Annotated in this window: 76 protein-coding genes (1 of these 76 running past the window's edge); 49 read left to right on the top strand and 27 right to left on the bottom strand. The window is 56.9% G+C overall.

The features are described 5' to 3' along the window. Both KP699_RS08185 and KP699_RS08180 read right to left on the bottom strand, forming a co-directional pair. Positions 1–811, bottom strand: partial view of a TonB-dependent receptor domain-containing protein gene (locus KP699_RS08185; protein WP_252346878.1) — the 5' portion only. The gene continues 1,535 nt to the left of window position 1, outside the view; the window shows 811 of its 2,346 coding nt (coding positions 1–811); it begins with the start codon at positions 809–811; its stop codon lies off the left edge, out of view. A 54-nt stretch (positions 812–865) separates the two neighbouring features. Next, positions 866–2,221, bottom strand: a complete 1,356-nt coding sequence (locus KP699_RS08180) for an Nramp family divalent metal transporter (protein WP_215762242.1) — start codon at positions 2,219–2,221, stop codon at positions 866–868. Positions 2,222–2,415: 194 nt separating this feature from the next. On the opposite strand from KP699_RS08180, the gene mntR reads away from it, so the two are divergent. From mntR to KP699_RS08160, 4 genes are all read left to right on the top strand, one after another. Beyond that, entirely contained in the window at positions 2,416–2,871 is a 456-nt protein-coding gene (gene mntR, locus KP699_RS08175) for a manganese-binding transcriptional regulator MntR (RefSeq protein WP_255029042.1), read from the top strand. Positions 2,872–3,009: 138 nt separating this feature from the next. Next, complete coding sequence (guaB, locus tag KP699_RS08170) at positions 3,010–4,488, top strand: IMP dehydrogenase (RefSeq protein WP_077929898.1); 1,479 nt, start codon at positions 3,010–3,012, stop codon at positions 4,486–4,488. Between the two features lie 9 nt (positions 4,489–4,497). Continuing rightward, positions 4,498–5,814 carry an RsmB/NOP family class I SAM-dependent RNA methyltransferase gene (locus KP699_RS08165; RefSeq protein ID WP_215762241.1) on the top strand — a complete coding sequence of 439 codons (1,317 nt, stop codon included), beginning with the start codon at positions 4,498–4,500 and terminating at the stop codon, positions 5,812–5,814. Between the two features lie 112 nt (positions 5,815–5,926). Next, complete coding sequence (locus tag KP699_RS08160) at positions 5,927–7,753, top strand: sodium:proton antiporter (protein WP_077929899.1); 1,827 nt, start codon at positions 5,927–5,929, stop codon at positions 7,751–7,753. 19 nt (positions 7,754–7,772) lie between these two features. Here the strand turns inward: KP699_RS08160 and KP699_RS08155 are convergent, their stop codons facing one another. Continuing rightward, positions 7,773–8,288: a L,D-transpeptidase gene (locus KP699_RS08155; RefSeq protein WP_215762240.1), complete on the bottom strand. Its 516-nt coding sequence runs from the start codon at positions 8,286–8,288 to the stop codon at positions 7,773–7,775. Between the two features lie 148 nt (positions 8,289–8,436). Between KP699_RS08155 and KP699_RS08150 the strand changes: the two genes are divergently transcribed. After that, entirely contained in the window at positions 8,437–9,156 is a 720-nt protein-coding gene (locus KP699_RS08150; protein ID WP_077929900.1) for a response regulator transcription factor, read from the top strand. 110 nt (positions 9,157–9,266) lie between these two features. Here the strand turns inward: KP699_RS08150 and KP699_RS08145 are convergent, their stop codons facing one another. The 15 genes from KP699_RS08145 to KP699_RS08075 form a co-directional block, all read right to left on the bottom strand. Then, positions 9,267–9,875, bottom strand: coding sequence for a glutathione binding-like protein (locus KP699_RS08145; protein ID WP_215762239.1), 609 nt, complete (start codon positions 9,873–9,875; stop codon positions 9,267–9,269). Between the two features lie 544 nt (positions 9,876–10,419). Further along, entirely contained in the window at positions 10,420–11,583 is a 1,164-nt protein-coding gene (locus KP699_RS08140; protein ID WP_215762238.1) for a site-specific integrase, read from the bottom strand. Positions 11,584–12,152: 569 nt separating this feature from the next. Further along, positions 12,153–12,446, bottom strand: coding sequence for a hypothetical protein (locus tag KP699_RS08135; protein WP_215762237.1), 294 nt, complete (start codon positions 12,444–12,446; stop codon positions 12,153–12,155). Then, positions 12,446–12,817: a hypothetical protein gene (locus tag KP699_RS08130; protein ID WP_215762236.1), complete on the bottom strand. Its 372-nt coding sequence runs from the start codon at positions 12,815–12,817 to the stop codon at positions 12,446–12,448. Before KP699_RS08130 ends, KP699_RS08135 begins: the two co-directional genes overlap by 1 nt. Further along, positions 12,814–13,191, bottom strand: a complete 378-nt coding sequence (locus KP699_RS08125; protein WP_215762235.1) for a hypothetical protein — start codon at positions 13,189–13,191, stop codon at positions 12,814–12,816. The genes KP699_RS08130 and KP699_RS08125 overlap by 4 nt, the downstream gene beginning before the upstream one ends. A gap of 411 nt (positions 13,192–13,602) precedes the next feature. Beyond that, positions 13,603–14,064 carry a hypothetical protein gene (locus KP699_RS08120; protein WP_215762234.1) on the bottom strand — a complete coding sequence of 154 codons (462 nt, stop codon included), beginning with the start codon at positions 14,062–14,064 and terminating at the stop codon, positions 13,603–13,605. Then, entirely contained in the window at positions 14,061–14,426 is a 366-nt protein-coding gene (locus KP699_RS08115) for a hypothetical protein (RefSeq protein WP_215762233.1), read from the bottom strand. Before KP699_RS08115 ends, KP699_RS08120 begins: the two co-directional genes overlap by 4 nt. Next, the gene (locus tag KP699_RS08110; protein ID WP_215762232.1) at positions 14,423–14,740 is read right to left on the bottom strand and encodes a hypothetical protein; all 318 of its coding nucleotides are present in this window, start codon (positions 14,738–14,740) and stop codon (positions 14,423–14,425) included. Before KP699_RS08110 ends, KP699_RS08115 begins: the two co-directional genes overlap by 4 nt. Further along, the gene (bet, locus tag KP699_RS08105; protein WP_215762231.1) at positions 14,737–15,591 is read right to left on the bottom strand and encodes a phage recombination protein Bet; all 855 of its coding nucleotides are present in this window, start codon (positions 15,589–15,591) and stop codon (positions 14,737–14,739) included. Before bet ends, KP699_RS08110 begins: the two co-directional genes overlap by 4 nt. A 1-nt stretch (position 15,592) precedes the next feature. After that, positions 15,593–16,054, bottom strand: coding sequence for a hypothetical protein (locus KP699_RS08100; protein WP_215762230.1), 462 nt, complete (start codon positions 16,052–16,054; stop codon positions 15,593–15,595). Continuing rightward, positions 16,051–16,239 carry a hypothetical protein gene (locus tag KP699_RS08095; RefSeq protein WP_215762229.1) on the bottom strand — a complete coding sequence of 63 codons (189 nt, stop codon included), beginning with the start codon at positions 16,237–16,239 and terminating at the stop codon, positions 16,051–16,053. Before KP699_RS08095 ends, KP699_RS08100 begins: the two co-directional genes overlap by 4 nt. Next, complete coding sequence (locus tag KP699_RS08090) at positions 16,239–16,559, bottom strand: hypothetical protein (protein WP_215762228.1); 321 nt, start codon at positions 16,557–16,559, stop codon at positions 16,239–16,241. The genes KP699_RS08095 and KP699_RS08090 overlap by 1 nt, the downstream gene beginning before the upstream one ends. 81 nt (positions 16,560–16,640) lie before the next feature. After that, complete coding sequence (locus KP699_RS08085; RefSeq protein WP_215762227.1) at positions 16,641–17,102, bottom strand: hypothetical protein; 462 nt, start codon at positions 17,100–17,102, stop codon at positions 16,641–16,643. Further along, positions 17,099–17,404, bottom strand: a complete 306-nt coding sequence (locus KP699_RS16405) for a hypothetical protein (protein ID WP_252346877.1) — start codon at positions 17,402–17,404, stop codon at positions 17,099–17,101. The genes KP699_RS08085 and KP699_RS16405 overlap by 4 nt, the downstream gene beginning before the upstream one ends. Beyond that, the gene (locus tag KP699_RS08075; RefSeq protein WP_215762226.1) at positions 17,404–17,640 is read right to left on the bottom strand and encodes a hypothetical protein; all 237 of its coding nucleotides are present in this window, start codon (positions 17,638–17,640) and stop codon (positions 17,404–17,406) included. The genes KP699_RS16405 and KP699_RS08075 overlap by 1 nt, the downstream gene beginning before the upstream one ends. Before the next feature lie 153 nt (positions 17,641–17,793). Here KP699_RS08075 and KP699_RS08070 point away from each other — a divergent pair, with 153 nt between their 5' ends. Further along, complete coding sequence (locus KP699_RS08070; protein WP_215762225.1) at positions 17,794–18,048, top strand: hypothetical protein; 255 nt, start codon at positions 17,794–17,796, stop codon at positions 18,046–18,048. Positions 18,049–18,061: 13 nt separating this feature from the next. Here KP699_RS08070 and KP699_RS08065 read toward each other — a convergent pair whose 3' ends face one another. Together KP699_RS08065 and KP699_RS08060 are read right to left on the bottom strand one after the other, a co-directional pair. Then, a complete protein-coding gene (locus KP699_RS08065) occupies positions 18,062–18,403 on the bottom strand; it encodes a hypothetical protein (RefSeq protein WP_215762224.1) in 342 nt (113 codons plus the stop codon). A 420-nt stretch (positions 18,404–18,823) separates the two neighbouring features. Beyond that, positions 18,824–19,183, bottom strand: a complete 360-nt coding sequence (locus KP699_RS08060) for a helix-turn-helix domain-containing protein (RefSeq protein ID WP_215762223.1) — start codon at positions 19,181–19,183, stop codon at positions 18,824–18,826. Between the two features lie 91 nt (positions 19,184–19,274). Between KP699_RS08060 and KP699_RS08055 the strand changes: the two genes are divergently transcribed. Beyond that, positions 19,275–19,478 carry a Cro/CI family transcriptional regulator gene (locus tag KP699_RS08055; protein WP_215762222.1) on the top strand — a complete coding sequence of 68 codons (204 nt, stop codon included), beginning with the start codon at positions 19,275–19,277 and terminating at the stop codon, positions 19,476–19,478. Next, positions 19,475–19,726, top strand: coding sequence for a hypothetical protein (locus KP699_RS08050; protein ID WP_215762221.1), 252 nt, complete (start codon positions 19,475–19,477; stop codon positions 19,724–19,726). Before KP699_RS08055 ends, KP699_RS08050 begins: the two co-directional genes overlap by 4 nt. Here KP699_RS08050 and KP699_RS08045 read toward each other — a convergent pair. Further along, positions 19,716–20,021 carry a hypothetical protein gene (locus KP699_RS08045; RefSeq protein ID WP_215762220.1) on the bottom strand — a complete coding sequence of 102 codons (306 nt, stop codon included), beginning with the start codon at positions 20,019–20,021 and terminating at the stop codon, positions 19,716–19,718. The genes KP699_RS08050 and KP699_RS08045 overlap by 11 nt on opposite strands. A 290-nt stretch (positions 20,022–20,311) precedes the next feature. Between KP699_RS08045 and KP699_RS08040 the strand changes: the two genes are divergently transcribed. Then, entirely contained in the window at positions 20,312–20,518 is a 207-nt protein-coding gene (locus tag KP699_RS08040) for a hypothetical protein (RefSeq protein ID WP_215762219.1), read from the top strand. Beyond that, positions 20,519–21,019, top strand: coding sequence for a single-stranded DNA-binding protein (gene ssb / locus KP699_RS08035; protein WP_215762218.1), 501 nt, complete (start codon positions 20,519–20,521; stop codon positions 21,017–21,019). Between the two features lie 2 nt (positions 21,020–21,021). On the opposite strand, the gene KP699_RS08030 is transcribed toward ssb, so the two are convergent. After that, complete coding sequence (locus tag KP699_RS08030; RefSeq protein ID WP_215762217.1) at positions 21,022–21,279, bottom strand: hypothetical protein; 258 nt, start codon at positions 21,277–21,279, stop codon at positions 21,022–21,024. Between the two features lie 48 nt (positions 21,280–21,327). Here KP699_RS08030 and KP699_RS08025 point away from each other — a divergent pair, with 48 nt between their 5' ends. The 10 genes from KP699_RS08025 (at position 21,328) to KP699_RS07985 (ending at position 26,530) form a co-directional block, all read left to right on the top strand. Next, positions 21,328–21,726: a hypothetical protein gene (locus tag KP699_RS08025; protein ID WP_215762216.1), complete on the top strand. Its 399-nt coding sequence runs from the start codon at positions 21,328–21,330 to the stop codon at positions 21,724–21,726. 88 nt (positions 21,727–21,814) lie between these two features. Then, positions 21,815–22,042 (top strand): hypothetical protein, encoded by a 228-nt coding sequence (locus KP699_RS08020; protein WP_215762215.1) that lies wholly within the window; start codon positions 21,815–21,817, stop codon positions 22,040–22,042. Continuing rightward, positions 22,042–22,335 carry a DUF2312 domain-containing protein gene (locus tag KP699_RS08015; protein WP_215762214.1) on the top strand — a complete coding sequence of 98 codons (294 nt, stop codon included), beginning with the start codon at positions 22,042–22,044 and terminating at the stop codon, positions 22,333–22,335. Before KP699_RS08020 ends, KP699_RS08015 begins: the two co-directional genes overlap by 1 nt. Positions 22,336–22,338: 3 nt before the next feature. After that, the gene (locus KP699_RS08010; protein ID WP_215762213.1) at positions 22,339–22,698 is read left to right on the top strand and encodes a VRR-NUC domain-containing protein; all 360 of its coding nucleotides are present in this window, start codon (positions 22,339–22,341) and stop codon (positions 22,696–22,698) included. Then, positions 22,695–22,820 (top strand): hypothetical protein, encoded by a 126-nt coding sequence (locus tag KP699_RS16630; RefSeq protein ID WP_256442331.1) that lies wholly within the window; start codon positions 22,695–22,697, stop codon positions 22,818–22,820. Before KP699_RS08010 ends, KP699_RS16630 begins: the two co-directional genes overlap by 4 nt. 14 nt (positions 22,821–22,834) lie before the next feature. Further along, positions 22,835–23,428, top strand: coding sequence for an HNH endonuclease (locus tag KP699_RS16625; protein ID WP_215762212.1), 594 nt, complete (start codon positions 22,835–22,837; stop codon positions 23,426–23,428). Next, positions 23,425–24,315 (top strand): DUF1376 domain-containing protein, encoded by an 891-nt coding sequence (locus tag KP699_RS08000; protein ID WP_215762211.1) that lies wholly within the window; start codon positions 23,425–23,427, stop codon positions 24,313–24,315. Before KP699_RS16625 ends, KP699_RS08000 begins: the two co-directional genes overlap by 4 nt. Before the next feature lies 1 nt (position 24,316). Beyond that, positions 24,317–25,114: a hypothetical protein gene (locus tag KP699_RS07995; protein WP_215762210.1), complete on the top strand. Its 798-nt coding sequence runs from the start codon at positions 24,317–24,319 to the stop codon at positions 25,112–25,114. A gap of 14 nt (positions 25,115–25,128) precedes the next feature. Further along, complete coding sequence (locus KP699_RS07990) at positions 25,129–25,335, top strand: hypothetical protein (protein WP_215762209.1); 207 nt, start codon at positions 25,129–25,131, stop codon at positions 25,333–25,335. A gap of 616 nt (positions 25,336–25,951) precedes the next feature. Then, a complete protein-coding gene (locus KP699_RS07985; protein WP_215762208.1) occupies positions 25,952–26,530 on the top strand; it encodes a hypothetical protein in 579 nt (192 codons plus the stop codon). 10 nt (positions 26,531–26,540) lie between these two features. On the opposite strand, the gene KP699_RS07980 is transcribed toward KP699_RS07985, so the two are convergent. After that, on the bottom strand, positions 26,541–26,819 hold the full coding sequence (locus tag KP699_RS07980; RefSeq protein WP_215762207.1) for a hypothetical protein: 279 nt from the start codon (positions 26,817–26,819) through the stop codon (positions 26,541–26,543). 108 nt (positions 26,820–26,927) lie between these two features. Between KP699_RS07980 and KP699_RS07975 the strand changes: the two genes are divergently transcribed. The 17 genes from KP699_RS07975 (at position 26,928) to KP699_RS07895 (ending at position 41,275) form a co-directional block, all read left to right on the top strand. After that, entirely contained in the window at positions 26,928–27,359 is a 432-nt protein-coding gene (locus tag KP699_RS07975) for a hypothetical protein (RefSeq protein WP_215762206.1), read from the top strand. Further along, on the top strand, positions 27,360–28,595 hold the full coding sequence (locus KP699_RS07970; protein ID WP_215762205.1) for a PBSX family phage terminase large subunit: 1,236 nt from the start codon (positions 27,360–27,362) through the stop codon (positions 28,593–28,595). After that, complete coding sequence (locus tag KP699_RS07965) at positions 28,592–30,154, top strand: DUF1073 domain-containing protein (RefSeq protein WP_215762204.1); 1,563 nt, start codon at positions 28,592–28,594, stop codon at positions 30,152–30,154. Before KP699_RS07970 ends, KP699_RS07965 begins: the two co-directional genes overlap by 4 nt. Positions 30,155–30,156: 2 nt before the next feature. Further along, positions 30,157–30,330, top strand: a complete 174-nt coding sequence (locus tag KP699_RS07960; RefSeq protein ID WP_215762203.1) for a hypothetical protein — start codon at positions 30,157–30,159, stop codon at positions 30,328–30,330. 220 nt (positions 30,331–30,550) lie between these two features. Next, positions 30,551–31,363 (top strand): phage minor head protein, encoded by an 813-nt coding sequence (locus KP699_RS16720; protein ID WP_215762202.1) that lies wholly within the window; start codon positions 30,551–30,553, stop codon positions 31,361–31,363. Continuing rightward, positions 31,353–32,573 (top strand): DUF2213 domain-containing protein, encoded by a 1,221-nt coding sequence (locus KP699_RS07950; RefSeq protein ID WP_252346876.1) that lies wholly within the window; start codon positions 31,353–31,355, stop codon positions 32,571–32,573. Before KP699_RS16720 ends, KP699_RS07950 begins: the two co-directional genes overlap by 11 nt. A gap of 10 nt (positions 32,574–32,583) precedes the next feature. Then, on the top strand, positions 32,584–33,336 hold the full coding sequence (locus KP699_RS07945; protein ID WP_215762201.1) for a hypothetical protein: 753 nt from the start codon (positions 32,584–32,586) through the stop codon (positions 33,334–33,336). A 14-nt stretch (positions 33,337–33,350) separates the two neighbouring features. Next, positions 33,351–34,409 carry a DUF2184 domain-containing protein gene (locus KP699_RS07940; protein ID WP_215762200.1) on the top strand — a complete coding sequence of 353 codons (1,059 nt, stop codon included), beginning with the start codon at positions 33,351–33,353 and terminating at the stop codon, positions 34,407–34,409. A gap of 4 nt (positions 34,410–34,413) precedes the next feature. Next, positions 34,414–34,851, top strand: coding sequence for a hypothetical protein (locus KP699_RS07935; protein WP_215762199.1), 438 nt, complete (start codon positions 34,414–34,416; stop codon positions 34,849–34,851). Continuing rightward, positions 34,851–35,285: a DUF4054 domain-containing protein gene (locus KP699_RS07930; RefSeq protein WP_215762198.1), complete on the top strand. Its 435-nt coding sequence runs from the start codon at positions 34,851–34,853 to the stop codon at positions 35,283–35,285. Before KP699_RS07935 ends, KP699_RS07930 begins: the two co-directional genes overlap by 1 nt. Then, the gene (locus KP699_RS07925) at positions 35,276–35,854 is read left to right on the top strand and encodes a hypothetical protein (RefSeq protein ID WP_215762197.1); all 579 of its coding nucleotides are present in this window, start codon (positions 35,276–35,278) and stop codon (positions 35,852–35,854) included. Before KP699_RS07930 ends, KP699_RS07925 begins: the two co-directional genes overlap by 10 nt. Continuing rightward, complete coding sequence (locus KP699_RS07920; RefSeq protein ID WP_215762196.1) at positions 35,855–36,250, top strand: hypothetical protein; 396 nt, start codon at positions 35,855–35,857, stop codon at positions 36,248–36,250. Then, positions 36,196–36,762, top strand: a complete 567-nt coding sequence (locus KP699_RS07915; protein WP_215762195.1) for an LIC_12616 family protein — start codon at positions 36,196–36,198, stop codon at positions 36,760–36,762. Before KP699_RS07920 ends, KP699_RS07915 begins: the two co-directional genes overlap by 55 nt. Before the next feature lie 3 nt (positions 36,763–36,765). Then, positions 36,766–37,917: a DUF3383 family protein gene (locus KP699_RS07910; protein ID WP_215762194.1), complete on the top strand. Its 1,152-nt coding sequence runs from the start codon at positions 36,766–36,768 to the stop codon at positions 37,915–37,917. Between the two features lie 2 nt (positions 37,918–37,919). After that, positions 37,920–38,360 (top strand): phage tail fiber protein, encoded by a 441-nt coding sequence (locus KP699_RS07905; RefSeq protein WP_215762193.1) that lies wholly within the window; start codon positions 37,920–37,922, stop codon positions 38,358–38,360. Then, positions 38,360–38,863 (top strand): hypothetical protein, encoded by a 504-nt coding sequence (locus KP699_RS07900; RefSeq protein WP_215762192.1) that lies wholly within the window; start codon positions 38,360–38,362, stop codon positions 38,861–38,863. The genes KP699_RS07905 and KP699_RS07900 overlap by 1 nt, the downstream gene beginning before the upstream one ends. A 504-nt stretch (positions 38,864–39,367) precedes the next feature. Continuing rightward, on the top strand, positions 39,368–41,275 hold the full coding sequence (locus tag KP699_RS07895) for a phage tail tip lysozyme (RefSeq protein ID WP_215762191.1): 1,908 nt from the start codon (positions 39,368–39,370) through the stop codon (positions 41,273–41,275). Here KP699_RS07895 and KP699_RS07890 read toward each other — a convergent pair. The 3 genes from KP699_RS07890 to KP699_RS07880 form a co-directional block, all read right to left on the bottom strand. Further along, entirely contained in the window at positions 41,272–42,054 is a 783-nt protein-coding gene (locus KP699_RS07890) for a hypothetical protein (RefSeq protein WP_215762190.1), read from the bottom strand. The genes KP699_RS07895 and KP699_RS07890 overlap by 4 nt on opposite strands. A 322-nt stretch (positions 42,055–42,376) precedes the next feature. After that, the gene (locus KP699_RS07885; RefSeq protein WP_215762189.1) at positions 42,377–42,862 is read right to left on the bottom strand and encodes a hypothetical protein; all 486 of its coding nucleotides are present in this window, start codon (positions 42,860–42,862) and stop codon (positions 42,377–42,379) included. 60 nt (positions 42,863–42,922) lie between these two features. Beyond that, positions 42,923–43,255, bottom strand: a complete 333-nt coding sequence (locus KP699_RS07880; protein WP_215762188.1) for an Arc family DNA-binding protein — start codon at positions 43,253–43,255, stop codon at positions 42,923–42,925. 323 nt (positions 43,256–43,578) lie between these two features. Here KP699_RS07880 and KP699_RS07875 point away from each other — a divergent pair, with 323 nt between their 5' ends. After that, on the top strand, positions 43,579–44,367 hold the full coding sequence (locus KP699_RS07875; protein WP_215762187.1) for a Rha family transcriptional regulator: 789 nt from the start codon (positions 43,579–43,581) through the stop codon (positions 44,365–44,367). On the opposite strand, the gene KP699_RS07870 is transcribed toward KP699_RS07875, so the two are convergent. Then, positions 44,364–44,516 carry a hypothetical protein gene (locus KP699_RS07870; protein ID WP_215762186.1) on the bottom strand — a complete coding sequence of 51 codons (153 nt, stop codon included), beginning with the start codon at positions 44,514–44,516 and terminating at the stop codon, positions 44,364–44,366. The genes KP699_RS07875 and KP699_RS07870 overlap by 4 nt on opposite strands. Positions 44,517–44,661: 145 nt before the next feature. Between KP699_RS07870 and KP699_RS07865 the strand changes: the two genes are divergently transcribed. From KP699_RS07865 to KP699_RS07815, 11 genes are all read left to right on the top strand, one after another. Beyond that, positions 44,662–45,396, top strand: a complete 735-nt coding sequence (locus KP699_RS07865; RefSeq protein ID WP_215762185.1) for a phage baseplate protein — start codon at positions 44,662–44,664, stop codon at positions 45,394–45,396. Further along, positions 45,396–45,704: a phage baseplate plug protein gene (locus KP699_RS07860; RefSeq protein ID WP_215762184.1), complete on the top strand. Its 309-nt coding sequence runs from the start codon at positions 45,396–45,398 to the stop codon at positions 45,702–45,704. Before KP699_RS07865 ends, KP699_RS07860 begins: the two co-directional genes overlap by 1 nt. Next, positions 45,694–46,650 carry a baseplate hub protein gene (locus KP699_RS07855; RefSeq protein ID WP_215762183.1) on the top strand — a complete coding sequence of 319 codons (957 nt, stop codon included), beginning with the start codon at positions 45,694–45,696 and terminating at the stop codon, positions 46,648–46,650. Before KP699_RS07860 ends, KP699_RS07855 begins: the two co-directional genes overlap by 11 nt. Then, a complete protein-coding gene (locus KP699_RS07850) occupies positions 46,640–47,281 on the top strand; it encodes a baseplate assembly protein (protein ID WP_252346875.1) in 642 nt (213 codons plus the stop codon). The genes KP699_RS07855 and KP699_RS07850 overlap by 11 nt, the downstream gene beginning before the upstream one ends. 93 nt (positions 47,282–47,374) lie before the next feature. Beyond that, entirely contained in the window at positions 47,375–47,731 is a 357-nt protein-coding gene (locus KP699_RS07845) for a hypothetical protein (RefSeq protein ID WP_215762182.1), read from the top strand. Then, positions 47,718–48,944 carry a baseplate J/gp47 family protein gene (locus KP699_RS07840; protein ID WP_215762181.1) on the top strand — a complete coding sequence of 409 codons (1,227 nt, stop codon included), beginning with the start codon at positions 47,718–47,720 and terminating at the stop codon, positions 48,942–48,944. Before KP699_RS07845 ends, KP699_RS07840 begins: the two co-directional genes overlap by 14 nt. Before the next feature lies 1 nt (position 48,945). Continuing rightward, positions 48,946–49,521, top strand: coding sequence for a DUF2612 domain-containing protein (locus KP699_RS07835; RefSeq protein WP_215762180.1), 576 nt, complete (start codon positions 48,946–48,948; stop codon positions 49,519–49,521). Continuing rightward, positions 49,518–50,441: a hypothetical protein gene (locus tag KP699_RS07830; protein ID WP_215762179.1), complete on the top strand. Its 924-nt coding sequence runs from the start codon at positions 49,518–49,520 to the stop codon at positions 50,439–50,441. Before KP699_RS07835 ends, KP699_RS07830 begins: the two co-directional genes overlap by 4 nt. Next, on the top strand, positions 50,438–50,851 hold the full coding sequence (locus KP699_RS07825; RefSeq protein WP_215762178.1) for a hypothetical protein: 414 nt from the start codon (positions 50,438–50,440) through the stop codon (positions 50,849–50,851). Before KP699_RS07830 ends, KP699_RS07825 begins: the two co-directional genes overlap by 4 nt. Next, on the top strand, positions 50,848–51,588 hold the full coding sequence (locus KP699_RS07820) for a hypothetical protein (protein ID WP_215762177.1): 741 nt from the start codon (positions 50,848–50,850) through the stop codon (positions 51,586–51,588). The genes KP699_RS07825 and KP699_RS07820 overlap by 4 nt, the downstream gene beginning before the upstream one ends. Positions 51,589–51,794: 206 nt before the next feature. Continuing rightward, positions 51,795–52,643 (top strand): hypothetical protein (locus KP699_RS07815; protein ID WP_374196907.1); only part of this gene is annotated, 849 nt, incomplete at its 3' end.

Below are 52,643 nucleotides of genomic sequence, written 5' to 3'. Positions count from 1 at the left end.
AATATTCCCATTTGTCCTTTGTTCCACCCACCTGAAAAGAGGGATTAAAGGTGTTATAACTACCGCCATAAAAAGAAATTTCTTTATTATTCAGAGAATTCCCTGACTTTGCCGTCACATCCACAATCCCGGCCGTCCGGAAGCCAAACTGGGCGGGGAGGGTGCCTGTCATCAGGGTGACGGAATCAATAATACGCGTATCCAGTTCCTGCCCAAAGCCATTCAGCCCTTCTGGCAGCAGGACGCCGTTAATCCGGTATGTCAGACCACCATGCTCGCCCCGCACATGCTCTTCACCAAATGAATCCATCACCACGCCGGGCATCCGCAGCAGGACCTGATTAAAGGCTGCGTTTTCTCCGCCCGGCGTTGTATTAATCTGCGCCTGCCCCATGCGATAGGCGACCGCCCCCAGATTAGGGGCAATACGCGCACGGGCTGAATTAAAGGCGGCATGCACAGTCACCGCTTCTGTTTTGCCTGAAGCAACGGCTGCCGCCTGAGGCGCATCGGTTTTCCGGACTGTGTCCTGCGCCGCCCTCACAGAACGCGCGCTCTGAACCGGAGGGGCTGCTTTGACCGCGTCAATCGGCCCTTTTGCTGTGCTACGCCCGGCATGAATGGCCGAGCGCGTTTCCGCATAAGCCTGCGTGAGAGGGGTTGCACACCACAAAGCCAGAGCCGCACAAGGCGCGGACTTTACCGCCCGCGATAAGGCCGGACAAAATTTGCCTTTTGCGTCACAACAAACATGAGGCATGTTATTATAGTATTTGCTATATTTAGGATTGAGCGGAAGCACGTCGCGCATCTCTTTCACAGCCAGAAAGTCAGAGGGAAGAAGGCGGTTAAAAACCGTGCGCGGTTACCCGAACACGGTGTCATACAGCAGTTTAAAGTTCAGGATCAGGATAAGCCCCGCAACACACCATGACAGGAGTGACATGGGGCGGGAGAGCGCAAACTCCCCCATTTTCTGGCGATCGGACACAAACCAGACCAGCGGGATCACGGCAAAAGGAAGCTGCATGGACAGGACAATCTGGCTCAAAACAAGCAGATCACCAGTTCCTTTTTCTCCCCAGAGCAACGTAACCAGAATAACAGGGATAATTGCCAGTCCGCGTGTCAGCAGGCGTCGCGCCCAGGGAGCCATGCGCAGATGCAGAAAGCCCTCCATGATGATCTGCCCGGCCAGCGTGCCCGTCACGGTTGAATTGGTCCCGGCAGCCAGCAGCGCAACAGCAAACAAGGTGGAGGCAATCCCCAGCCCAAGAAGGGGAGAAATCAGCGTGTAGGCCTGCTGAATTTCCGCAACATCCTGATGCCCGGTTGTGTGGAACGCCGCCGCGGCCACAATCAGAATCCCGGCATTGACAAACAGGGCCAGCATCAGGGCAATGGTGCTATCCAGCGTGGACCAGCGAATGGCCTCCCGCCTGCCAGCAGACGTCCGCGCATAAGTCCGTGTCTGCACCAGAGAGGAATGCAGGTAGAGATTGTGCGGCATGACCGTAGCCCCCACAATGCCAATGGCGATGTAGAGCATCTGCGGATTGGTCAGAATAACCGGGGAGGGGAGAAACCCTTTCATAACCGCGGCAAGGGGCGGGCTGGCAGCCGCAATCTGAAAGCCAAAACATACCGCGATCAGGCCGAGCAGCGCCATGACAAAGGCTTCCAGCCACCGGAAGCCCAATCGCATCAGCAGCAACAGCAAAATGGCATCCAGCGCGGAAAGACACGCGCCCAGCAGCAGCGGCATACCAAACAGCAACTGGAGTGCTATGGCGGTGCCAATCACCTCTGCAAGGTCACACGCGATAATCGCAACCTCACAGGCCAGCCACAGCAGAATATTCACGTTGCGCGGGAAATAGGCCCGGCAGGCCTGAGCAAGGTCATGCCCTGTGGCAATACCCAGCCGTGCTGCAAGAGATTGCAGCAGAATGGCCATCAGGTTGGACAGCATAATGACGGACAGGAGCGTAAAGCCAAACTGTGCACCGCCAGCAAGGTCGGTCGCCCAGTTGCCGGGGTCCATATAGCCAACGGAGACCATGTAGCCCGGCCCCACAAACGCCAGAAAACGCCGCAGTCTGGATGCCCCTTCAGGCACAGTAACGGACGCATGGGCCTCGGGCAGGCTCAGGCGGCTTTTCTGCGCGGAAAAAACGGAATGCAAAACAGAGCGGCGAGGGGAATCCGGGGGCGAAGCCATGCAATAAAGAGCTTTATCAAAAGGTGATGGCAGATATTAGAGACACACCTCACAAATATGCAATAGGCTATAAGGTAAAGATAAGGCGTTTTTAGTTTCTACCCCTCAGGAGCGCGCGGCGGTGTAAGGTGCTTTTGCTGGAGGGGTGAATTCGCTATAGCTCCCCCACCACGCTGTTCCATGGAGATCCTCAGTTGAAAGAACGCCCGCCAGTCATGCCTGATGTTGAAAGCCAGAGTGAGGGCTTTCGGCATGCGCGGGAGGCAAGGCGCAATGTTCTGATCGAGGACTATGTTGAACTGATTGATGACCTGCTGACAGAGGGGCAGGAAGCCCGGCAGGTTGATATTGCCGACAGGCTTGGCGTCTCTCAGCCCACAGTGGCCAAAATGCTGGTGCGTCTGGAAGCGGAAGGGTTTGTAACCCGCAAACCCTATCGTGGTGTTTTTCTGACGGAGGCTGGCGTTGCTCTGGCTGAGACGGTCCGGGCGCGGCACCATCTGGTTGAAGAGTTTCTGCTCGCTCTTGGCGTGGATGCCGTAACAGCCCGGCTGGATGCTGAGGGCATGGAGCATTTTGTGAGTGATGCAACGCTGGAAGCGTTTCGTCGGGCGCTAAAAACAGGCACGCTCAGAACGCGGCAAGTTTAAAAACCTGTCAATTTTATGTCTCTTCTCTTGCCTTTGTTCGGGCAAGACCATAAGAGGAAGCGCCAATGGTCGGTGACCTGCGGCGATACTCTGCTGTCGGGTGCCCCCAATCGCAATCTGGTCAAGGGTTCCCGTTGTATGACTTCTTCCCCCTACAGCCGTGTTACCGAAGCCTTGGCGTTTGATGACGTTCTCGTCGTTCCCGCTGCTTCCGAGGTTGTCCCCAATCAAACGTCTGTCCGCACACGCCTGACACGTTCCATCCAGCTGAATATTCCCCTGATTTCCGCGGCCATGGATACGGTTACGGAAGATCAGATGGCTATTGCCATGGCGCAACAGGGTGGCCTTGGCGTCATCCATAAAAACCTGACGCCGGAAGAACAGGCCGAGCATGTCCGCCGCGTCAAACGCTTCGAATCGGGCATGGTGGTTAATCCCGTGACCGTTGGCCCAGAGCAGACGCTTGCTGAAGTGCGTGAGATCATGCAGCGCAACGGCATCAGCGGTCTGCCCGTCGTTGAGCCGGGCACGCAGAAGCTGATCGGCATTATCACCAACCGTGACGTACGTTTTGCGGTGGACCCCGCCCAGCGCGTTTCTGAACTCATGACGCATGACGGGCTTGTTACCGTGCGGGATGGCGCGGACCCGGATACGGCCCGCCAGCTCCTGCATAAGCACCGCATTGAAAAACTTCTGGTGGTGGATGAGGCAGACCGCTGCGTCGGGATCATCACCGTCAAGGACATGGATAAAGCGGTGGCTTACCCGCTGGCCATTAAGGACAACCTTGGCCGTCTGCGCTGTGCTGCGGCAACCGGCGTGGGAGAGGACGGATTTAGCCGCGCAAAACTGCTGGTGGAAGCCGGGGTTGACGTTCTGGTTGTGGATACGGCCCACGGCCACTCCGCTGGTGTGCTGCGTGCGGTTGAACGCCTGAAAGCGCTTGATAGCACCATTCAGATTGTGGCCGGGAACGTCGCTACACCGGAAGCCGCTCAGGCACTGATTGGCTCTGGCGCAGACTGCGTAAAAATCGGTATTGGCCCGGGCTCCATCTGCACGACCCGTATTGTGGCGGGTGTCGGCGTTCCGCAGTTCTCCGCCGTGCTGGAAACCTCTGTGGCCTGCCGTGAGCTGGATGTACCCTGCATTGCCGATGGTGGTATCCGCACGTCGGGTGACATTGTGAAGGCTATTGGCGCGGGTGCGAACGTCGTGATGGTCGGCTCCCTGCTGGCTGGCACGGAAGAAGCTCCGGGCGAAGTCTTCCTGTATCAGGGCCGCTCCTACAAATCCTATCGCGGCATGGGCAGCCTTGGCGCCATGGCCCGCGGTTCGGCTGACCGTTACTTCCAGCAGGAAGTACGGGATTCCCTTAAGCTCGTGCCGGAGGGGATTGAAGGCCGCGTTGCCTATAAAGGCGGAATGGCAGCCGTGATCCATCAGCTCGTCGGTGGTCTGAAAGCCGGGATGGGGTATACCGGGTCACCGGAACTCACGGACCTGCAAAAGAATGCGCGTTTCCGCCGCATTACCGGTGCAGGCCTGCGTGAAAGCCATGTTCATGACGTGTCCATCACGCGTGAAGCTCCTAACTATCGTCGGGACTGAACCTTACCTATGACTCCTTCTGCTCGGCTGGCCGCCTCCATTGATCTTCTGACATCCATGGAGGCAACCCCCAGAAAACCGGCTGACGCCGTTGCCAACAGCTTTTTTCGTGAACGGCGTTACATCGGTGGGGGGGACCGTCGGGCAGTTTCCGGTATGGTCTGGGAGATCATGCGGTCCTGGCGCAGGCTTGGCTGGTGGCTGAGCAAATGCGGGGCCGAGAGTACACCGCGCACACTGGCCGCGGCCAATCTGGTGCTCAAAGGCTGGCCCGCGCGGGAAATTGCAGCCCTCTTCGCGGAGGGCCGCTTTGCTCCGGGTGCCCTGAGTTATGCCGAGCAGGACGTTGTGACGGCTCTGGCGGGCGGCACACTGGATAATGCGGATATGCCGCGCGCAGTCCGTCTGGAACTGCCGGACTGGCTGCTTCCGCGCCTTGAAGAAACATTTGGTGACACACTGGAAGCCGAGCTTGCGGCTCTCTCTGAGCCTGCAACGCTTGATCTGCGCGTCAATATTCTGCGTACAAACCGCCGGGATGCCCAGAACGCGCTGGGCCGGGAAGGGCTGCACGCTGTTCTGACCCCTCTTTCCCCGTGGGGCCTGCGGCTGAACGGGCGGCTGCCCGTCACATCCACAACGCCCTTCAAAGACGGCCGGATCGAAATTCAGGACGAAGGCAGCCAGCTTGTTGCCGCCATTATGGGGGTGACCCCGGAAATGCGCGTTCTGGATTATTGCGCCGGAGCGGGCGGCAAGACGCTGGCTATGGCCATGATGATGGAAAATAAAGGCCATATCGCCGCGTGCGATGTGTCTGAAGTCCGTCTGGATGGCGCTGTCCGCCGCCTGCGGCGCGCCGGGGTGCATAATGTCGAGCGCCATCTGCTGCAAGCCGGAGATAAATGGGCAAAACGGCGCGCTCAGTCGTTTGACCGCGTGCTGGTGGATGCCCCATGCAGCGGCACGGGCACATGGCGGCGCAACCCGGATGCGCGGTTACGGATGACGGAGCAGGATCTGGAAGAACTGCTTGTCAAACAGTCTGACATTCTGGACAGAGCCTCTTCTCTTGTAAAACCGGGTGGCCGGATGGTCTACGCGACCTGCTCTATTCTGCGGGCCGAGAATGCCAGCCAGGTTGAGGCGTTTCTTACCCGACATCCGGACTTCCAGCTTGTCCCCTCAGACAGCACGGCGCTGCCGGATTCACTGCGCGGCACATCCATGTTCTCGCTCACTCCGCATCAGAACGAAACTGATGGCTTTTTTGCTGCGGTGCTGGAACGGAGACCAGAAGCGGCTCCAGAAAAAACAGAAATTTAAAAGCCTGCGGGCTCAACAAAATATAGGGTATCTCACTTATTAAGCCTGCGCATAGTGTGTGGCGTTTGCTCTGCGTGCAGGCATTTCAAAAGGTTTAGTAAGATGGGTACCCATGAGTAACAGTGTACTAGTCTTCCTGTTTTGCGTTCTGGGTGGGAGCATGCTCGCCCAGTGGACAGCTTGGCGTTTCCGCCTGCCTGCCATCGTCCTGCTGTTCAGCCTTGGCCTGCTCTATGGTCCAGCGCTTGAGATCCTGCATCCTTCGGTGATGATCGGTTCAGCCTTCCATCCGCTGGTGTCACTCGCCGTGGCGCTGATCGTGTTTGAGGGCGGCCTTGTTCTGGACTTCAGACAACTGAAGGAAGCCGGGGAAGGGGTCATTCGCCTGACGCTTGTGGCGCTGCCTATCAACCTGATTCTGGGCAGCATGGCAGCCCATTATATTGGCGGCATGGGGTGGGGGCCTGCGTTCCTGTTCGGCTCCATTATTGTTGTGACAGGGCCGACGGTGGTTCTTCCGCTTCTTCGGAATGCCAAACTGCACCCTAAAGTCGCAGCTTTCCTCCGTTGGGAAGCGATTGTGAATGACCCGGTGGGCGCCATTCTGGCAACTCTGGTGCTGGAAGTGCTGCTGATGCGGCCGGGCGAGGGGTCGGGCACGTTTTTTGGCTTCATCCTGCCTCACATGCTCGCCAGCGCCGGACTGACCATTGGTCTGGGCATTGGTGCGGCCTTAGGGGTCCGCTGGCTTCTGGTGCGGGATCTGATGCCGGAAGTGCTGAAAAGCTCGATCCTGATCACCATTGCCCTTGTTCTGTTTGCACTCGGCACACTGACAATGGATGGGGCAGGCCTGATCGCCTCAACCACCTTCGGCATGGCGCTCGTTAATCTGCGGATTCCAGGCATGGCAGAAATCCAGAGAATGAAGGAATCTCTGGTCGTTCTGATTGTCTCGGTCCTGTTTGTGCTGCTGACAGCCGACCTTCAGCGCGCGGAACTTTCCAACCTTTCATGGTCCATTGGTGCTCTGACGCTGGCTGTTCTGTTTCTGGTCAGACCTTTGGGGATTTTTCTTGCGACGATGGGCTCCAGCCTGAGCTGGGCGGAGCGCATTTTTGTCGGCTGGATTGCGCCGCGCGGTATTGTTGCAGCGGCCGTGGCAGGTATTGCCGGCATGCGGTTGCAGGATGCGGGCTACCCCGGAGCCGGGCTGGTGATGCCCGCCGTCTTTGCCGTAATTGCCTCCACCATGATCCTGCATGGTTTCAGTCTGCGGCCACTGGGCCGAAAGCTGAAGCTGACTTTGTCTGATGAACAGGCTCTGGCCATTGTTGGCGCGAATGACTGGTCAACGGGGCTTGCCATCGCGGTGCATCAGGCAGGCGCCCCTGTACTGCTGGTTGATAATTCCCGTCAGGATCTTCAGAGAGCCGAAAAAGCCGGTGTTCCGGTGCTGAGGGCAGAAGTCCTTTCAGAAGAGGGCGCGGAAAGTCTGGAAGAGCGCCCCGGTGATTACCTGATCGCTGCAACTCCGGACGCAATTTATAACGGGCTGGTCTGTGCGCATCTTGCCCCGCACTTTGGCCGACAGCGTGTCTATCAGGTAAGCCCCGGCATCGCCCGGCTGGACCTGTATCGTGGCCTGAGCCGGGATGCGCGCGGCAAGGTCATGGGGGAACCGGCATGGAACTTCACGCTGCTGGATACACTCATTCGGGAAGGTTGGCAGTTCCGGAGTGTTGAGGTTACGGCGGATAATCAGGCCAGCCTCCTGCATGAGAGCAGTAACCTGCTGGTCTTCCTTGTTTTGCAGAAGGGTATCTCAATGACCATTGTCTCGGCTGAGGATGAAGCCCTGTCTCAGCCGGATGTGGGGCAGTGCGTCATCGCGCTCGTACCGCCAGAGCGGGACAAATCAGGAGGGGAGGCGCATTAGCCTCCCGTCTCAAAGACGTTCAGGCCGGGGCATGCACCTGCACCGCATCCGCCCCGGCAGCCAGAACGGCGCGCAGATCTGATTCGGTAAGGGCCAGGCATCCTTCCGTGGGAGAGCGATCCGGGCGTTGCAGGTGCATAAAAATCGCTGACCCGCGACCGGGGACAGCCGGATTATCATTATATCCTATCACGACTATGAGATCATACACGTGGTCTTCACGCCATAACAGCTCATGCCGCGCCGGATGCGGGAGCCTGACAAAATGGTTATAATCAGAACTTGCCGGGTCATCACACCAACCATCACGCGGGCTAAGTGGTTCTACTGGAAGTATTGTTTTTGGTTTTAACAGGCGGTCCGCCCGGTAATACACTTTTCTGAGAGGAAAAATACCAATGGGGGTCGCGTGGTCCCCTTCCTGTTTTTGCTGCGCCAGACCATTTTTTCCAATTACGGCGCTCATGACTTTGTGTCCGCAATGCAGTTGTGCGTCAGACCCGCTGTATGAGGCAGACAAGAGGTGTATCATCATGGTTAAAGATTGCCTGTTCGCAGATTTTTCATGAAGGTCGCATAGCACGCTCACACTAGAGGTCTGAGCCGAATCGTGACAAGTTTATGAGAACACGAACTGACGAGACAGCCTGCCGCAGGGCTGACACTAAGGAGATGAAAACCCAATGACGGGTGCACGTCCAATATTGGTTGTTGATGACGACCGGATACTTCGCCAGACCCTTGTTGAGCAATTGCAGCTTGAAGGGGAATTTACGGTTCAGGAAGCAGCATCTCTTGCCGAGGCGCGGGAGAAACTGAAGACCCCCGACAGCCGGTTTGATGCCCTTCTTCTGGATGTCAGCCTGCCCGACGGCGATGGACGTGACTTCTGTGCGGAACTGCGAAAAGATGGTCTGCGGATGCCGATCATCATGCTGACCGGGTCAGATGATGAAGCTGATATTGTGCGCGGTCTGGATGCCGGTGCGAATGATTACGTCGCCAAGCCCTTCCGGATTGCAGAACTGCTGGCGCGTCTGCGGGCCCAGATGCGCCTGTTTGAAAACAGTGAAGACGCCGTGTTCAGCATCGGACCATATACGTTCCGCCCGTCTGCCAAGCTGCTTCAGGAACCGCAGAAAAACCGTCGCATTCGTCTGACGGAAAAAGAAACAGCCATCCTCAAATTCCTTTACCGCGCTGGCACGCGCCCTGTGCCCCGTCAGGTACTGCTGAATGAAGTCTGGGGCTATAATGCTGCCGTCACCACGCATACGCTGGAGACGCATATCTACCGCCTGCGGCAGAAGATTGAGCCGGACCCGGCCAATGCATCCCTGCTGATTACAGAAGGTGGCGGCTACCGGCTGAATCCGGAAGTCGCTGCGGTGCCTGCGCACTAAAAGCTGGCGATACGCCCTGTTACAGATACGGATCAGACCTTAAATCTGATCCGTATTTTTTTATCTGATGTGCGCCGGATGGGCCAAATGCCATCCTGCAAGCACGTTGATCAGATCAGCCCTTCTTCCTTCAGTGCCTTCTGCGCTGCAGGCCGCGCAAAGACAGTATCTCGCAAAGCAGCGGCTTTGGGGTATTCTGCAAGATCTATATTGAGTGGGCCAGTCCAGTTCAGAATGACGGCCATAAGCGCATCCGCCTGGGTAAACCCTGATGGCAAAAGGTAGCCATTCGTGCCATTTGCCAGTTGCTGTTCTACCTGTGACAGGCGGCGCGTGATAAGAACCTGCAATCCTTCGCGCGTTACATCCGCCAGATGCGGGGCAAAAAGTGCTCCGATTGCACTATGCACATCCTCACAAAAACCCAGAGCTTCCAGCAGACGGAAAAATTCAATGCTGTCCGGAACAGGATGAAAAGCCGGATTATCCGATTGCTGACCAATATAGGTCAGGACGGCAACATTTTGCGTCAGCACAACACCGGGTGAAATTTCCAGCGCAGGCACGGCACCGCGCGGGTTAATGCCGATGTAATCCTGACCATCAGCCGTTTTTTTCTCTTTCAGGTTTACCTGCACAAGCTCATGCGGCAAGCCTGTTTCATTCAGGATAATATGAGCAGCGAGTGAACAGGCCCCCGGCGTGTAGTAAAGCTTCATAGTACTACCCTTTGTTTCCAAATTGAGAAAAACAGCAGATAAAACAAGCGATCTTTCTGCCGCACAAAGAGCGTCGCATATTTCCACAATGATGGGAATGAGACAAAATTATTAAAAGCAGTGATGATTTTTACAATTATGAGAGGTTGCCGGAAATAATCAGCAGTGCAACAGGTGATGTTTCAGCAAGACACACTCTGAGCAGGAAGAATCCCGATTGTCGCCTTACAGACGCAATCCCCACACCACCTAGAAAGAGTTGAGAACGCTAAAACGCGGCGTATCGCCAGTAAGCTCTGCGTAAAAACGGGCGTGGTGCTTAACCCTTACCGAAAAGATTGCACAGATCTGGCGCGGATTTATACGTGCCAAAACGCACTAAAATATATCTACTTGTCTTAATTTTTTTTCGGAAAAAACCGGAAACCACGCAAAACCCGCAGAAAACTGCTGTTTATCGTGGTGGGTGCGACAGGGATTGAACCTGTGACCCCCGCCGTGTGAAGGCGATTCGCCCATTCTGTAAGTGTTTGTTTTTAAATGTTTATTCTTCTTTCTCTGCTAGCTGGCCCGGATATGGCACGCATTTCTGAATATCTGGCCAGTCATCATATGCCCACCATTTTCTGATCTGGTCTTGGTAATGGTCAGGCATTTTCTTCGCGTAGCGTGTGACCATAGTTATGGTCTGCCATCCACCATCTTCCTTCAGCTTCAAAAGATCCCGGTTTGCACAATAGTGCCATGTCGCAAACGTATGGCGCAGACAGTGGGGAGAAATTTCTGGGACGAAAGCACGTTTCGGCCACTTTTCACCCTTGGGCGTCCACACACGCTCATGCCCCGACAGCCCGGCGCGGCGGCACGCTGAGGCCCATGCGCTCTTGATCTGGCCGCCACCCGTCCGGTTGGTGTCGTAATAGGCATCCCCAACAACCCAACGCATGGCACCCTGCGAATCGCGCCGCTTGGTCGCCGGCCGGAATACGCGCCCATCGCGCCACGGGATGCCGGACAGAGCAATGACCACCACAGGCGGCAGATCGATGTGCCGCTCATTGCCCTGCTTCTGCCAGACGACGGCACGGGCCCCGTCAAGGTCAACGTCCTGCCATTCAAGTTCAAGGGCCTCTGACATTCGCGCCCCTGTGGCGATGAGGAAAACGAGTAGGGGGCGAATGTGCGGAGCGGCTTCATTAACGAGAGCCGTGGCTTCTTCAGGGCGCAGAAACTGCATCCGGACCTGCTCTACCTTCGGACGCTCAAACGCGGGCTTGTCGCACCAGCCGCGAATGGCAGAAAACTCAAGGATGGCCCGCAGAGGCGTCAGGACCGCCCTGATTTTTGTGGCCGCCTTTGCCTCTGAACCCGCCGTTAAAATTGAACGGTAGGCTTCGTCTAAATCCTGCTGTTTAATTGAGGCTACCTTGCGGCCTCTAAAGTGGCCAAGCAGCCTCTCAATATGGGTTACGGTTGTGTCGCTACGCAAATCCGCAGAGAGGTAAGCTGCCGCGGCGCGGTCAAATGTTATGACCGCGCGCTTGCCATAGACCGATTCCTGCCATAACTCCGCTTCTCTCTTTGCTCTGAAAGCCTCTGCCTGCTTAGGGCTATTAGTTCCCGTGCTTTCATATATGCTTTGTCCGCCGACGGTTCCGCGCACGTAGAGCGTGTCTCGGCCTTGGCGTTTGACGACTTTGAGCGACATTCCAGGCTTTCAAGTAGGCGGGGGTAATCTTCAGCGCGCACAACCAGCTTCCGGCCGATCCGGCGGTGCGTTGGTTTTCCGTTAAACTCAGGGTGATCGCGCAGATGCTGGAGGAGGTAGGTCCGGCCCACCACGCCACGCAACCGCTCCAACACATCCGGCAGCGTCATCAGGTCAGGTAGCGTCTCACCCATCAACCCCTCCCAACTCAGCAATGCTTGCGGGCAGGGCGGGTAGGGGGCGGAAATGGGTAGGCTCATCGCCTTCTTGTTGCGCCCACTGAGACCGCTCATTCGTGCCGGAGTAATACCAGCGAGTTCCATGCCCTGGTATCATTCTCCCGTGCCGCAGCCACTTTTTCTCGCTATGACCACAATAGACCTGCCCCATTGACGGGCTATATTCCGCAATCGGCCTCCAAGCCGCCGCGTCTGCTGCATCCAGAACGGCTTTAGCGAGCCGCCTAAAATGTGTTTTTTGGTAAGGGGTCAGTCTTTCCCAATCGCCACCGGGCGCAAGGTCGCTAACTGAGCCCATCATCCATGCAGCCGCCTCAATCCTCGGGTCAGTCACGCAATCCACTCCGGCCATTTTCTATTGTCCTTTGCATAATCTTCTGTGTAGCCAAGGGGTAATTCATTGATGCGACCAGCAGAGACGCACTGAACGAAGACATAAAATCCCTCACCGTCATTGGCCATCTCTTCGGCTTTTTGTGTCTCGTTTGGTGCCTTTAGTGCGGCATCTATCGCATTGCGCAGGCGGGTTAGGCCTTCATTTGTGCCTAAAATATGGGCGTCCCCATGCCACTCGGCTTGTGCGATAATGTGCAGAATGTCGTCTGTGTCTTTCCAGTCGTCCATCACCCCACCTCCCGCGCTGCGTCGATGGCTTTTAGAAAATGCCTCTCGATAGCCCGATGAACTTGGTCATGGCCTTCAATAGCCCTCGGGTGCCATCCGTTATCGTCGGCCTCTCCTTCCATATCCTCGAAGTAACTGCACAGTGTTACTGCGAGATTATCCCCTTGCATCATGGGCGTTTCTATTCCCATCACAGATTCGCAGGCTTTCTCGATATCCCGCGCAATCTCCGCCCGCACGCGCTGTTCTGCGCGGCGTTCGGCTTCGAGGATGTGTTTAGTTGCAGCGTCCAGATCGTCCACAAATGAAAATGTGCCTTCTTCTCCGAACAGGTTTGCCAAATCGGCAATCTGCTCCTCTCTCGTCCTCATGGTGCGTCTCCTAGGTTGCGGATTTGCGACGCTGCGTCGTTACATCCTAAATATTCAAAATCGCGCCCTGATTTCTCGTAAGCTTCCTCGCAGAGTTTCGCGCAGCGTTCCCTCTCCGCTGCCAGCATCTCGGCTGTCGGCGCAGGGGTGGGGTCGGGGCCGAGACTGACGCAATGGGAATAAATATAGTAATTGGCAGCATTTTTGGCTTCAAAGCTGCCATTCTGCAAAATCCACTCGGCATAGGGTGAATTCCAAATGCCAGGAACCTTATTCCCCGTTCTTCTTTCGATAAGAACATGCTCGCCGTAATACTCTGGCCATGACGGATGACCGGGCCGCTCAGGGTTGGGCCAGTTGGTGGGGGTGGTCATGCCGCACCTCGCATAGCTGTATAACGTCCTGTCCCATCCTCATTGAGGAGATAGTCAGGCAAATCTTCCCTTTGGCAGTTCGGTGTGTCGGAATTTGTTGTCGCTCCGCAATGCATGCATCCGCACAGCCCACGGCAAAGCGACTTTTGTATGAAACCCGCGCGACACCAAGGAGAATCCTGCCTGTATTCTTGACACGGTTTGATTTCGTTTCTCATCACGCCTCCTCTCCTGCGCGGGTGTTCCATGCGGTGATGGCTTGCTCTGGTGATGGGCGCAGTGGCCCACGATCCTGACATTCATAACAAACCGCCCTAAACCCAATAGGAGTCATATCTTTTGGGCGGCGAACCGTAGCTATTGCAACAAGGCACAAAGCACCGCCGTCAGGACAAGCCTTCAGTTCCTCGCTCATGCTTCCGGGCCTTTCAGGGCTGTTTCCAGAACATATGCAGCCTTCATGGGGTTTCCTGTGGCGATGCTTGTGCGGGCTGCGCCTACTACATTCCGCAACCGCCCCACCTCAGCCTCTAACGCGGCGATGGCGGCTTGGTGGGCGGTTAAAAGAACGGTCTCCGGGAACTCAGAGCAGACACGCTCCATTGCTTGATCCCAGCCGTAGCCCATTGCCTCATACCGGTCATGAATACCTCGATCTTCTAATCCACAGCCCATGCCTTGATCGTGATATTTTGGTTCATATTCTGAGTAATCAACGACTGACGTATCGCCCCCCGTCACAGGCGTGCCGATAGATAGGATAGCTTGATCATGGCTATCGTCAGGCTTCCCAAAAGCGGCAGCATCAACAAGGAGTTCGCGCGCTGCCTCACTCAGAGGCAACCGCACGAATACGCCGGTGGGTTGGGTCATGCTTCGTCTCCCGGCAGGACTTCGCGTAAGTGGATGGTGCGGATGAAGGAACCATCCGTTCTTCTATTCGCAGCCGCCCTGCCTAAAGAAGGATGAGCAAGTGAAAGACCACCGCCCGCATACTCATTAACCCAAAACTCCCGCGCCACAGGGACTTCGCGGGCGTTCATGAGGTCTGAAGTCCGCGCACACCACGGGCCATCGCGGTCTTCTGTCGTGACAAACGCAACTCCATCAACAATGCAATGGACAGTAACTTGCACAAGCCTCACATCTGAGGACATGGCGCTATCAATAATATACGGCCCCGGATGCTCCGGCGTATACGGGCCGATGATTTCTAGTTTGGTTTTTTGGGTCATGCGGCACCTACTTCGGCGAGGTCAGAATCCCCTGCGATCGCTTTCCGTGCATCTTCGGGAAGATCGAGAAATTTCTCCCTCTCGAACTCAACCCAATCTGGGTTGAGTGTGGCGCGATGAATTCTTCCCCACCTGAGATGGGAGATTATGGTGGACAGGCTCATATTGCAGATTACGACCGAATGAATCGGCTTATTTAGTCCGTTGCTATAAAACCACCCTCTAGTTGTCGCAATTTCCAAAAGCCCAGCCTCATTATTCGGGATTATTTCTCCGCACAGCCATTTACGCGGTGCCTTCTTTCTTGCGGTCATGCTTCTGCCATTTCTTCAATAGGGGTCTGGGCGACTTCAGTTTCCAGTTCAGCGCGGCGCTCGGCAATCATGTCCTGCACGGCGGACTGCACCTCTTCGCTGATTGCGCGATCAGCCTCTTCAGCGCGCTTGATGGTTGTCTGCCAGCGGCCCCATTCGCCATCAACGGAGCGCAGATCGTCACATTTGGTGAGGCGGTCCCGGAAAAGCGCGATGTGGTCAACAGGTGGGCGGGGTGGTTCAACGCGGTGCTGCGTTGGGGTTACGTCCACGACAGGACCAAGCGTCTTCCCGTCCATTTCATCGTCTGTATTCGTGCCGCCAGTCTGCTCAGGGAAAGCCATGCGCAAAGCCTGTGCTTCGGCGCACTTCGCCAGTTGTCCAAAAGCCCGCTTTTTCCACATGCTATTTGGAGCGTCGGTGTCTTTTTTGGCTGTTGCGTAGTTTTCGATCCAGTATTCTTTGGCCGTGAATTCGCAATCGCGCCCATGCACCAAGCGTCGGACAGTCACTTTGCACCACTCAGGGAAGCGTACGCGCACGCCGCCAAGCTCGGCTGACTGGGTGGGGCCGAATTCAGGCTCACTCTTTCCGATATAGTCGCCAGTCCGGGACGCCTCGATCCGATAGAGTGCGATGCCTGGCATAACAACATCACGCATGACGCGCGCCTTATTGTCCCACATCGGCACGATATGAACCGGCTTTTTCATGACATCCAGAGAGGCAGCCCGGCAGTAGGAAATGACCATCCGCACGCTATCATCGGCAGCGCCCGGATAGAGACTGTCCTTCAAAACGTGGATCAGTTCGCGTTCCTGCTCCTGATGCAGTTCCAGAGCATTACTCATATCAAACATCCTTCCGAGCGCTGACCCGCAGTGTGGGTGCGCCGCCATTTGTGAGGGTTGCGCCGGGCACTGGCCCGTTACGCACCAATTTGTTCAGTTCCGTCCGGTCGAGCTTGTCCGGTTGCGGCTTCCACAGTTCTGGCCGGGCCGCCTTGAGCGCCTTTTCATCCGAAATGTGGGCCGATGCGGCCGGGCGCATGACCGTTGCTTTCCAGTGGTCTGATTCCAGACACACCACGCCATCGATCTGCATCTGGTTGCAGAGAGCGGCCCGCAGGAGGTCTCGGGCGAACTTCGCCTTGCGCTCCACATTTTCCAGCACGCCGATAAGCTCCAGCGCGCAGCCGTCCGTATTTGCGCCCGGCAAGCGAATTGCCTTCATGCACCCGTTCACCGCGCCCATATCGGCGTGCAGGTATTCAGCGTAAACGCGGTTTACGGCTGTCAGGATGGGGTCACTCATGCCCCACATCCCTGCAAAGCCGCTGAATAAGCCGGGACGCGGCGCATGCGCTCCAGTTCAACCAGCGTTTCCCCATGTTCGCGCAGTTCATACGCCTGAAGCGGCGTCAGGCTGTTATTCGCGAGGCATGACTGCGCCGCCTTCACGAGATTGGTCAGTTCGTTCCGCTCGCTGTTGCTGAGCATCACACGCACTCCGCCGCTTTTTCTGCATGATCCACGTCATCACGATCGATCTCGTCAGCGATGGCGGGCAGCTCAATCACCGCATCCAGCGCAGTCATGCCCATGCGCCCCTCGACCTCAGTCGTCGCGTAATGCAACTGACCGACCAGAGGCGCGATATCTTCGCTTGCCTTGCGGATGATTGCCGCAATTTTCCTGAGGTTTGCTGTTTCCGCCGCCAGCATGTTGCTGGACAGGCTGTGATATCCACGCGCAGCAGGGTAGGGGCCTCCAACGCCGCCGCGCATATTGTCAGGGTATCCACCCATAGACTGTGACATTTCAAAAACTCCTGATTGGAGAACACTCTGCCGGTAACACGGCCACGAAGCCCGGTCCGCAAACCGGGTGACGCGGGGGTGTTAGTCAGTGATTTTTGTATAAGTGAAGGAGCCACGGGCCTTATCGCCGAAAAGGTACGGCCCGCGATGCCCAAATGTCCCGTCACCAAGCGCGTCAATAATTTCCTGCGCGGTTACAGGGCCTTCGTATTTGCCCTGGTAGGCCATCGTGCTTCCTGAACTGGAATCATAGTCATAATCATAAATACGCTTGCCATTTCCGAGGTCTTTAGAGGGATTTTTGCAATATAGTTCAGAAATTCCCCCGCCTATTGAGCGGTATGCCATAATAGGGACATAAGGCGTCTCATCTTCCGGTTCCTCATCTCCGCATGTGTCGCAGACGAGAAACGAGGAAGTGCACCGGTTACATGGCGCATTAATGTGGCAACTGCACCCGCCATCTGGGTAATCAATGATGATATGGCCGGTGCAATCAGCGTGAGGGCATTTATTTCCTTCTTCCCAGACGATAGCACTCATGATGCTTCTCCGCGGGCTTTGGCGAGCGCGGCGCGGGCAACCTTGATTTCTTCCCGTAAGATAAAAAGGTCTGTATCAGTGCATTCAAGAGACGAGACCAGATCACTCAGCGCCTCATAAAGCTCCGGCGCTGCGGCGATTAGGTGGGCGTTGGCCTCTCTGTTTCCTGCGTAGCAGTTTGCGGAACAAGCAATTGCATCATGCCCGTCATGAACCTGCCAGTATTTATCAAAGTCTCCTGGGCTGCTATCAAACCCAACGTCCAGACCCCACGGACCCGGAGTAAATTTCGCGTCCGACATTAGGCCAGCCCCCCAACAAGCTGACAAAGCGCCAGCAGCAGATCCAGAAGATCCTCAGTGATGCGAAGCCCGGCATCCGTAAACATCAGAACGCCCGCGACGGTGCCGTAGAACAGCACGCCTACAAACGCCTGCACGAACGGGTTTTCCACGAGAACGCCAGCGATGTAGCCCGCGTTGGTTTGGAGTGTTTTGTTGAGTGAGGGAGCAGTCCGCTGCTCGACCGTCTGTTGCATTGCCCATCTCCGTGGTGATGGGTTATGTGTGACATGAGGTCACAAAATCCGTCAATAGAAAATGTGATGTTATGTCACAAAATTTCCACCCCTTGATCTCAGGTCAATTTTCTAGATAGAACATAATAGGAACACGCTGCCCGGAGTCCCGCCATGCCCGCCACCGAACGAATCATCTTTCAGCCATATGTGTGGAAAAAGACCGGCAAGCGTACGACGCTGGAGCCCGGGACGCCTATTGCGTGCCGGGATGCCGAGGATGCGTTACGCAGGGTTGAGAAGGTGAGGGATGGACTGCTCAGAGCGGCAGGTGCTCAGGCTGTCCGTATGGCCGTTGATGAGGAGGCGGGGGATTACGGGGAGCCTGAGGTTTTGGGGTGTGTGGGGGATGTGCCCGCAGAGGAATAAATTTCGAATAGATTCAGGAGTGAATAAAGGAAAGTCCCTTAAAAATTGCGCCAGCTATAGCCAGTAATGCGGCAATCTGGGCAAGGGAGGGCAGTTTAGCAATCCGCCCTTTCATCTCAGCGACTTCGACGCGAACGTTTGTCAGATCGTCTTTGGTAGCCATCGTTGCTTTAATTTCGGCAAGCGTCACCTGTATGGAGGTTAGGGCCCCCTGCACATCCTCCATCTTCTTTTCGAGGCGTTCTACGCGGCGTTCCATATCTGAATCATGGGGAGGACCGCTGCCGCCGTCAACTCCTTTTTCGACCGGCTCTTTCCCTCCAGGAAAGTGGCGAATGTTAGTTTCGGAGCTCACTAGACGCCCTCCACTACTTCTGCATTAAATGAATGGATAAACCCGCATTTGCTGCAATAAGCGTCATAATTGGGGTAATATCTACCCACGGTAGATGTCGGGGTAACGGTGACCTCATATTTGAACCCGTACAAAACAAGAGTATTCTCAGCTTTGCAGGCGTGGCACTTAAATGGCGTAAGTTCATTTTTTATTAGATGAGACCAAAATTTCACCACGCGGTCTTGATAATATTTATCTCCCGGATCTTGCGGAGGAGGCCCCCCTGATAATAGCGGGCTGAAATCTGACATTTTGTTTTTTCCTTAGAAATTTTCCAATGAGGACATATCTTTGTTGTAATTCTTGCTCGTTGCTGTTCCCCTTTCGTTCTGCCATACTCAGAACATGAACAAGGCAGAGAGATTCGAGGGGGAGGGGTTAGGCGGCACCGGACGGGTCCGCCTTATCAGCCAAACGCTCAGCGACAGCCCTAAGGGCAAGACGCTCACCCTCGTTCATAGCTCGCCACATGCGGACAAGGGAGCGTTCGTCGGCGTCTTTAATGACTTCGCCGCTACCTTCCAAAGAAGGAACCGTCTGGCCGCTTCTAAGATAATCGAGGGTGACGCCAAATAAGTCAGCCAGAGCGCACATTTTATCCCATGCGGTAGGGATGCCTTTGTTCTCCATGCGGGAAAGATAAGTGCGGTCTATGCCAGTGGCGGCCTGAATATCCACCTGGCTCAAACCACTATCAATGCGAAGTCGTCTGATTCGCGCGGCAAAGGCTTTATCCATAAAATCACATTGGCACTTTCTGGCCTCTTTTGTGTGACATCACATCACAATAATGATTGACGAAAAGTGTGATCTCATGTCACAGAAAGACATGAGCATCAGATCAATAATCAAGAAGGCTGGCGGGCCGTCTCGGGTTGCTCGCCTTCTGGGCATTCACCACAGCGCGGTAATCCGCTGGGAGAATGTCCCCTATGAGCGCGTTTTGCCACTCGAAGCCGCAACCGGCATCCCCCGCGAAGAACTCCGCCCCGACCTCTTCAAACGCACCCCAGCACAGGAGGCGCGGTCATGAGAATTGGTCCGCTCAACGCATGGATATGGTGCGATAGCTCCGCAACGAACGTGACGTGGAAGATGGAAGTAAGCCGCCGCCAGCCGGATTTTCGGGCATATCTTCGCGGCCTTGTTGGTCATTTTGCCCTTGCGCTTGTGGCCTTCCTGTTCCGTGACATGCCCGGCGTGAAAGGGCGGCGGGACACAGTGCGGCGTATGACTGCCGCACTGGCCCCGGTGTTTGACGGCGAGGGCGTTAAGAAATGAGCGCCACATATTTCTCGAATACTCTTTCCATCGCCAGCGTGTCGTTGAGATCATGCTCCTTCCTGAGCAAGACGCTCTCTGCTGTTGCGTCGAAGAACTCTCGCGCCTCTTCGGGTGATGTGAGCGCACGATCCACCAGCCCACGGATGAGCTGGCTGACAAATTCATTCTCCCAGAATTCATCCGTCTTTAACTGCCGGTTTCCCGCCGGGAGGTCTGACAATACGGAAGTCTGGAAGCCACGCGGGCGGCTGAGTTCTTCTCTTGCCTTGCTGGCAGCGTCTTTGATGCTCACGGAATCGTCTCCTGTTGTGGTTGGACAACGCAACGGTGACGTAGAGGGGGATGCTCGTAAAGCGTCTCCCTCACTCGCCCGTATGACTGGGGGCGAGTAATGGCCGGTAAACCCACAATCTTCCCCCAATCCACGATTGATGAGGTCAGGCGGCTGCGCTCTGAGGGTGCAACCCCCGAGCGTATCAGCGGCCTCCTAGGCATGAGTCCGCACCATGCGCGCAAGCTGATCGGCACATACGGGACGCGCAAACGGGCAAAGCGGGTTTTGACGCCTCGGAAGGGGGCAGCATGACCCTCGCTAAAAAATCCACCAATCCCCCAGCCAATTTCAAACTCGCCTACGCGCGCCCATGCGGCCAGTCCGAATGGTCCGCATTCGGCACTCAGGCCCGTGCGGCTGCCTATCTGGAGCGCTGCGCCGGGATCGACCCGGACGTGTGGCTGCAATACGGCGCGCCCGGTGGGCGGGATGTTATTTATGTGAGGACCAGATAGATGGCCGGCAGCGTCAATAAAGTTATTCTGGTCGGCAATCTGGGCAAAGATCCGGAAACCCGCACCACGCAGAGCGGTCAGAAGATCGTGTCTTTCTCTATCGCCACCAGCGATACGTGGAATGACCGCTCTTCCGGAGAGCGCCGGGAACGCACGGAATGGCACCGTGTGGTGATTTTTAACGATCGTCTGGCCGATGTGGCAGAGCGCTTCCTGCGGAAAGGCCGCAAGGTCTATCTGGAAGGCGCTTTGCAGACCCGCAAATGGACCGACCAGTCCGGTCAGGAACGCTATACGACGGAAGTCATTGTTGAGCGGTTCCGTGGCGAACTGGTCCTGCTCGACAGTAAGGAAGCGGGTGAGGGTGAACAGCCCCGCCAGCAGAGTAGCCAGCGCCAGCAGGGCGACCAGCAGCAGTCCGGCGGCTCTTGGGGCGGCGGATATAATTCCGGCCGGCAGGATCTGGACGATGAAATCCCGTTCGGCCCCTGCGTGGACTGACATCACCCCCTGATGCACTCGCACGCCTCAACCCCCAACTCCCGGCCGATCAGCAGCATGAGGTCTATCCGCTGCTGCTGTGTCGTGCCGGGATATAGCTGCCGCCAGAGCTTGGCCGTCCGTGTCAGGGACTGGCTGAGGTATGGCGTGGCAAGGGGCAATTGGTCGGGCGCTGTGTCTGCCGTATCAAGCGGGGAATACGGGCTGGTGACGTATTCACCCCCGTATTCCACCGATCCAAATTCAGTCTCCTTCTTCATGGTTTCTCCAGTCTCTCGTTCTCGCAAAACGGAGAATGGAGCAAAGCAATGTGGAATGATCGGGCAATTCACGCCCACAAACAGTCAAAAAATGACCGAAAGTTTCCGCAAATGATGGGCGCTGTGCATACGCCCATTCGGGAAAAGCTCCTTGGCGCCATCAAGCGCGAGTTCGAGCCTTTCCGTTTTGCGGCTGAAATGCTGGCCCGTTCGGCAATGAGAACGCCAAGGGCCGCGCGTAACTGGCTGTCAGGCACGAATGCCCCAGATGCTGAGGCGCTTATTGAGCTGATGGCCTCCTGTGACTCTATCGCCGCCGAGGTCAATGCCCTCGTGCAGCAGCGCCGGAAAGAGCGCGAAGGAGAGAAATGCCGTGGATCAAACTCCGGCTTTGCCGGTTCGCATGGTTCCGAACACACCAAGGGCCACCACCCTCAGTGCATGTGACCTGGGTGCATGTCTCTTGGTTCGACTGGGATACCTGGCAAGACAAGATGGATCGTGCCCTGCGGGCTGCGCGGGAGGAACTAAAGAAGTGACCCGACGCAACAGCCTCACTGATGGGCAAAGATTGGGATTTGTCAGGCGTTGGCTTGACACTTTTCAGTCTGAGGCGGCAGCGGCCCGGTCAATCGGCATGAAGCGTCAGCAGCTCAACGAGATGACCAACGGCGAAAAGCCATTTTCAGACCGTGTGCTTAATGCAGCCGGGATCAAGGTGATCCGGCCTCCCGCAGAATATTACCCGATGGACGAAATCTGATGCCTTTCCCGAAAAACCATGAAGACGAAAACAACCAATTCACCGACGACGACGCGGCAGTTGGCGGCATTGCGGCTGACCGGCTGCGGTCGATCATAGAAAGAACCGAAAGACTGGAAGAGGAGCGGAAGGCCCTTGCTGGCGATATCAAGGATATCTTCACAGAGGCGAAGAGCGCCGGATTTAACGTAAAAACCATCCGGCAGATCATCGCTATTCGCAAGCAGGAGCCTGCTGATGTTGAAGAGCAGGAGACGCTGCTTGATATCTATCGCCGCGCATTAGGAATGTGACAGATGGCCCAGAACGAAGAGGACCGCCTCCACACCCACATTTGGAAGGCCCTGCAATTCCTCCTGCCAGACGATGCTGTAGCGTGGAGCACCGAGAACCGGCAGATGGGTCCGCGTGAAGGCATGCGCCGCAAGATGCGCGGCTGCGTGCCGGGCGTGCCTGATATGGAGATACACCACAGGGGACGCACCTATCTGATCGAGATAAAGACGCCGAAGGGCACCGTCTCCAAGGTCCAGAAGGACATGCACAAGCGGCTCAAAGCCGCAGGCATGCCCGTAGCCGTCTGCCGGTCACTTGAGGACGTCCTGTATTTTCTGGAGACGCATGACGTGCCGCTGAAGGGCGTGGTGATGGCATGAAAACACCAGATCAAGAAGGCAACAATCTGCCGTCTGCCCGGTACACACTGGGCTTTAACCCTGCTAAAACGACGAAAGCCGCTGGTGTTCGCGCACCGGGCGGCTTTCTGACCAATGCTTGAAGGAGACTCAAGGAGTGGCTGAGGAAAATATAGCATTTCCAATGGATGAAGAAAACAGGCGTTCCGCATGGAAACGCTCATACTTTCTGCTGGAGAGCGGCCAAGGTGATTTTTCAGGCCTGGATAGCTACTGGCTCAACACGCTAGATTATGACTTGGATCTGGAGTTGTTTCAGAGGGAAATCCCCAAATTCTCAATGCAGGAAGTTGTTTCAAGAAACGTTTATGGCTTCTCGTTCAAAAAAGAATTCAGAGAGTGGATTTTTTCAAAGCAACGCGGCGTATGCGGATATTGCGGGAAGCAATTAAATCTCCATGCAGCTAACAACTGCTCAATCGACCACATGCTCCCCCAAAGCAAAGGTGGGAGCGATCTGCCGCCAAACCTTATCATCGCATGTTGGGAGTGCAATTCCGGAAAGCGCGATAAGACTGTTGAGGAGTTCCGGCATATGATTATGACTAAGCAGAGTCCTGCTTACGGCATAATCTCAAGAAAGCAGATTGCAGCCTTGCAAGCCGTAGGAATCGATATGCAAATGCCTCGGCATCACAGATTTGTCTTTGAATGGCTGGACTGGGCACATGTCAGGAGTGTGTATCCATGAGCAAAATCAAGACATGGATGCCCGTCTACATTGGCGACTATCTGGCCGACACCATGCGCCTGACCACGCTTCAACATGGCGCCTATTTCCTGCTGATGATGGAGTACTGGCGGCAGGGACCATTGCCAGCCGATATGGACGAACTGGCGGCCATCGCGCGCACAGACCGTAAAGTGTGGGACAAATCAATCTGGCCGACGCTTAAGCGGTTTTTCTCGACCGAGGACGACGGGATGCTGCATCAGAAGCGGGCTGATAAAGAGCTGGCTCATGCTCAGTCGGTCAGCAACAAACGGCGCGATGCTGTCCAACAAAGGCGAGATCGATCTAATGCAAAAGGGATGCAAAACGACAACAAAGAGCCTACAAATGTAGATACAAAAGTAGGTGATTTGAACATACAAAAGACCTACAAAGAGGGTGATACGCGCACGTCATGCGCGTCCGCGTCACCATCACCATCACAATTACACTCTTCACTACGTTCAGAGGATGTAGGTTGTAACGCGCCCGACGCTCCAGCCGAAAACTCGATCGCCGACCGATGGCGGGAACTGGGCGAGGAGGTCATTGCCGCATCTGGCTGCGACCCGTCCCGGTCCTGCGTCTCGACAGGAGTGGTCCGTCAATGGCTCGCTGACGCTCAGGGCATGGGCTACGGCTATGACGGGGCGCGGGAAATCATCCTTGCGGTCGTTCGGGAAAAATCCCGATACGGCGGCCGCGGTAAGCCCCCGGCATGGTTCGACAAGCCCGTAAGATCCGCCATCAGCACGGGTACGATTGCCGCCGATCACGTCCAGCGGGACGCGCCGCAGAAGACCAAATCCCGCCAGCAGCTTGCAGCCGAAACATGGGCCAACGTGCCCGACATCGAGGGGGTGTGACATGACCGCCATTGCGAAAAACCACTATGGCGCGGTTGCGCTGCCGACCGCTCAAGCCGAGCCTTCTGCCGATCTGGCAGCAGTTCTGGCCGCGATGCAGAGCGGCGTGCCGATGACCACCCGAGACCTGACGCAAGCCCGTGTTGCCGAGGCTCGGGCCATTGCCAGTGCCCAGGGCGTTACGGATCCGGCGCCCGAAATCGTCATCGCCGCGTGGGCGAAAAAGCTGATCCCGCTGACGGTAAACCCGCCGACCGAACCGGCAGACAGTGCGTCGAAAATCAGCGCGATCTGCGAAATCTGCGGAGAATTTCCCGCAGGCGTCTGGACGCCAGAGACCCGCAAGGCGTGGGTCACCCAAGGCCCGCAAGGCAAATTCTGGCCAGCGCCCGCCGAGCTGTACGCGCACCTGCTGCCCTACGCCGAGCGCCTGCGGCGGAACGTGGAGGGCTGCCGGAAAATCGTGCGGCTGGCTGAGCGGGTAGGGAAGCGGGACGAGGGCGTGAGCGAGGAAGAGCGTGCCGCCGTTGCCGCGAAAATGGCTGCATGGCGCGCGCAGCGCCCGGGCGCAGAACCGGAGCGCAGACGTCCAGAAGTCCACCAGCCGAGTGCAGCTGAGCGCATCGCGGGGTATCGCCAGCAGATCGAAGCCGATCCAGCCAGTGCAGAGTGGCTGATACCGCTGATAACTCAGCTACAGGCGCAGACATGCGGCAAAAACGATCACAGAAGCCCGCTGAGCACGATGAAACCGCTCAGCGCATACGTGGGAGCTGGAAATCACCAGCGGGCAATCTAGGGGGATTTTGGGGTATGTTTGAGAAAGATCGAACTGACGAGTGGGAAATGGTGCCGTGGGAGGATTGGCCCGAGCCCTCCATCCCGCCAGCAATCGAGCCGGACCCGGTGCCGCTGCATGAGCGGGAGGAGGGGTTGTTGGATGAGGAGGTTTTGCCTCTGAGGGAGGATTGGTGGAGCGGGCCGAAAAAAGGGCTTGTACCGGATGGGGTGTTGCGGTAAGAAAACCTTACGAACCTGGTTGAAAAAGGTCTCGTGGCTTTCTGATTGTGAGATGACGGCTTTCGCCACCTATCCGTTCAGTTAAGGCACAAATCCAATCGAGAAGCCGCTCGGTGTCCCCACACCGGGCGGTTTTTCTTTTGGCTGCAACTCCGATTCCCCTGTACTTTTTGCGGGATGTGTGATTCCATCGTTGCATGCAAACATGCGCTGGAATTCACCATAGTTGGGCTGATGTGGCTTATCATGGCGTCGAGGTGATTGCGCTTCTCGCATTCCTTTGCTTCGTCGCCTTCATAGCTATAAAGGCTACAGAGTGACGGCTAACCTCAATGCCCAGTAAATTCCCCCTAATGCCTCACGAGCACGCAGCGCATCCCGACGGGACAGTAACGCGATGGGTGAATATCGGCGGCGTCCCTACAAAATTGCGCGGGAACCTCACTGTGGATGGCAAGAAATTCGCACCTACACGCAGGCCCGATTTGCCCCTCTTTATTGAGGGCGTGGAGGCTATAGCGGATGACCTCAATGCACTGCGATAAAACCCCGCCAGCCCTCGTCATTGTTGGCTGGCTGCTCTGTGTTTTAATTTTTTCTTTCGTGGGTGGGTGATATGAAAAAAACTATCAAGCGTCCGCGCCATGAAATCCGCCATGCTCAGGATATGGGGCCGACACCGGAGAGGGCAGCTCGATCTGACTGGTCGGGGAAAGCGCCCAAGCGCGTTCTGACCACTGTGCAGGCGCTGCTGAACGCGGGAGATATCACGCAGGAAGCCGCCAACGCGGCGGATCGGTGGTATCGGGACTATGTGTTTGGTTATCACGACTACCGTGAGTTTGCCCCGGATCACGTGGCGGACACGACCACTCGGCACGATGCTGTATCGTGGCAGGTCGTGCGCGCCAATGCGTGCGGGCGGATTGTGGATGTCAGGCAGGCTCTGGGTGTCTGCGCGCATCAGAGGTTGCGGATGATGTTGGTGGATGAGCTTTCGTTTCGACAGATGGGGGAGGCTCTTTTTCCCGCGGTTTCAAAGAGCACGTCTTCTACAAAAGTGTCGTCTCAATGTAGTTTTTTACTGGAGCAATTGCACAGTTTTTATAGCTCTCAACGCGCTGACAAGAGACGCACAGAAGCGCCCAGGCACGTTGGTGGACAGAAAGTTCTTGCCCATATCGACGGGGTATAATAATATTCCCTCACAGTCGAATACTCACGCCTACCAAGCCGCCACAGAGCGGCTTTTTCTTTATCCGGAAATTCTGATGCCCCTCCAACGCGGTCACGTCGTGCAGTTTGCGCGATATCGTGCCGTGTGCGTGGTGGCTCGGCGGAACGCCGCCCTGGTCTGCAAGATTGTCCAGCCGGATGACTTGTGGCACCGGGCCGACATGCCGCTTGACTGGCTGGATTGCATGATGAGCGGGCTCACGACGGAGCTGCGGATCAGGTGTTGGCCGCATATCGTCCGCAATCATGATTTGCAGATTGTTGGCGAGGTATCCTCGGGCTGCATGGACCGGATTGACCGCATGGTTAATCGGGAGCGCGGGTTGCGGGGGTTTGAGGAGAAGTGGAGTTAGGGGATGGCCGGACGGAAAAAGCCAGACCTTAAAATCGTCCGCGTGGATATTGCTTCGGTGTGGGAAGAAATTCTCTCGAAGCTGGAAGAGGGCCTGACGCTTCGCCAGTTATGCGAAGAGCCGGGGATGCCGACTTGGCCCGGGATCCGTAAATTTATGCGCGCTGACCCCGACCGAGTTACACAATACGCGCACGCACGCGCGATCGGGGCGGAAGCCCTTGAGGACGAACTGCTTCATGCTGCTCGATCCGCGGGCCCCGAAGACGCGAACGCGCGCCGCCTGCAAGTTGACGCCCTCAAGTGGGTCATGTCCAAGCGCGCACCCAAAGTTTATGGCGACAAGATCACACAAGAACACACGGGCGAGGGAGGTGGGCCAATCAAGTTCACCGCCGTACGCCGTATCATTGTGGACCCAGCCAAGCCTGAGTAAATGACCGCCCTCGACATTCCGACCGCCCGCGTGTTTGAGCCGCTATTGGCTCCAAGCCGGTACAAGGGCGCATACGGCGGCCGAGGGTCGGGGAAGTCGCACTTCTTCGGTGAGAACATTGTTGAGGAACACCTCAGCATACCGGGCCATCGCACGGTTTGCATTCGTGAGGTGCAGAAATCAATTGAGCGTTCTTCCAAGCAGTTGATTGTTGATAAGATTAACAAGTTTGGGCTGAACAGCCTGTTCGATGTGCAGGACCAGCTCATCAAGACGCCCGGTGACGGCCTGATCATCTTTCAGGGCATGCAGAACCACACAGCGGACAGCATTAAGTCTCTGGAAGGGTTTGACCGCGCATGGATTGAAGAGGCGCAGTCTATCAGTGCATATTCGTGGCGCATGCTGCGACCGACCATGCGTAAGGCAGGATCGGAGATATGGGCAAGCTGGAACCCAGCCAGCCCAGAAGATCCGATTGATGACTTCTTTCGTGGCCCCGGCTCTGACCGAGCCGACCTTGTTGCGGTTCGGGCCAACTGGTCCGATAATCCGTGGTTCAATGATGGCACGCTCCCCACAGAGCGCGTCGAGGATCTGAGGGCGCGACCAGACGAATATGGGCATATCTGGGAAGGTGATTACGTCACCATCTCGGATGCCATCATCTTCCGGAACCGTGTGTCTGTAGAAGACTTTCGCTCTCCGGAAGAAGCCCGGTTCTATTACGGTGTTGATTGGGGCTTTGCGAAAGACCCGACCGCTGCGGTTCGGTGCTTTATTCAGGACGAGTGCCTGTTCATTGATTATGAAGCGGGCGGCGTGGGTGTGGAGCTGGATGACACGCCAGCCCTGCTTGAAGAGATCCCCGGCGCGTATCGCTGGCCGTGGAAGGCGGATGGCGCCCGGCCAGAAACCATCAGCTTTTTGGCGAACCGCTTTGGCTTCAAGATCAGCGCAGCCGAGAAATGGCCGGGCAGCGTGGAGGACGGCGTTGCCCGGCTCAAGGCCTTCAAAAAGATCATAGTCCATCCGCGCTGCAAGGGAATTGCAGAGGAATTCCGCAAGTATTCCTACAAGGTGGACAAGAAAACCGAGGATATTCTGCCCGTCATTGCTGACGCGTGGAACCACTACATCGACGCTCTGCGGTACGCTCTTGATGGCGTGATCCAGAATCGTCGCCGTATGCCGAAATTCACCCAGCAGACAGTGCAGAGAATAGCCCGACAATGAGAAACTGGTTCAAGCGCACGCCCAAGGCTGAGCAGCCGGTACGGCGCATTGAGCCAGTCACGCAGAAAAAACCACGCCTGCCGCGTTTCAATGCTCCTGAAGCGCATGACCTGTTTGAGACGGCGCAGCGGGTGTTTGCGCCCTATGTGCCCCCCAAAGGCGTTCGAGGTGACAGCGGCCAGATTGCGCTCGATAGCGCGCTGACAGAGTTCACGCAGGCAAACTACAGCATCGTCAGCAGCTTCATTGCGGACGGCCTGAATTTCAAGGGCTACGCGGACCTGTCAGCGATGATGCTGCGGGCCGAATTTCGGAAGCCGGTGGAGACGCTGGCCAAGGAATGCACCCGTGAGTGGATACGATTCCGCTCAGTGGATACTGAGGACGACGAAGACGACACGGTTGCTGACAAAATCTGCGCCGTAGAGGCGGAGTTCAAGCGCCTGCGAGTGCGTGAGGTTGTACGTCGTCACATCATTCACGGGCTCGGCTTTGGTCTTGGGCACATCTGGATCGATGTCAACGGCGCACCCCTCACATCAGAGGCGCAGATGAAGCCGCTGACAGTGAACAAGAACGGGATCAAGAAAGGCTCCCTGCGTCGGATCGAAAATGTCGAGCCGATGTGGACGAACCCGAACAATTACAACGCTGATAACCCGCTCAGGCCAGACTATTTCAAACCCACAACGTGGTGGGTGCAGGGCGTGGAGGTGCATGCCAGTCGCCTCCTGACGGTCGTGCCGTTTGAAGTGCCGGATATTCTCAAGCCTGCATTCAATTTCGGCGGCCTGTCCCTTACGCAGCAGCTTGAGGCGTACGTCCACAACTTCCTCCGGACGCGCCAGTCTGTTTCGGACATGGTGAGCAACTACGCCACCAAGATCCTGAAAACAGATATGACCGGCAACATGCAGGCTGATGGCTGCATGAGCTATGGCGATATCGATGCGGACAGCGTCACGGGCCGCGTCGCCGCCATGAATGCGTGGCAGAGTAACAACGGCACGTTTGTTCTCGATAAGGAGAGCGAGGAGTTTGATATCAAGGCGGCCCCATTGGCTGGGCTGTCAGATATGCAGGCCCAGTCTCAGGAGTTCATGGCCGGTATCCCTGGCATCCCGCTCGTGAAACTGTTCGGCATCCAGCCTCAGGGCCTGAACGCTTCATCTGAAGGTGAAATCCGCGTCTTCTACGACGAGATTGCAGCCTTTCAGGAGGCGAATGTCGCGCAGACTACCCGCACTATTTTTGAAGTGGTCCAGCTTAACCTGTGGGGCGAGATAGACCCCGACCTTGACTTTGAATTTGTGCACCTCTGGCAGCTCTCCGAGAAAGAGGCAGCTGAGGTTGAGAAGATCAAGACCGACACAGACGCGGTGAATGTGCAGGCGGGCATCATGGCTCCCGCAGAGTGCCGTCAGCGCAATGCGTCCGACGCGCACAGCATCTACCGCAATGTCAGCATCTCAGGGCCGCCGCCTGAGCCGCCAGACCCGGAAGAGGATGGCGCGGGGCTTGAGGGGCTGCTGAAGCGTGGCGAAGAGAGTGAGGATTGAAGATGATTTCAGAAAAAAATTCCAGAGAATTGATAGAGTCGCTCTGCTCCAATGCGGAAGTGGCTTATCGTGACAACCGGCCAGACCGAGAGGCTGCGTATAGGGAAGCGATTATGATGGTGCAGAGCGCCATTGTGGCATCAAGGCCGGAGCATAAGCATCATGGGCTGGCTTAGTAAGCGCCGTGAGCGAAACCGCATCTATGATGTCTACGGTGATTTAATCAAAAAGATTGAGAGATGCACGGATGCAGCATCGGAGGCCGTCCTCCCATCAGACAAGGATGGAGCCAGAAAAGAGATTGATGCTTGCCTGCGCAGCATCAGGACCCGCGCTCTGCTCAGTCACTGGGAACGCCACCAAACCTGAAATACTCGAAGCATCAAGAAGGCAATAGTGGCACAACTCAGATGTCAGTCTGCGCAGGGCAAGCGCATTGCCCCTGTGCGGGCCAGTGCGGGCGTTGAGGCACAGTACTATGGTGCGATGGTCAAGCTGCTTCGCCGGATGCATCGCGAGGTTGTGGCTGAGGTCGAGGCTGCTTATCGCCCTGTAGAGCCGGTAATCGGGGCAGATGCCTCGCCACTAGCGCTCTTGCGCAAAGCGATGGACGCGATCACCCGCCGCTGGCGCAACAGGTTTGACGATCTGGCGCAGGAGATGGCCGAGCGCGCTGTGGCAGGCGCGCAGAAGCATTCTCAGGGCGCGTTTATGGCCGAACTGAAGCGGCACGGGTTTACCGTCAAGTTCAAGCCGACGCAGCTCGTGAAGAACATGGTCGAGCAGGCGATAAAGGAAAACGTCAGCCTGATTAAGGGCCTCTCAGAGGACCATTTGAGGGGCATCAATACGGCAGTCAATCTGTCCGTGATGAACGGGCGCGACCTGCATAGCCTCTCCGAAACGCTCCAGAAGCAATACGGCATCAGCAAGCGCCGGGCTGCGTTTATCGCCCGAGACCAGAACAACAAGGCGACGGCCACCATCAACCGCGTGCGGCAGATGGAGCTTGGCCTCAAGGAAGCGATCTGGGTCCATTCCAGCGCTGGGAAGGTACCCCGGCCGAGCCATCTTAAAGCGGGGCGGGAAAAGCTGCGCTACCAACTCGATCAGGGCGCTTACATTGACGAAAAATGGATACACCCCGGCGAGCTTTGCAACTGCCGGTGTGTGTCTTCGGTGATTATTCCGGGATTTGATGATGACTGACACCATCCTCGCTCTGGACCGCTCCGTGCGGCGCATAGACGCGGACGGACACCTGTTTGTCGAACGCTGCATCCTCAGCGCCGCCGTGGTGTCTCCCTACTATGGGCGCGAAATTCCGGGGGCGGAAGCTTTGGGGTTGGAGCCTGATAAAATCTATCAGCTCTACCGCGATGCTGACGCGCTCCGCGCCGCTGCTGAGACGATCAACGGCAAGCCCATCCTCGACATTCACCAGCCGATCAATGCCGAGGATCACCCCAAGCAGATTACGGTCGGCTCTGTCGCCAATGCCAAGTTCGAGGCCCCTGATCTCGTGGGCGAGCTTTCGATCTGGGACGGCGACGCAATCAAATCCATTCAGGACGGCTCGAAGCGGTGTGTCTCAGCGGGATACGCGTACCGGGCCATCCCTGAGGCTGGCGAAATAGACGGCCAGCCCTACACGCTCAAGATGGTGGATATCCGCTTCAACCATCTTGCGCTCGTTGAAAACCCCCGTGTGCAGACCGCCATTATTGGTGACAGCGCACCCACCCAAACAAAGGAAAAGAGCATGGCCGTACGTGTGCCCATGTCAGCAGTGGCCAAGGTTGCGGCTGCGCTAAAGTCTGGCCGTCTGGCTCTCGACGCATCCGAAGAGGATGTGAAGAAGTGCATGGACGATGACGAAACGGACGATACCGGCGCCGAGGACGAAACGCCCGAGGAAAAAGAGGCCCGCGAGAAAGCGGAGAAAAAGGCCGCCGACGAAGCAGCCGAAGCTGAGGCAAAGAAAAAAGCTGAAGATGAGGCCGAAGAAGAGCGTAAGCGCAACGAGGCCGCTGGCGGGCGCAAAGCCAATGCTGAGCTTGAGGGCGAGGAGAAGGAAAAGAAGCGCATTGAGGCGCAGGACCGCGCCATCTCCCTCGCTGTTGACGGCGCCCTGAAAGCTGAACGCTCCCGCGCCCGTGCCGCTGAGGACGCCAAGCGCCTTGTCGCACCGCTGGTTGGGGACGTTTACGGCCTCGATAGCGCGGACGATATCATGCGCTACGCCCTGAAAGAGCGGGGCATCTCCGGGCTTGATGGCGTGAATACCGCAGGCCTGCGTGCGCTGGTTGACCAGCAGCGCAGCATCGTTTCCGCATCCACCCGCACCACGCTGATTGCTGCTGACTCCGCCTCCGAAGGCAGCGTCCTTCATGGCGTGGCAGCGCCTCGCAAACTGTAAGGAGGCAGATATGCCTTTCCAGAGTTCCGTAAATTACAACTGGCCTGCGGGATTCCCGGGCCGCTGGGCCAGCCAGAACCCCCGGCGCACTGTTGTGCCCGGCCCGAACGGGTTTCGGGCGGGTGCAAGCGGGCTGGCTATTGCCGCCTTCGGGTGGGACCAGGGCGATGGGACCGTGCTGAACGCACCGCCTGCCGACGCAACCACCTACACAGTCACGGCACTGGCTGTTGACGCAGGCGGCACAGACTACGCTGTTGGCGATACGGCGGCGTTTGCTGGCGGCAAAGCCACGGTGTCCACAATCGGCACAGGCGGGGTTGTGACCGCTGTAACGCTCCAGAGCGCTACCGCGCAGAGCACGGATCCGACAGCAAACGGCGTGGCGACAACCACGAACGGGAGCGGGTCTGGCCTAACGCTGAACGTGACCGGCACCAGCAGCGTAACTGCAGCAGGCGCGCCAACCGGGTTTGTCTACGCCGACCAGCAAGGCCTGACGACGCGCTACCTGCAGGAAAGCACCATGATGATCCCCGCGGGCTTCATGGCGCAGCTTGCTGAGGGGGGCGATATTTGGGCCACGTCCAGCACAATTTCCACCAACGGCCAGTCTGTTTTCGCCTCCACAACGGACGGATCAATCAGCACGGCGGCGGCCGGGGCCACGGTGGACGGTTACGTTGAAACCGCGTGGAAGGTCTCGCAGTGCAACGCCGCTGGCTCTCCCATCATCATCACCGGCCCGGTCGCGGCTGCGTAAGGAAAAACTGAAACATGAACATGATGTTCCGAAAGGATGCCCCCCGCCTCGCGCAGGATTGGGGCATCGTCATGGACGGCGTGCGCGGGTATGTCTCCGAAATGGGGCTGGACGCGCTGCCCGCAGGCCTGCCGGTTACAGCCCCGAACAGCGGCATTCCGGCGATCTTCACGACCTACACCGATCCGAAGATCATCAAGGCCATTATCACGCCGACAAAGGCGGAAGAGATTTACGGCAGCGCCAAGAAGGGTGACTGGGTTACGGATACCGCTCAGTTCCCGATGGTGGAACTGTCCGGCTACGCCGCCTCCTATGACGATTACAGTCAGGCGGGCGATACCGACGCCAACGCCAACTGGCCGCAGCGTCAGTCCTTCCACTATCAGACGTGGACGAAATGGGGCGAGCGCGAAGTGGCGCGCATGGGCGCAGCAAAGATCGACTGGGTGAACCAGAAAAACGAGGCCAGCGTCTCCGTCCTGAACAAGAACCAGAACCTGATTTCCCTGTTCGGGATTTCCGGTATGGAGCTGTATGGTGCGCTGAATGACCCCAACCTGCCCGCAGCCATTGCGCCACTGCCGAAAACCACCACGGCGGGCGCTGCGGCTGCTGGTAATACCTGGCTCGATACGTTCGACCCCATTCAGGTTTACAATGATTATCTGAAGGCGTTTCAGAAGCTCAATGTCCAGATGGGCGGCAATCTGACGCTGGAAACGCCGATGACGTCGGTTATCCCGACCGACCGCCAGCAGTGCCTGCTCTACACCAACCAGTTTCAGGTGTCTCTCAGCGACCTGCTGAAAAAGAACCTGCCGAACCTCAAGATCAAAACACTCCCAGAGGCCGGTGCCGATCTAAGGGGTGGCAACAACATGGTCTCTATGATGCAGCTTTTTGTGGATGAAATTGACGGGCAGGAGACTGTCACGACTGCATTCACCGAAAAGATGCGCGCACATGCGGTTGAGCGCTACTCCTCCAACTTCCGGCAGAAAAAATCACAGGGCACGTGGGGGACCATCTGGTTCTACCCCATCGCCTGCGTGACAATGGCGGGGATCTGAAAACATGGCACTTGCAACATCTTCCAGAAGCGGCGCAACCGTGACCGTTATTTGTCGTATGCCGTCCGGCCTCGTGCTGGACCTCTACGACGAGGGTGTTCTTGCTGCGCGGGCACAGGCCACGCAGCCGATCATGACGCCTCCAGCACCCAAGGAGAGTATCCGCCTCGCGGGTGCCCGGCGCGACCCGCGCTACCACAAGCGGGAAAACATCATGCTCGGCATGGGTGGCCGCACCGAGGTGTCAGCCGATTTCTGGGAAGCATGGACGAAGCAGAATGCGAACTACATGCCTCTCAAGAAGGGGCTGATCTTCGCCATGCCGAAAGAGTCTGACGCTGTGGCGCGGCTTTCTGAGTTTCGGGACACGCGCACTGGCTTTGAGGGGCTAAACAAAGACGAGCTCCCCGGCGTGAAGCCGTTTGATAAGGAAGACGCCTGATGCCTGGCACGACCACGGGCGTTGTCACGTTTGATTATGCGGCGTGGTCGGCCCGGTATCCGGCACTTGCTCAGAACGTCAATCAGGCGTTGGCGCAGTCATATTTTGACGAGGCCACGCTTTACCTGAGCAACACGCCGTGCAGCCCCGTGCAGAACCTCGTTAGGCGGGGGCTTCTGCTGGGGCTGTTAGTGGCGCACCTCGCGCTCCTGAACCTCCCAGAGGATCAGGGCGGCACGGGTGGACTTGTGGGGCGCGTTTCTAACGCCACACGGGGCAGCGTCTCTATTGGCACAGACTACGGCACAACCTCGGAGCGTGCCGCGTGGTTCAACCAAACCCAGCCGGGGGCATCCTTCTGGGCCGCAACGCGCTTCCTGCGTCAGGCCCGGTATATTCCCGGATATCCGCAAAGGCCCCGCATATGGCCGTGAAGCTCTTTAAACTGGATACCGTACGCCGCGCGCTGACAACCCTCGTGGATAAAGTGGGCGGCCAGACGGAATTGCAGGTCGGGTTTTTTGAGGACGCAACCTATCCCGATGGAACGCCTGTTGCGTATATCGCTGCGGTTCAGGAGTTTGGAGGCACTGTTGAAGTGCCGGAGCATCAGACGGAAATTTACCGATCCATCAGGAAGGATGGAACCTTCAACAAGAAGGGGAAATTCGTCAGGCGCAGCAAGTCAAACTTCGCCACCACGCACACTGTTCCTGCGCATGTAATCACCATTCCTGCGCGTCCTTTTATGCGAGACACTATAGCTCACAATAAAGATGAATGGGGCGCGGAGATGGGGGCGGCACTCAAGGCGAGTGGGTACAACGCGCACAACGCCCTCAACATTGTTGGTGAAAAAATCGCAGACCAGATGAAGGCGGAGATTAAGGCCTTCGGTGAGGCCGGCGGCAATGCTCCCAGCACCATCAGGAAGAAGGGATTTGATGCTCCCCTTGTTGATACAGGACACATGAGAGATTCCGTGTCCTACGAGGTCAAATAAATGCCACTCAACCTCTTCGGCATAGCAGGCCGCATGACCGGCGCGGTCAACCCGTGCATTCCGGCTGATCTGTATGCCAGCGATGGTGTGGAGGATACGCCGTCTGGCGAGGTTGTGCCCAAATATATCGAGTGCCGCATCTGGATTGAGGTGCAGGCCATGACCTCGCAGGATTTGCAACAGGTCGAAAACCTGAACCAGCAAGGCGATATGCGCGCCGTTTATATCCGGGGCGGCATCAAGACTCTGAACCGCCCTCTGCAATATGGCGGCGACTTCATCAAGTTTTACGATTCTTTCTGGAAAGTGACCCAATCCTTAGAGGAATGGGGAGAGGCTGAATGGTGCAAGGTCGCAGTAACCCGCCAGATATCACCGCCCCCGGGCTGCTCGTAACCCCGTCCGAGAAGGAGATTTACACGGCGGTTAAGGCGTGGATCACGTCGATCCTGCCTTTCTCCATCACAATCCGGCAGGGGCAGCTAAATGACGTGCCCGCGCCTGTTGATCCGTTCATGCTCATGACCATCATTGGCCGGGAGCGTATCGCCACCAACGGATGGACCTACACGGAAACTGAGCGCGTGGTGGTCGAACAGACGCGCATTTCCATGCAGATATCCGCGTTCGGGCAGGGGTCAGGCAACCTGATCCAATCTGTCCTAATGCTCTGGCGAGATATGAGCGCGGCGGATGCTCTGGCGGCGTCCGGCCTGCCCATAGCCCCGCTGCATACATCAGACATTCGGCAGCTCGGTTTTATCAATGCTGAGAAAAACTACGAGGATTGCTGGAGTGTGGACCTGATTTTACAGGCCAATATCACAACCCGCATTCCTCAGCAGTTCGCCGACAAACTCACCATCGACACGCTTGAGGTCGATACAACCTATCCCTCAGAGGAGTAGCCCGTGGCTGGCATCCCCATTTCAACGAAAGTCAAAGTCACCCCCGGCGTTTTGTCCGCTGGTGGTGGGCTGAATAACCTGACCGGCCTGATCCTGACCCAGACCGTCAGCGTCGTGGCAGAAGGCACCGTGACGGAATATGACGACGCGGCCTCAGTCGCCACGGCCTTTGGCGCATCCTCAACGGAAGCAGCCATGGCGGCGGTCTATTTCAGCGGCTACACCAACGCGACCCAGACCCCGGCGCGGCTCCTGATCGGTGGGTACCCGGAAACCGGCGGGGATATGGCAACCGAACTCGCCAAGCTGCTGGCGGCCAACGCCTCGTGGAATGGCGTGACGTGTGCGTTTGAACCTGTTCTGGCAGACAAGCAGGCATTCGCAACATGGGTGTCGGCGCAGAACAACACCATCTTCGGCGTGCTGTGGGACACGGATACCGAGGCGACCACAGCCAGCAGCACCACCGCATTTGGTGTATGGCTCAAAGGCACGACGCTCAGCGGCATCACGGCGGTCTATAAAGATCCGAACGCTGCGGCTCTGGCGCTCGGCTGGATGGCCTCTCTCCCGTTCGGTACAGCAGGCGGACGGCGCAACCTGGACATGATCCAGAACGCCAACGTCATTCCGAGCGTGACGGATGGCACGACCGCAGCAACGCTGCTGGCCAACGGCTATAGCTTCTACGGTGCGTATGCCAATAAGGGCGATACCTTCCAGTTTTTTGATAACGGGGCGGTCTCTGGCGCGTTCCTGTGGGCAGACAGCTACGTCAACCAGATCTGGATGAACGCGAATTTCACGACTGATCTGGTCAACCTGCTGCTGAATAACGGGCAGATCCCCTACAACACTGAAGGCGATACGCTGGTTGAGGCGGCCTTGCAGGACACCATCAACACAGCAGTCAGCTTTGGTGCGGTGCAGTCTGGCGTAACGCTGACCGCCTCCCAGAAGCAGCAGATCAATAACGCGGCGGGCAACACCACGGCGGCGGATACGGTTCAGGCGCAGGGCTGGTACCTCAAACCCAACGTGTCCACCGCTCCGGCCTCCTACCGGGTCAAGCGCACCACGCCGCCCGCGCAGTTCTGGTACTCCGACGGCCAGAGCGTGCAGTCCATCAATCTGAGCAGCGTTGAGGTGCAGTAACCATGTCTTCCGATCTCCTGATTACATCCGCCAACGCGATCTATACGATCACGGTGCCGGGCCTGTTTAACGCACCCTTCACGCTGAAAAACTTCTCCGCCGACCGCGCTTTTGAAACTGAGGCGCGGGAGCTGGCCGAAGAGTCCATGTCCGTGGATGGCTATCTGAACGTGGGCTGGGTTGCCAATGCGGTAAGCCAGACCATCAGCCTTCAGGCCAGCAGCGACGAGGCCTCAGTGTTTGACAGCATCGTCGCCGCGCAGGATCAGGCCCGCACGATCTACCGGCTTGGCGCGGTGATCCAGCTTCCGTCCATCGGTAAGAAATACACCCTGACGCGCGGCTATCTGCGCTCCGCTGTGCAGATCCCGTCCGCTGCCCGTGTTCTGGAAGCCCGGGCCTTTGAGGTGCGTTGGGAGCGGGTTGTCCCGGCTGCAATCTGATGGCGCTGAAGCAGAAAACCGTCACCGTCCCGCATGAGGGCGCTGACAAGGGCAAGATGTTCATCATCACCCGCATGTCCGCCTATGAGGCCGACAAATGGGGGCGACATGCGGTGCAGGCAGCCATTAAGGGCGGTGGCGCCATTCCCGGCCTAACTGAGGGCGGCGGCCTTGCGGAAGTCGCTGCGGCTGGTATCGGCATCTTTGGCAGCATGGAGCCCGCAACCATGGACACGCTGATTGATCAGCTCCTTGAGTGCGTCGCCTACGTGCCGGACCTGGCGAACCCGGCTGTCACCATCCCGTTCAAACTGGCCGCCAACACGAACCAGATTGAGGAAATCCCCACAGTGGGCTGGCTCCAGAAGGAGGCCTTCTCCATGCACGTGGATTTTTTCAAGGGCGTCGGCCAGTTGTTCTCCCTGCTGTCCCTGCTGCTGCAAATGGGAAACAGCGCCCCGTCGCCCGATGCAGAAACATCAGTGAGCGCATCGCCCTCGTAATCAGCGAGGGCGTCGCCAGCCTCCACGATCTCCAGACGGTCTATGACAGCGAGGGCTTCGAAGACTTGCTGGAGATTGCTGTTGTGAAAAGGTTTAATAGGTAAAAATATCTTTAATTACGTTCTTTCATTTCCCACTCGTCCCAAAAATATCTGGCTGGGATAGAAAGATCATTAAAGTAAACTGATAGATATAGAATGGAATCCGGGTCTAGTTTTTCACGAAGATTCTCTATGAATAAATCCTGCCTCTTTAAATCGGTAAGATATACACTCACGTCATCGCGTTTTTTACCATAAATTGCCGAGAAAACATTGCAATTCTTCCAATCTTTTGTCTGGCTAGCCAGAAGAAAAACAGTCGATCCGTTGCGGAAGGCAGCGCTAACCGGGATCAGTTGAGCGAAGAAATACATATTCACCTCGAAGATCTTCAGAAAAAACAGAATGAAACTGCCGGAATATTGAGATTCTGGGCAAATCAACTCTCCCGAAAGCAGTACGCATGCCCACCATGATTGATTCCCTCGTCGTCTCTCTGGGTCTGGACGCCAAGGCTGTCGTGAAGGGGCAGAAGCAGGCTGAGGGGGCGTTTAAGCACGTCCAGACCAGTGCCGCGAAAATGGGTGATGGCGTTGCGACGGCCGCCAATACGGCGGGGGATGCCTTCCATTCTCTGGAGCGTAAGGCTCTGGCCTTCTTTGCTGTCCTGACCGCCGGGAAAACGCTCAAGGCCTTCATCAGCGACACGACCAGCGCCAACGTGGCAGCAGGGAATATGGCCCGCAATCTGGGTGTGTCAGTCAACAGCCTGACAGCGTGGCAAAAGGCCGCGCAGGCTGCTGGCGGCTCTGCTGAGGATGTGTCCAGCTCTCTCGGTTCTCTGGTATCCCAGTTCCAGACCATCGACGGGCGGCGCAATCTGGGCATGACGTTCGGCCAGATGGGTGTACGACTGGAAGGTGCGAACGGCCAGTTGCGGGACATGAACAGCCTCATGCCGGACCTCGCCCGTGCAGCGCAGCGCCTTGGCCCGCAGTTGTTCTCCGCCCTTGGTTCTCAGGCCGGGTTCTCTCAGGGGTTCATCAACCTGCTGGAGCAGGGGCCGGAGCATATCCAGAAGCTTTACGCGTCGCTTCAGAAGTATGCACCAACGGAACGCGACACGCGCGCATCTGCGCAACTGCTGGAAGACTGGACGAAGCTCACTGCGCAGTCAGAGGCGTTTGGTCGTTCGATCATGACCGACCTGAGCCCGGAAGTGCATGAGCTGATGCAGTGGGTCAGCGGCCTGGTAGACCGCAACCAACTCTGGCTCCGGCAGGATATTGACCAGTATGTGAAGCGCTTTGGCGATGAAATCCAGTCCGTTGACTGGCGCGGGATTGGTCAGCAGATCAAGCAATGGTGGGACTATCTGACCAGCATTGACTGGAGCAAGATCGGGCAGGACGTGAAAGATTTTGCGTCTGGCGCTGATAATGCGGCGAAGGCCGTTGGTGGCTGGCAGAACGTGGCTGAGGGATTGTTCGCTCTCTGGGTCGGTTCAAAATTCCTTGCTGTCCTGCGTAATGTGCAGATGCTGGCGGCTGCAACGGGTGCAGGGCTTGGTGGCGTGTCAAAACTGCTTGCAGCCGCAGGCGTGGGGTATGCGGCGCACAAGGGGCTTCAGGCAGTTGACCCAAACGACGATCTCGGCGGCTGGATAGACAAAAACATCCCCGGTGCGTCGTTCATGGATAACCTCGCGTCCCATGTCGGCCTTGGCCGTTCCTATGCGGAACAGAGCGTGAGGAAGGCTGTCAACGCCGCGTCACCGGCCGACATGATCAATGTCGCCAACACTGCCGTAGGCATGGGGTGGAGTAGGGAGCAGGCCATGGGCCTACTGTCTAATGCCATGTCAGAAAGTGCGCTTGACCCGTTTTCCGTTGGGGATAACGGCGGCGCATATGGGCTTTTCCAATGGCATGGAGACCGCCAGGCGCAATATGCCGCCCGGTACGGGCACACCATGCAATCCGTGAAGGACAAAGACGCCGCTACCAAGGAGCAAATGGATTTTGCGAACTGGGAGCTGTCGCACACGGAAAAGCAGGCTGGGGACTTGTTGAGGCAGTCTACTGATCCGGGAATGGCCGGGGCTATTGTTTCCCGGTATTTTGAGCGGCCAAAAGATCAGGATGGAGAGGTAGAAAAGCGCGGCGCATTGGCTGAATATCTTGCCTCTCAGAACAGTGTCGTGGGTGCAGCGCTGTCTGCCCCGACCAGCGGTGGCAATACAAACAATGTCACCAACCACATGACTATTCACGCCCCGGGCGGAGACCCCAAGCAGATCACGAAGGCCGTCAAATCAGCATTCAATGATCCTCGCATGCAGGCGTGGCAGACTAATATGGGGCTAGTTTAAGGGGTGGAAGGCAATTGAAAACTGGTTGGGTGGATGTCGAATTCTGGATTCATGAACACATCGTGCCCGGCCAAATCACCAAAACCACCCCATAAGTAACTCCCTCCCCACTCTATATTGTCGGGCGTAAGCCCTTCGTCTTCATGCTTTGGCAAAAGGTCTCCAGAAACAACAATCACACTGCCTTTTGATATCTTGGCCAGAACAGGCAGATCATCTTTCTTTGGTGTGTAGAGGAATATTTTAACCGATATTTCTGGAGAGCAAGGAGAAATCAGATCAGCGCTGAGTGAACCTCCATCCATATCGTCAGTATAAGTGAATTCTTTTACGTATAGAGACCAGTTTTTTATGCGCGGATGCTCTCTTCCTAAATAGGAAGCTATCTTTTTATTTCTTTCATTAAAAACATTGTCTATTTTCCCGCGCAGTGGATCGCGGATGATTTTTGCAGCTATCTTATTGCCCTGATTTTCAGCTTTTTGCCACGCATCCTCTAACGGAAGGTAGGCCTGACTATACTCAGAAAAATAGGAGCACACTTTTTTTTGCTGCGTGTTTATCTTTATGGGGCGATCTGAAGAAGTTTTCTCTTCATCATTTTTGGGAATTTCCGTTGTCGCGACGTGTAGCGAGGGCTGATTTGATGACCCGAAAACCCCCTCCACCTTTCCGACCACGAATCCAATAACCATGATTATAAGGAATGGAATAAATAAGGCTCTTATCAGTGAAAAAATTAGCAGGGCCACGATGATAGCTAAAATAAGAATAATCAAATCCACCTCCCGTTAAATTTCGGAGAGGATAGCTGTACCGGGTGGCGGGGGAAACTTCTTCTTGTACGGCGTGGGCGCTGGTACTAAGCTGCCCAAATTGGACAGAGAGCAGGAGCCACTATCATGATTGAGCAGATAAATCTCCTCGTGCAAATTGATAAGGTCTGGTTTGAGACGACCGGGCGCGGCTCGATACTTATGGCCATGACAAACTCACCCTTTGTCGGGGCAGAAGGCTTTTGTGCCCCGGTCCTGTTTGGTGAGCAGGAATTCATGGCCACCTTCACCTTCTCGGGAGCGATTTCCTTCGAAGGCGAAAACGTCAGCCGAGGGCTGTACCGAGCCACTGAATTAAATCCGGTGCGCTCTCCACCCCCTTCGAAATCAGAGACGACGTTAAATCTTTCAGGGCCTCGCTTCCCAGCGCCTTCACCTGCCGCTTGAGCCCCGCCTTCGTGGCGTCTGGCTCAGACGTTTCATCGACTGCCTTGCACAACAAGGCTTTGATCGTATCGCCATCCAGCTTGACGGTGATTGTTTTGTCTTCTGCTGTCAGGCCACCATCTTCACTGAGGTAATCAAGCCCCTTGGCCGTGAGCTGAACGCCGCCCCAATTCCAGTGGTTTCCTATACAGCTTTCTTGGCAGTAGGAAACAATAAGACCGTGGGATGCCAGATAAGTGACGCTCTCTCTGAGAATATCGCGGTTGATATCGCTAAATATCTCTATGTCCGAGACATGAGCCATGCCGTAAGGCCGCAGTCTCGATAATACACTCAGCCATTGTTCTTTTGTTAGCGCGACCATGCGAATCCTCCATGTGGGGGAGCATGCCCGTACCGGGTGGGGTTGGGGAGTCAGGGTCTGTTATTGTTTGCCCTCGTTAGTCGCTTTGTAAAGCCGATCTTCCAACTCCTGCTTAGCTTCAGATATTTGCTGCTCGAGCGCCGAGAGCGATCTTAGCGCAGAAACGGCCATATGAATTGATTCTGAGATTGGATCACTGGCCATTAGATCGGAAACTTGCCGCATATCGCTTGAGGCGCTTCGTTGCTCACCAATGCGGAGTATATGCCCGCTAAGGATGGAGACAATTTCGGCGTTCAGAGACTGCCGATGGTCGTGCGCCAACTCAAAGACTTGGGAATGAACATCCTTAGGTAGCCGTAACGTGACTCGAACCGTACCTTCTTCGCTCATTACTTCCCCCACCTTTGTGTGATCTCTGTCGATAGCAACATCTCCGCAAAAAACAACATTGACACTAAATACGCCAGTGGCGTAAGTAGTGTCTAGTCAACAACGGGAGGTGCAAATTTCTACCCCACTCAACGATTGCCGCAGAATGACATTAAGGCTCAGGCCTGATGTTTATGAGGCAGTTCGCCGCTCAGCTTTTGGGAATTTCCGGAGCATCACGGCGGAAATCAATGAGCTTCTTTTTGAAGCAACAAAAAAGGCGTCAGACCCAGCCCTAGGAAAGCAGTCTGACGCCTCTGACAGTGAATAAGGAAAACACTGATATGAATACTGTTATCACAGCAGCAGCACCAAATTCCAGCCCTATGATGTCCAGCAAGGAAATTGCTGAACTGACCGGGAAGGCGCACAAGAACGTAATACGCGATATTGAATCGATGATCGCTGAGATAGAAAAAGATGGCTCAAATCTGAGCCATCAAGCAAAATCAACGGGTTACACTGTTGAGCGCGATAATCGTGGATACGTAAAAATCATCCACCTCGACCACAGCCACACCATCACTCTCATTACTGGGTATGACGCCAAGCAGCGTAAGAAGGTGGTTGATCGCTGGCTGGAGCTGGAAACGATGCCTAACTCCATATCAAAGCCCATCGACCGGATTACAGTTCTTCGCAAAGCGATTGCGCTGCATGGCTCAGCGCTGGCCTTCAACAAGCGGCAGGGAATGGATCTGACGCAGGCGCGGTTAAAAGCGGTTGCCACTGTTAAAGAGCAGATGGGGATTGATCTGACGGAAGAGCTTGGGTGGCAAGCTCAGCCACTTGCGGTGCAAGAGAGAACCGTCAACGCTACCGAAATCGGGCGAGAGATCGGCCTGAAGAATACCGAGGTCAATCAGCTTCTGGCGGAGCAGGGCTTTTGCACGGGGCTTCGTGACCTCAAGGGGCGTCGGGTCTGGAAGCCTACCGCCAAGGGGCTGAAGTTTGGTCGGTATGAAGACAAGACGAAGGCGCACTCCAGTGGCACCGTGCAGCCTTGGGTCTGGTTCCCTTCCATTATTGAGGAGCTGCGCCCTTTTGCCCGGACGCCAGCGCAAACAGCCTAACACAGGCCTGCCACCCCTTCGGGGGTGGCAACGCTGGCGTGAAGCGTATGAGTGAGGTGGAATTGCGGGAAGCGATGGCGGGAGGCGTCGGTGCCTTCATTCTGGATGGACAGACAGAACGCGCGAAGCACAGGCGCGATCTTCTTCAAAAGTGCGCTCTAGCCACCATGCAACTATGGAACGATCTGGAGCAGGAAGGGCCGGCCGGGCGGAAGGCGCTGGCTTGATAAAGGAGGGCGGCCAGCGCGCCGCCTTTCTCTTGTACCCACCCCCAAAACATGAGACTCTACCCCCATGCCCCTACCATCCATAGGCCTTCCCTCACTCTGGGATATTCCCGTAGCCGCAGGCGTCCCGGCCTTGCTGGGGCAGTCTGTCGCGACCGGCATCAAGGCATCCGCGTCAACTATCCTCGCGACCGCTCTGGATGAATACACAATCACCAATGCGGCTAGTCAGTGGGGGATTTTCACCGCGTCCAACCAGCCGGTTCTGACGTCGGGCCATGTGCGGGCCGTCGGCATCCAGAGCATGTATCAGACGTCTGATGCCCCGCAGGAAAACGGTTCATTTCTCAGCTACAACAAGAGCCGCATACCGGGTCGCTATGAGGTGGAGATGGTGTGTGACGGCAGCAGCTTCGAGTACGGGTCGGCCAGCATTTTTTCTGACCTCCTGTCCTCAATGGGGCTGTCGTCTTCCCCGTCCTCTGCTGCACAGACAAAGGCCCTGTTCACGGCGGCACTCGGTCAGCTTTCCTCCAGTCTTGATCTGTATGCCGTGGCTACGCCCGAGGCCACATATTCCAACGTGAATATCCTCGGGTACTCGTTGGAGCGGGAGGCGCGCAGAGGCGTCTCCATGCTCTATGCGCGGATCTATCTGCAAGAAATCAGAATGACGGCGACAGAAACACCTGCGGTGGCGAAGAATGCGTCCGGACAATCCATGGTCACGGGGGGCAATGTGCAGACGCAAAGCCTGACGCCGGATCAGGTGAATGCTCTGGCGCAAGGGGGTATTTTCTGATGGCGACCGTTACGATCCCCATCAGCGCCGTGGCATATCAGCAGATCAATGTCCCGTTATCCGGCAATGCCGTCACACTCACAATTCAGCAGCGTACCAATGGCGTCTATATGGATGTAGCTCTGAATGGCACGCAGATCCTCGCTGGTATCGTCTGTCAGGACCGAACGTGGATCGTCAGGCGCGCATATCTCGGGATGCCGGGTGATCTTTGCTTTTTTGACACGCAGGGAACGCAGGACCCCGCCTATACCGGCTTTGGTAGCCGCTACATCCTGATCTACGAGGCAGGGAAAAATGCCGGGTAGTTTCACGCAAAAGAAAATTGATATCGATTTTGATATCAGGCAGGGCGGATTTTCCGGGAGCCCGGAAACCATCACCCTTATGGACCATCGCGTGAGCTGTCAGGTGCTCAGCACTGGACTTGAAACGGGCATGATGTGCTCAGTCCGGATCGAGGGCATGAAGCTCAGCACCATGAACCGCCTGTCTGTGGCGCAGGCCAGTGTGATTGACCAGTCGTCAAACAGTATCACCGTGCGCGCGGGGGATGCAGGGGCGACGCGCCCAACCATTTTCACGGGCGGCATAGTCGAGGCGTTTGTTGATTACGCAGGCGCTCCGAATGTGGCGTTTCAGGTTACGGCCCTGTCTACCGCGATCCCGGCCGCAATGCCGATTGCCGCAACATCCTTCGCAGCCGGCGCAAAAGTTTCCGATATCATGCAAGCAATTGCAGCCAAGGTAGGTCTCGGATTTTCCAATCATGGCGTTGATGCCGTGATGACCGGCGGCGTCAATTACCCCGGATCTGCGATGCAGCAGATTGACTCCTGCGCCCGGTCGGTCGGTATTGAATACCACATCGGCATGGATACTCTCTCGATCTGGCCAAAGGATGTTGCTGCGGCTGATTCCGCCACACTTGTCTCGGCGGACACGGGCATGGTTGGCTATCCCAATTACAGTCAGGGCGGCGTTCTGGTGCAGACGCTGTTTAATCCGGGCATCAATTTCCGGGACACGATCAAGCTGCAAAGCGATTATTCCCCTGCTGCGTGGGTCAATAATTATGGTCAATTGCGGGAAGTAGCAGGCGCAGCTTCCATGTATCCGGCCTCCAATGGCTTGTGGGTTGTGCAAAAAATTGAGCATGACCTGCAAACAGAAACGCCGGGTGGACCGTGGTTTACGATGGTGGAGGCGCAGAGGCCTGAGTTTGCAGGGAGGGTGGCGACCTTTGGGCGATAAATACACAGGGACAAAAAAAGCCTCGGACGGAGCGAGTAATTTCAACGCGCTCAATTCGGCAATCCGGCGGATTTTAAGCATGGGCGGCGGCCCAGCTCTGGTGGAGGTGAAGGCGGTGAACGGCACCGGCCTGAACGCGGCTGGGTTTGTCGATATCCTGCCGATGGTCCACCAGCAGGACGGGGCAGGGCGGACAACACCGCACGGCCTCATACACGGCGCGCCGTATGCCAGACTGCAAGGGGGGAAACGGGCCTTTATTTGCGATCCGGCAGTAGGTGATATCGGAATTGCTATCATCTGCGCCCGCGATATTTCAAACGTCAAAGTCAATCGTAAGCCTTCAGCGCCGGGGTCGTACCGGCAGTTTGATCTGGCGGACGCGGTCTACCTCGGCGGCTACCTAAACGCAGCCCCCGAGGAATACTGCGGCTGGGTCAATGGAGACTTCCACGTAAAAACTGCTGGAAAATTCATCGTTGATGCTGCCGAGTGCGATATTAACTGCGCGGTTAATGTGTCTGGCGATGTGGCAGCAACGGGCGACGTAAAGGCGGGCAATATCAGCCTGGAGCAGCACAAACACCCCGGCGTGCAGGCTGGGAGTGGGGAGACTGGGTTGCCGGAATAGGGTTGCTTCCATCGACAAGTTTTTCTATATTCCTTTCATCCTCCAAATTTCTGTATCTAGCCGTCCTTCGGGGCGGCTTTTTTGTTTGGCGCCATGGCCTCAACACTCCTCCTTGACCGGACAACGTGGGATCTGGTTCTGGACGCATCCGGCAATATCGCCGTCGCGTCTGAGCCATATTCCACCGTGCAGGACGTGGCGTCCGCAATCCGTGTTTTTGCCGGTGAGTGCTTTTACGACACCAGCAAGGGTCTACCGTATATGCGCCTGATCCTCGGTCGGTCGCAGTCGGCCGGTGTGTTCCGCACACAGGCGGAGCAGGCCGCGCTCACCGTGCCCAACGTCACAGCCGCAAAATGCGTGATCACAGCCATCAGCGCCCAACGGCAGCTCTCAGGCACCATCTTCCTCTCTCTCAGCGACGGAACAACGCAAAATGTCGGGTTCTAACAGCGCGGGCACCACATCCGTTCCCGCGCCCTCCCTGACGGATGCCGGGTTCGTCGCCCCGGCTGAGGCGGATATTCTGACGGGAGCTCTGGCCGATCTCAATGCGGCATTTGGCAACGCGCTGAACTCGGACCTGTCTACCCCGCAGGGACAGCTTGCCACGACGCTCACGGCCATTCTGGGCGACGCTTACGACCAGATGATGGCTGTGTTTGATGGCGTGGACCCGGCGCGGGCCTCTGGCCAGATGCAGGATGCTATCGGGGAGCTTTACTTTCTGGAGCGCCGCGGGGCCACGGCAACCGTCGTCTCAGTTGTCTGCACCGGGTCTGCGGGCACAGTCGTGCCAGAGGGGACGCTGATACAGGACAGCTCCGGCAACAAATACGCGGCAGACGGCCCGATCACGCTCAACGCAACAGGCACGGCCACGGGCACGTTTTCCTGCACCACCACTGGCGCAATTGACTGCCCGGTTAATACCGTCAGCGTCTACCAGTCCGTCACGGGCCTCTCGTCCGTCACCAATCCGGCCGCAGGCGTCACCGGGTCTGAGCAGGAAGGCCGGATCGCGTTTGAGCAGCGGCGGCAGGAGAGCGTGGCCGCAAACGCCATTGGCGCACTGGGCGCAATCTCCGGGGCGGTGCAGGCCGTCTCCGGCGTGACAGACGCCTACGTGACGGACAACGGCACCGGTGCGGCGGTCACGACCGGCGGCGTCTCTATCGCGGCTCATAGCCTATTCGTGTGTGTCAACGGCGGCACTGACGAGGGTGTGGCTCTGGCTATCCTCAGCAAAAAACCACCCGGCTGCGGCTACACAGGCACAACGTCTGTCACGGTTGCGGACCCGAGCGCGTCCTACAACACAGCACCGAGCTATGCCGTGCAGTTCACGCGTGCGACGGCAACGCCGGTTTATATCGCTGTGACCCTGCAAAGCTCCAGCGCGGTACCGGCCACGGCGGAAACCGAGATACAGGCCGCCATTCTGTCCGCGTTTAATGGCGCCGACGGCGGCAGCCGGGCACGTATTGGCGGCAAGCTCTTTGCGTCCCGCTATTATGCGGCTGTGGCCGCACTGGGAACGTGGGTGCAGATTGTGGAAATCACGATCGGGACTGTCGCCAGCCCGACCGGTTTCACCGCGCAGATGCAGATTGACCAGATCCCGACACTGGATGCGTCTGGCATAACCGTCACGGTGCAATGACATGCAGGACTATGCAAAAACGGTCCTGTCCCAATACGCCAACTCGCGGCGCCTGCAGACCATCCTTGAGGGGTGGAATCAGGCGTTTGACCCGGCCACCCTGATTGACCTCTGGTATCAGCGCGTCTGGAACCTCAGCACCGCGCAGGGCTACGGGCTGGACGTGTGGGGCCGCATTGTGGGTGTCAGCCGGGTCCTGACAATCACGTCCGGAAAATACTTTGGCTTTTCCGAAGCGAATGATCTGACAGAAGAGGGGTTCGACACCGCGCCCTTTTACTCCGGCACGTCAGTCACCAGCAATTTCCGCCTGTCTGATGATGGGTTCCGGCAGCTCATTTATGCCAAGGCCTTGGCCAACATTACGGATGGCTCTGTTCTCAGCCTGAACGCCATCCTCATGACGCTGTTTGCCGGGCAGGGCGATGCCTACGTCAAAGACAATGGCGATATGACCATGGCCTATGTTTTCAATTTCATCCCGACGGATGTGCAGGTCTCCATCATCCAGAACAGTGGCGTCCTGCCGCGTCCGGCTGGCGTTGAGGTCTCCTACCAGATCAAGAGCGCATCATGAAAAGCACTGACGATCACAGCATATTCACCACGCTGATTGGCAGCTCTGCGTCATCTGGGGATATCGCCACGATCCCGGCAACACAGGGCACGGCAGGCGACGGCACAGCATCGCTGGCTCTGGCCTTCCCGCCGGAGACGTTTATTGCGCAGGATGCTGGCGGCAAGCCTCCGCGCGGCGCGGATATGAACGGGTTTCTGCGCCTGCTCTCTCATGCTGTGCAGGCTTTGCAGGCGGGCTACGTGGGGCAGTATAACTCGACCCTCGCGCAGTCCATTGGCGGGTATCCGTCTGGCGCGATTGTCTCCGGCTCCGCAGTGGGCACGTTCTGGATCTCCACCGCTGAGAACAACGTGACGGTGCCGGGAGAAGATGGTGCGACGTGGAAAAGTCTCTTTGATGGCTATGCCACGCAGGATTGGGCGAACTCGTGGTTCGTCAAAAATCTCGGCGGCACAAAGGGGATTATCGGTGCGACGATAGATTCCACCACCGGCCAGCCGTCTTTTCAGGATGGGTCTGAAAACTGGCACCAGATGCAGGTTTATGGCCAGTGCCCCAAGTTTTCTGACTTTGTCTCCGGCTGGGGGCAGAATGGATACGTTGAGATTCCAACATCCGGGAACTGGAAACTGGTTGTCCAGTGGGTTCAGTTTCAAGGCGTGACCGGACCGGGGGGTAACAACGGCGCAGGCCGCTACGAGACTGAAGATATCTTTGTAACGTGGCCCCTCGGTATGGGGAGTCTGCTTTCAATCCCGGGGCTTGCTGTTGAAGACGTGGTGGGTGTCGGTATGCAGGAGCAGGTCTGGAAAATGGCCAATCCCACAGCAACGATCGGATCATTCCGGCTGGCCTGCAACGCACCGGGCATCACCATGACGGGCAGTGCATTGATTATTGGGAGTATTTCAGTATGATGTGGCAGTATTCTGAATCTACCGGGTTTTCCAAACAGCCAAAGACTGGTGTCAGCGCCGGGTGTGTGGCCGTCTCTGACGCTGATTACGCTGGACTGTTTGCCGCCCAGTCCAAGGGTGCGCGGATCACCCCGGCCGCAGACGGATCTCCGCAGGCGGTGGACGGAGAGGGGGCCGTAATCGATATCTCCACCGTCGCAACTGCCGGGACGTATGCCAAGCCGTATACGCCTACGCTGGCGGACAAGGCGATAACGGCTCTGGCCTCTGCCAAGGCATACACGCAGTCGGAATATACCGATTTTGGCGACGCCATCCCGGATGCGTGGAAGACGTACCTCAAGGCGCTGCGCGATATCGCAAACGGCACGGATACCGCCAGCGCCGCGCTCCCGGCAGCGCCATCATGACAGCACCCATCCCCTCGCCAATCTGGCAACCTGCGGCCTCGCGGGTGATCCCGATTGCGGCCCCGGCCAACTTACGCACACGCGGGCTGGTGCCGGAGATCGTCACGCTCTCGTGGGCCCCCAAATCCAGCGCAGACCATTTTGATTTCAGTCTGGATCTGTCTGAGGTCTTGTCCTGCACGGGCGATTATGTGGCGTCTGTGTCCGCCAGCGTGCCGACGGCCACCGGCTCGGCGACTGATCTGGCTGTGCTGTGGACGAGCGTTGTCAATGGTCTGGCGTGCGTTTTTCTGGGCGGCGGGCCGCCGGGGACCACGCAGACCGTGCGGGTGGTCGTGGTTACTCAGCAGGGCCGAACAGTCACGCAGGATGTTGCTCTGTCCATCAGCAGCTATTCCGTTGCGACTGTGGCAACACCTCCTCCCGCACTGGAAGACGGAACCCCTATACCGCCCAACGCCATCCAGTTGCCGGGCGGGGGAATCCTATCCCTCGGATCGTCCGTCGTCTCTATCAGTCTGAGCGATTTGCTCCTGCCCGATGGGTCGCCACTGCTCAATAGTAGCACTCAGACGGTAACCTATTTGTCTGATCTGATTTTACCCGCTGGAGAGAGGTTGCTCGACACCACGGGGCAGCCGCTTGGCGTGACAGCAACGGACACAACCACTCAGTTATTCGGCACTTTGGCGACCGCAGATCGCCAAACCCAAACTGACCTGCTCCTGTTCGCCTGATCTGATCACATCTCACCTTCCTTCACACAACCGGCCTCTGAGCCGGTTTTTTTTGTGCCCAAACGAGGACAAAAATGTCTGGATCAAACACAACGTCATCCGGTACGCCCATCTCCGATCTCCCTCTTGCCTCATCTGTTGCTGCGACAGACACCCTCCTCGGTATCGTAGGCGGCGGCTCCGCTACGGGCGGCGACGCACATCAGGTGAGCGTAGAGGTTTTGGGGAGTGCTGTGTCCAGTGCAGCAGGTATTCCCGACGCTGTGTCGTCTGCTACGGCAGCCGCGACACAGGCAGATGCAGCAGCTAAAAAGGCCTATGATGCCAGCACACAGGCGGTGCAGAATCAGGCTGGTGTAGCCAGCGGTGTTGCGCAGCTCGACAAGCAAGCTCAGCTCTATTTGCAGGGCCAGAGCGCGCTGGCAGTAACGCCCGCTACACCTGCAACCAGCAGCAGCACGGCAACGCCCGCCATGCTCACTCCGTTGCTACCGTTGCATCCCAACACGGGTGTTGGTCCTGATGGAGAGACTCTGGGCGGGATGGCTACGCAGGTCGCCAGCGCCTTGCAAAAAAGCTCATCCGGGCAGCCGGGTGGCTACGTGCCCCTCGATGAATCTAGCGTAGGGCAATTTACGCAGAATGGGTTTGCCATCCCGATGCGGGAAGACCCGGCCATTGGTCCTTTCCAAGTTGGTTATTATGCCAATTACCGTGAGTTGACGTTCCGGGTAACAACACCGGGCGGCAACATTCTCGCGTTTGAAAATCTTGCCCCCAACGGTTACGCGGCAATTACGTTTCGCGGTCCAGACGCCGGTGGTGGAGCGTCATACGAGCATGGCGCAATAGGCTACGGTCCACAGCTGCCTTGGGGTGCTACAAGAGGACTGACGTTTTGGGAAATAAGCAGCTTCGACGGAACGTCCAGCACAACACTGCGCAGTGTGCCTGGAATTATCCAAGAAACCGGCGCGCATTTTACCAGTTACCAGGAAGCGCAAGTCGTATTTAATTATAACACGAATACGATTGAGAAACTTGATGGATCGGTA

The organism is Acetobacter sp. P1H12_c, assembly GCF_018811975.1.
Taxonomy (GTDB): Bacteria; Pseudomonadota; Alphaproteobacteria; order Acetobacterales; family Acetobacteraceae; genus Acetobacter; species Acetobacter persici.
The sequence above is the reverse complement of the archived record's forward strand: the minus strand, read 5'-3'. Positions and strand labels throughout refer to the sequence as shown.

What these genes read in the sequence shown, in the direction of transcription:
- KP699_RS08180 (WP_215762242.1), bottom strand. Translation starts at nt 2,221, where the DNA reads ATGGCTTCGCCCCCGGATTCCCCTCGCCGCTCTGTTTTGCATTCCGTT.
- guaB (WP_077929898.1), top strand. Translation starts at nt 3,010, where the DNA reads ATGACTTCTTCCCCCTACAGCCGTGTTACCGAAGCCTTGGCGTTTGAT.
- KP699_RS08165 (WP_215762241.1), top strand. Translation starts at nt 4,498, where the DNA reads ATGACTCCTTCTGCTCGGCTGGCCGCCTCCATTGATCTTCTGACATCC.
- KP699_RS08160 (WP_077929899.1), top strand. Translation starts at nt 5,927, where the DNA reads ATGAGTAACAGTGTACTAGTCTTCCTGTTTTGCGTTCTGGGTGGGAGC.
- KP699_RS08155 (WP_215762240.1), bottom strand. Translation starts at nt 8,288, where the DNA reads ATGATGATACACCTCTTGTCTGCCTCATACAGCGGGTCTGACGCACAA.
- KP699_RS08150 (WP_077929900.1), top strand. Translation starts at nt 8,437, where the DNA reads ATGACGGGTGCACGTCCAATATTGGTTGTTGATGACGACCGGATACTT.
- KP699_RS08145 (WP_215762239.1), bottom strand. Translation starts at nt 9,875, where the DNA reads ATGAAGCTTTACTACACGCCGGGGGCCTGTTCACTCGCTGCTCATATT.
- KP699_RS08140 (WP_215762238.1), bottom strand. Translation starts at nt 11,583, where the DNA reads ATGTCGCTCAAAGTCGTCAAACGCCAAGGCCGAGACACGCTCTACGTG.
- KP699_RS08135 (WP_215762237.1), bottom strand. Translation starts at nt 12,446, where the DNA reads ATGGACGACTGGAAAGACACAGACGACATTCTGCACATTATCGCACAA.
- KP699_RS08130 (WP_215762236.1), bottom strand. Translation starts at nt 12,817, where the DNA reads ATGAGGACGAGAGAGGAGCAGATTGCCGATTTGGCAAACCTGTTCGGA.
- KP699_RS08125 (WP_215762235.1), bottom strand. Translation starts at nt 13,191, where the DNA reads ATGACCACCCCCACCAACTGGCCCAACCCTGAGCGGCCCGGTCATCCG.
- KP699_RS08120 (WP_215762234.1), bottom strand. Translation starts at nt 14,064, where the DNA reads ATGACCCAACCCACCGGCGTATTCGTGCGGTTGCCTCTGAGTGAGGCA.
- KP699_RS08115 (WP_215762233.1), bottom strand. Translation starts at nt 14,426, where the DNA reads ATGACCCAAAAAACCAAACTAGAAATCATCGGCCCGTATACGCCGGAG.
- KP699_RS08110 (WP_215762232.1), bottom strand. Translation starts at nt 14,740, where the DNA reads ATGACCGCAAGAAAGAAGGCACCGCGTAAATGGCTGTGCGGAGAAATA.
- bet (WP_215762231.1), bottom strand. Translation starts at nt 15,591, where the DNA reads ATGAGTAATGCTCTGGAACTGCATCAGGAGCAGGAACGCGAACTGATC.
- KP699_RS08100 (WP_215762230.1), bottom strand. Translation starts at nt 16,054, where the DNA reads ATGAGTGACCCCATCCTGACAGCCGTAAACCGCGTTTACGCTGAATAC.
- KP699_RS08095 (WP_215762229.1), bottom strand. Translation starts at nt 16,239, where the DNA reads ATGCTCAGCAACAGCGAGCGGAACGAACTGACCAATCTCGTGAAGGCG.
- KP699_RS08090 (WP_215762228.1), bottom strand. Translation starts at nt 16,559, where the DNA reads ATGTCACAGTCTATGGGTGGATACCCTGACAATATGCGCGGCGGCGTT.
- KP699_RS08085 (WP_215762227.1), bottom strand. Translation starts at nt 17,102, where the DNA reads ATGAGTGCTATCGTCTGGGAAGAAGGAAATAAATGCCCTCACGCTGAT.
- KP699_RS16405 (WP_252346877.1), bottom strand. Translation starts at nt 17,404, where the DNA reads ATGTCGGACGCGAAATTTACTCCGGGTCCGTGGGGTCTGGACGTTGGG.
- KP699_RS08075 (WP_215762226.1), bottom strand. Translation starts at nt 17,640, where the DNA reads ATGCAACAGACGGTCGAGCAGCGGACTGCTCCCTCACTCAACAAAACA.
- KP699_RS08070 (WP_215762225.1), top strand. Translation starts at nt 17,794, where the DNA reads ATGCCCGCCACCGAACGAATCATCTTTCAGCCATATGTGTGGAAAAAG.
- KP699_RS08060 (WP_215762223.1), bottom strand. Translation starts at nt 19,183, where the DNA reads ATGGATAAAGCCTTTGCCGCGCGAATCAGACGACTTCGCATTGATAGT.
- KP699_RS08055 (WP_215762222.1), top strand. Translation starts at nt 19,275, where the DNA reads ATGAGCATCAGATCAATAATCAAGAAGGCTGGCGGGCCGTCTCGGGTT.
- KP699_RS08050 (WP_215762221.1), top strand. Translation starts at nt 19,475, where the DNA reads ATGAGAATTGGTCCGCTCAACGCATGGATATGGTGCGATAGCTCCGCA.
- KP699_RS08040 (WP_215762219.1), top strand. Translation starts at nt 20,312, where the DNA reads ATGACCCTCGCTAAAAAATCCACCAATCCCCCAGCCAATTTCAAACTC.
- ssb (WP_215762218.1), top strand. Translation starts at nt 20,519, where the DNA reads ATGGCCGGCAGCGTCAATAAAGTTATTCTGGTCGGCAATCTGGGCAAA.
- KP699_RS08030 (WP_215762217.1), bottom strand. Translation starts at nt 21,279, where the DNA reads ATGAAGAAGGAGACTGAATTTGGATCGGTGGAATACGGGGGTGAATAC.
- KP699_RS08025 (WP_215762216.1), top strand. Translation starts at nt 21,328, where the DNA reads ATGTGGAATGATCGGGCAATTCACGCCCACAAACAGTCAAAAAATGAC.
- KP699_RS08015 (WP_215762214.1), top strand. Translation starts at nt 22,042, where the DNA reads ATGCCTTTCCCGAAAAACCATGAAGACGAAAACAACCAATTCACCGAC.
- KP699_RS08010 (WP_215762213.1), top strand. Translation starts at nt 22,339, where the DNA reads ATGGCCCAGAACGAAGAGGACCGCCTCCACACCCACATTTGGAAGGCC.
- KP699_RS16630 (WP_256442331.1), top strand. Translation starts at nt 22,695, where the DNA reads ATGAAAACACCAGATCAAGAAGGCAACAATCTGCCGTCTGCCCGGTAC.
- KP699_RS08000 (WP_215762211.1), top strand. Translation starts at nt 23,425, where the DNA reads ATGAGCAAAATCAAGACATGGATGCCCGTCTACATTGGCGACTATCTG.
- KP699_RS07995 (WP_215762210.1), top strand. Translation starts at nt 24,317, where the DNA reads ATGACCGCCATTGCGAAAAACCACTATGGCGCGGTTGCGCTGCCGACC.
- KP699_RS07990 (WP_215762209.1), top strand. Translation starts at nt 25,129, where the DNA reads ATGTTTGAGAAAGATCGAACTGACGAGTGGGAAATGGTGCCGTGGGAG.
- KP699_RS07985 (WP_215762208.1), top strand. Translation starts at nt 25,952, where the DNA reads ATGAAAAAAACTATCAAGCGTCCGCGCCATGAAATCCGCCATGCTCAG.
- KP699_RS07980 (WP_215762207.1), bottom strand. Translation starts at nt 26,819, where the DNA reads ATGATTGCGGACGATATGCGGCCAACACCTGATCCGCAGCTCCGTCGT.
- KP699_RS07975 (WP_215762206.1), top strand. Translation starts at nt 26,928, where the DNA reads ATGGCCGGACGGAAAAAGCCAGACCTTAAAATCGTCCGCGTGGATATT.
- KP699_RS07970 (WP_215762205.1), top strand. Translation starts at nt 27,360, where the DNA reads ATGACCGCCCTCGACATTCCGACCGCCCGCGTGTTTGAGCCGCTATTG.
- KP699_RS07965 (WP_215762204.1), top strand. Translation starts at nt 28,592, where the DNA reads ATGAGAAACTGGTTCAAGCGCACGCCCAAGGCTGAGCAGCCGGTACGG.
- KP699_RS07960 (WP_215762203.1), top strand. Translation starts at nt 30,157, where the DNA reads ATGATTTCAGAAAAAAATTCCAGAGAATTGATAGAGTCGCTCTGCTCC.
- KP699_RS07950 (WP_252346876.1), top strand. Translation starts at nt 31,353, where the DNA reads ATGATGACTGACACCATCCTCGCTCTGGACCGCTCCGTGCGGCGCATA.
- KP699_RS07945 (WP_215762201.1), top strand. Translation starts at nt 32,584, where the DNA reads ATGCCTTTCCAGAGTTCCGTAAATTACAACTGGCCTGCGGGATTCCCG.
- KP699_RS07940 (WP_215762200.1), top strand. Translation starts at nt 33,351, where the DNA reads ATGAACATGATGTTCCGAAAGGATGCCCCCCGCCTCGCGCAGGATTGG.
- KP699_RS07935 (WP_215762199.1), top strand. Translation starts at nt 34,414, where the DNA reads ATGGCACTTGCAACATCTTCCAGAAGCGGCGCAACCGTGACCGTTATT.
- KP699_RS07930 (WP_215762198.1), top strand. Translation starts at nt 34,851, where the DNA reads ATGCCTGGCACGACCACGGGCGTTGTCACGTTTGATTATGCGGCGTGG.
- KP699_RS07925 (WP_215762197.1), top strand. Translation starts at nt 35,276, where the DNA reads ATGGCCGTGAAGCTCTTTAAACTGGATACCGTACGCCGCGCGCTGACA.
- KP699_RS07920 (WP_215762196.1), top strand. Translation starts at nt 35,855, where the DNA reads ATGCCACTCAACCTCTTCGGCATAGCAGGCCGCATGACCGGCGCGGTC.
- KP699_RS07915 (WP_215762195.1), top strand. Translation starts at nt 36,196, where the DNA reads ATGGTGCAAGGTCGCAGTAACCCGCCAGATATCACCGCCCCCGGGCTG.
- KP699_RS07905 (WP_215762193.1), top strand. Translation starts at nt 37,920, where the DNA reads ATGTCTTCCGATCTCCTGATTACATCCGCCAACGCGATCTATACGATC.
- KP699_RS07900 (WP_215762192.1), top strand. Translation starts at nt 38,360, where the DNA reads ATGGCGCTGAAGCAGAAAACCGTCACCGTCCCGCATGAGGGCGCTGAC.
- KP699_RS07895 (WP_215762191.1), top strand. Translation starts at nt 39,368, where the DNA reads ATGCCCACCATGATTGATTCCCTCGTCGTCTCTCTGGGTCTGGACGCC.
- KP699_RS07885 (WP_215762189.1), bottom strand. Translation starts at nt 42,862, where the DNA reads ATGGTCGCGCTAACAAAAGAACAATGGCTGAGTGTATTATCGAGACTG.
- KP699_RS07880 (WP_215762188.1), bottom strand. Translation starts at nt 43,255, where the DNA reads ATGAGCGAAGAAGGTACGGTTCGAGTCACGTTACGGCTACCTAAGGAT.
- KP699_RS07875 (WP_215762187.1), top strand. Translation starts at nt 43,579, where the DNA reads ATGAATACTGTTATCACAGCAGCAGCACCAAATTCCAGCCCTATGATG.
- KP699_RS07865 (WP_215762185.1), top strand. Translation starts at nt 44,662, where the DNA reads ATGCCCCTACCATCCATAGGCCTTCCCTCACTCTGGGATATTCCCGTA.
- KP699_RS07860 (WP_215762184.1), top strand. Translation starts at nt 45,396, where the DNA reads ATGGCGACCGTTACGATCCCCATCAGCGCCGTGGCATATCAGCAGATC.
- KP699_RS07855 (WP_215762183.1), top strand. Translation starts at nt 45,694, where the DNA reads ATGCCGGGTAGTTTCACGCAAAAGAAAATTGATATCGATTTTGATATC.
- KP699_RS07845 (WP_215762182.1), top strand. Translation starts at nt 47,375, where the DNA reads ATGGCCTCAACACTCCTCCTTGACCGGACAACGTGGGATCTGGTTCTG.
- KP699_RS07840 (WP_215762181.1), top strand. Translation starts at nt 47,718, where the DNA reads ATGTCGGGTTCTAACAGCGCGGGCACCACATCCGTTCCCGCGCCCTCC.
- KP699_RS07835 (WP_215762180.1), top strand. Translation starts at nt 48,946, where the DNA reads ATGCAGGACTATGCAAAAACGGTCCTGTCCCAATACGCCAACTCGCGG.
- KP699_RS07830 (WP_215762179.1), top strand. Translation starts at nt 49,518, where the DNA reads ATGAAAAGCACTGACGATCACAGCATATTCACCACGCTGATTGGCAGC.
- KP699_RS07825 (WP_215762178.1), top strand. Translation starts at nt 50,438, where the DNA reads ATGATGTGGCAGTATTCTGAATCTACCGGGTTTTCCAAACAGCCAAAG.
- KP699_RS07820 (WP_215762177.1), top strand. Translation starts at nt 50,848, where the DNA reads ATGACAGCACCCATCCCCTCGCCAATCTGGCAACCTGCGGCCTCGCGG.